The sequence below is a fragment of the Sediminibacterium sp. genome (genome assembly GCF_051861365.1).
Classification (GTDB): domain Bacteria; phylum Bacteroidota; class Bacteroidia; order Chitinophagales; family Chitinophagaceae; genus Sediminibacterium.
The window spans coordinates 1-56,127 of sequence record NZ_JBHYCW010000023.1; the positions used below are offsets into that span (position 1 = coordinate 1).

A 56,127-nucleotide genomic window follows, 5' to 3' on the forward strand; every position below is an offset into this window, starting at 1 on the left:
CACAGAACCGCGGGCTCCAATATGCCCAATGGTTATTAGATAACAAAAAAGGTCAACCTTTTTTATGTAATTGACAAGTGGAGGAGTATGGAACGCGGATGGGGCGGATTGTTATGATTTTTCATGATTGGATGCGTGAGCATGAAGAATCAAGAAAGAAGACACAAGGCACAAGGTCCAAAGGACTCCCTTGGAGAAGGAGCAAGAAACAGGGTACAAGGAATTCGAATTTTAAATAGCACGGGACTTTAGGCCCGTGGGGGAGTATGGAACGCGGATGGTGCGGATGATTATGATTGATTGTGCTTCAAAGGGGGTAGGGGTGAGAAGTGAGTAAATTATGCAAGGCTAACTACTCACTACTGACTATTCACTAAAGACTGATGGAACGCAGATAGGGCGGATGATTATGATTGGTTGAGAAAAGTGAAAGGTGAAACGATGCTATGGAGCATGGACCATGGTCATTTGTCTTGCAGCTTGCAGCGTGAAGCCTGCAGCTCATAGCTCGCAGCTCATCCATCATGAAATATTTCATTATTTTGAGTAAGAAAGAAAAATTGCTACCTATCTTCAACAAATAACGTGATGCTGGTATGCTTGGAATTTTGAAGAACATCGCTGATAATAGGAATACACAATCTTTATCTCATCGGTTTAGACAGCGCAGATTTCGTATTTTTCTGGAGTTGGTTCGATCACTTCCTAAGCCTATTTCAATTTTAGATATTGGTGGCACATTGGCATTTTGGGAAGCCATGGGTTTTGCTGAAGAAGGAGTTAGCATTACATTGTTGAATTTAGAAGTGCAACAGCAAATGAAACCCGGTTTTATGAGTATTGCCGGTGATGCTACTGCACTTGATTTTGATGATCAGTCATTTGATATTGTTTTTTCGAATTCGGTCATTGAACACCTCTATACTTTTGAGCAACAACAAAAAATGGCGACAGAAGTACAGAGAGTGGGTAAAACATATTTCATACAAACACCTAATTATTGGTTTCCTATTGAGCCACATTGGGTATTTCCTTTTTTTCAGTATCTGCCTTTCAATTGGCGTGTATGGTTAACACAACACTTTCCACTTGGACATATCCCTAAGCAAAATGAACGATCTGCAGCAGAACGACAGGTTCGGGAAGTCAGGTTGATGACAAAGGCTGAATTGCAATCCATTTTTCCAAAAGCGCAACTATATCGGGAGCGGTTTCTGTTTTTTACAAAATCGTTTGTAATGAAAAAGTGAAAAAACAAGAAACAAGAATCAAGAATCAAGAAACAAGGAAGGGTCAAGAAACAGGGAATAAGAAAGCTTCAAGCTTCAAGCTGCATGCTACAAGTTTAGTAGGATGGGGCGGATGAGTATGATTGATTGTGCTTCAAAGGGGTAGGAGTGAGACGTGAATGGTGAATTGTGAATGGTGAATAATTAGTTTTACAAGAATTACTCCATTCACAATTGACAATTCACCTTCCCCCAGATTTAGTATTTTTGCGGCTATGTCAGTTCAGCCGATTCGGGTGAGTATTGTTAATCAATCCAATAACCCTTTACCTGATTATGCTACGATTGGTTCATCCGGGGTAGATATCAGGGCTTTTTTAGAGCAACCCATAACTATTCAGCCTTCTGAGCGCATATTGGTACCTACGGGTATTTTTGTGGATATACCCGTAGGGTATGAGATCCAGATTCGTCCGCGTAGTGGTCTGGCCATCAAACAAGGGATTACCTGTTTGAACACGCCGGGTACCATCGACGCAGATTATCGGGGTGAAATTAAAGTGATTCTGATCAATCTTTCCGCTGATGCGCAAATCATACAACCCGGGGATAGAATTGCTCAAATGGTGTTGCAAAAAGTGGAAAGAATTGAATGGCATGTGACCGAGCAGTTGGGTGCTACCGATAGAGGGAGTGGGGGATTTGGGAGTACGGGGGTTTAGGGTGATTGGGTGATTGGGTGATCGGGTGATCGGGTGATCGGGTGCTGGGTACTAGGTGCTAGGTGCTAGGTGCAAGGTACTGGGTGATCAGGTGATCGGGTAATCGGGTGTTGTTTTTTTTTCGTTTAAAAAAATGATCATTTTGGGAAGTGTATATTCAAATATTTCGCTGATTATAAAAAAGCTCGCAGCTCGCAGCTCGCAGCTCGCAGCTTTCCTCCTCCTCTTCCTCTTCTCCTGCAAAACAGTGAAGAAAGTAGAAGCCATTCAAGAGGCCATTACTAAAAAAGATACGGCGCAGGTGGTGGTGATTAAGGAGACTCCGGAGGTGGATTCTGCTGCTATTGTGGCGGATATTATGGGGAAAGTGATTCAGAATAAGATCGACTTTCAGACTGTTAATGCCAAGATCAAAGTGGATTATGAGGGTGCAGAGAACAAAGACAATTACACCGTTTACCTGAGTATGCGTAAAGACAGTGTGATTATTATTCGTGTAAAAGGTTCATTCCTGGGGATATCTGCTGAAGGACTACAGGTGAAAATTAATAAAGACAGTGTGACACTGGTGCGTAAAGTAGGTGAAAAGTATATCATGAATCGCTCGATCAATTATTTGCAGGATGTAACCCAAATACCTTTTGATTTTGCGACACTTCAAGACTTGTTGATTGGTAATCCGATTTTTGTGAGTAAGAACCTGGTTTCGTACAAAAACAGCAATACCCAGTTACTGGTTGTAATGGTGGGTGAATTGTTTAAACACCTAATCAACCTGGATAAAAATGATAACCGCGTATTGTACAGTAAACTAGATGATGTAGACATGCAACGCAATCGTACTTGTGATATCACTTTTGGGGGCTATCAACCTTTGGGTGATTATATGTTTGCTACCAACCGCAAAATATCGATGGCTGAGAAGGCAAAACTGGATATTTACCTTGATTTCAAAGAGTTTACGTTAAATGATCCGTTAAAATACAACTTCGAACCGCCAAAAAACTATAAGCGTAAGTAATTTACCCTTCAATTTTTCGTTATCAAACAAAATTTTCCGCCTGAAGCGGACTTACACCCGTCAGAGGCGGATTAAATTCATTGATCATGCTGAAATCTTTTTTCTCCTTTTTCCTGATCTGTTTCATCGGACTGGCTGTGCATGCCCAAACCCGTGAAGAACTGCAAAAACAGGAACAAGACCTGAAAAAGGAATTGGCGGAACTCAATAATCTGCTGTCTCAAACCCAGAAAAATAAAAAACTTTCTTTAAGTCAGCTAGCCATCATCAAACGAAAAGTGGCGATGCGTGAACAGTTGGTGAACTCCATCAATCGTCAAATACGTGATCTGGATAATACAATCTTTTTGAATGAAAGGGATATCTATCGTTTGAGAAAAGAGTTAGACACTTTGCGTGTTAAATATGCCAAGAGTATTGTATTTGCTTACAAGAACAGAAGCAGTTACGAATACCTGAATTTTATTTTCTCTTCCAGAAGTTTTAATGATGCGATCAAAAGAATTACCTATCTAAAAAGCTATCGCCGTAATCGTGAAACACAGGCGGAAGCCATTATGCAATCTGAGCAGTTGTTGAAAGAAAAAATTGATTTACTCAGTAACAATAAAAAAGAACGCATCACCACACTGGAGAAGCAGAGTGAACAGTTGAAAGTATTACAAGAAGATAAAAAAGTGCAAGATCAGGTTGTTGCACAATTGAAAGGAAAAGAACAGGAGTTATCTACACAAATAAGGAATAAAGAAAGACAACGTCAAAAAATGCAGCAGGCGGTAATGGCTATCATTAGACGAGAAGCAGACGAGGCAGCCAAAAGAGCCAAACAAAAAGCTGCAGAAGACGCAAAAAGAGCAGCTGCCAATAATACCAAACCTTCCGAAGGAACCACTGCTAAAAACAATACTGTGTCTAATAGCAATGCGACCAAGAGCACTGCTATCAATGAACCATTAGAGAATAAACCGGTAGCAGACAGACCCTACTCTGTATTTGAGTCAACGCCAGAGGGCAGGGAAACCTCTATTCAATTTGAACAAAATAGAGGCCGATTACCGTGGCCTGTAGATCGTGGAAATGTTTACGTTCCTTATGGTATTTCCACAGTACCCGGTACCAAGCTCACACAGAAGAGTGATGGAATCCAGATTGCTTTGCCTGAAGGGTCCCCCGTTAAAAGTATTGCTGATGGAGAAGTAATGTATGCTAGTGAAGTAAATGGAGAATTAGTAGTCATGGTCAGACATGGAAAATATTTTACCTCAATTAGCCAGCTATCCAGTATTTCTGTATCAGTCGGACAACAAGTAAAAGCAGGCTCTGTTTTGGGAAGATCGGGTAGAAGTATTGATGGAGAAGGCGCCATTATCTTCGTTATCAATAACGAGAAAGGCTCAACCATGAATCCGGAACTTTGGTTAAAACCAAGAAGATAAAAAGATAAGAAACAAGAAACAAGGAACAAGCCACAAGAAAGCTCCAAGCTCCAAGCCACAAGTATTTTTCTACACTTCACACTTGTAGCTTGCTGCTTGTGGCTTGGAGCTTTCTTGTGTCTTGTCTCTTTTTTCTTGTTTCTTCCTTATCTTAGGTCATGCAACAATACATCCTATCCTTCGACCAAGGAACCACTAGCAGTAGGGCTATTGTATTTGATCATACAGGTGCTATTATTTCTGTAGCGCAGAAAGAATTCAAACAAATTTTTCCGCAGCCCGGATGGGTGGAACATGATGCCAATGAAATATGGAGTACACAGTTGGGTGTTGCAGCAGAAGCAGTGACCAAGGCAGGATTGACCATTCAACAGATTGCAGCTATTGGTATTACCAATCAACGAGAAACTACTGTGGTATGGGATAAACACACCGGGATGCCCATCTTTCATGCCATCGTTTGGCAAGACAGAAGAACAGCGGCGTATTGCGATGAACTAAAAGCGGCAGGACATGCACAAATGATTCAATCCAAAACCGGATTGATCATTGATGCTTATTTCTCTGCTACCAAATTGAAATGGATCCTCGACCATGTGGAAGGAGCCAGGGCAAAAGCTGAAAAAGGCGAACTCTGTTTCGGTACCATCGACAGCTGGCTGGTTTGGAAACTTACCAATGGTCAGGTACATGTTACCGATGTATCCAACGCTTCCAGAACCATGTTATTCAATATTCATTCTTTGACATGGGATAAGGAACTTTTGCAACTATTCAATATACCGGCTTCCATCTTACCTCAAGTAAAAAGTAGTAGTGAGGTATATGGACATACACAGAATATTCTCACTGCTCACAATATTCCAATCGCCGGTATTGCCGGTGATCAGCAAGCAGCTTTGTTTGGACAACTGTGTACGCAACCGGGCATGGTTAAAAATACCTACGGCACGGGTTGTTTTATGTTGATGAATACCGGAGAAAAAGCAGTGCGTTCTCAAAATCATTTGCTGACTACCATTGCTTGGAGTATCAATGGTATTACACAGTATGCATTGGAAGGAAGTGTGTTTATTGCCGGCGCCGTAGTGCAATGGTTACGTGATGGATTAAAGATCATTCGTTCATCCAAAGAAGTAGAAACATTGGCTGCTACTGTGAAAGACAGCGATGGCGTATATGTAGTGCCTGCCTTTGCCGGTTTAGGTGCTCCTTATTGGAATCAGCATGCCAGAGGAACGATTACTGGTATTACCCGAGGAACGACCGGCGGACATATTGCTCGCGCTTCCTTGGATAGCATTGCCTATCAAACCATGGATGTATTAAAAGCCATGGAAGCAGATGCGGGTATCACCATCAAAGAATTAAGAGTAGATGGCGGAGCCACTGCCAATAATCTGTTGATGCAATTTCAAAGTGATGTATTGAATGCCAAAGTGGTTCGTCCGATTGTGACAGAAACAACTGCTTTGGGTGCTGCATATTTAGCAGGATTGGCAGTTGGATATTGGAAGAATGTTGACGAGATACAACAACAATGGCAAATGGATCGCACATTCACACCTCAAATTTCTGAGGATCAAAGACAGCAGTTATCAAAAGGCTGGAAAAGAGCAGTGGGGGCGGCGGAGTTTGATACTTAGGTGCAGGGTACTGGGTGCTAGGTGCTAGGTGCTAGGTGCTAGGTGCTAGGTGCTAGGTTTTTTTTGACTTGTAAAATTACAAAGATATTTGATGACAATAGTTAATTGTACCATAACACCTAAAACCTAGCACCCAGTACCTAGCACCTAGTACCTTGCCCCCAGCAACTCAACCATGAACCGAGATACACAACTACAGCAACTGCGAGAAGATATCACCTGGGATATGGTGATTATTGGGGGTGGGGCTACTGGACTGGGAGCGGCTGTGGATGCGGCATCGCGTGGGTATAAGACTTTATTGATTGAGCAATACGATTTCGGAAAAGGTACCTCCAGCAGATCTACCAAATTGGTGCATGGCGGCGTTCGGTATCTGGAACATGGTAATATTAAACTTGTTAAAGAAGCTTTGCGTGAAAGGGGATGGTTATTGAAAAATGCACCGCATCTCACTTCTGTACAACCTTTTGTGATTCCGGTGCGAAGATGGTGGCAGAAATGGTATTATGGTCTGGGGCTTCGGTTGTATGATTTGTTATCGGGGAAACTATCCTTGGGACAAACCCAATTATTATCTGCCAAAGAAACATTAGCCCTATTACCGGCACTGGCTCCGGAAAAAATAAAGGGTGGTATCTTGTATTTCGATGGACAATTTGATGATAGCAGGTTGTGCATTGATCTGGCTTCCACGGCAGTATTGCATGGTGCAACACTCGTTAATTATTGTACGGTAACTGATTTGATTAAAGAGAAGAAAAAAATAACAGGTATAACCGTCCATATCGCAGATACCGATGAAACACACACCATAAAAGCTAGATCTGTTGTCAATGCAACCGGTGTTTTTACAGATACCATTTTGAAAATGGATGATCCTTCTGCAAGCAATATGGTAGATCCTTCGCAAGGTGTACACTTGGTAGTAGATGCTGTTCATTTTCCCGGTACGCACGCACTCATGATTCCTAAGACAGATGATAAACGTGTTTTATTCGCTGTGCCTTGGCATAATAAAGTAGTCATCGGTACTACGGATACACCCGTTGAAGAAGTTGCTGCAGAACCATTGGTGCTGGAAGAAGAAGTGGATTATATCTTAGAACACATCAACAGATATGTATCCCCTCAAATTCGTAGAGAAGATATCAAAAGTGTCTTTGCAGGATTACGTCCCTTGGTTCGTTCCAAAGAGGGAACGAGTACAGCGTTATTGTCACGGGACCATACCATCGTAGTGTCACCCAGTGGATTGGTCACTATCACCGGTGGTAAATGGACCACTTACCGCAAAATGGCTCAGGATGCGGTTGATAATGCAGTGTTTATTTCTAAACTGGATAAACGTTTATGCATCACTAAAAATCTTCCTATCGGTGATCCTTTATCCGTACAACAGAAAAAAGAAAAAATGATTCAGGAAGATCAGGGATTGGCATCAAAAATACATCCTGACTTCTCTTACCAATGGGCAGATATTGCCTATGCTGTTCGACATGAAATGGCAGTTACGGTTGAAGATGTGTTGGCTAGAAGAACCAGACTTTTATTTTTAGATGCACGTGCAGCATTGGATTGCCTAGAACAAGTAGTACTATTTATGCAAATAGAATTGAATCAATCGGATGAGTGGGTGCAAGCACAAAAAAAAGATTTTATTGAATTGGTGGAAGGATATCTTTAGGAAGGAACAAGAAAGAAGGGACAGGGAACAAGAAGGCTTCAAGCTACAAGTGTAATATTGGGCTTTGGTTTCGTGGAGGAGGATGGAACGCGGATGGGGCGGATGATTATGATTGATTGTGCTTCAAAGGGGGTATGGGTGAGAAGTGAAAGGTGAAAAGTGAATTGTGAATTGTCAATTGTGAATGATTTACTCACTGCTGACTACTCATCATAGACCATGGACTGATGGAACGCGGATGGGGCGGATTGTTATGATTTTTCATGATTGGATGAATCAAAGTCCGTAGGACTCCTTCGGTGGGAAAATGTAATAAAAAATTAGATTTAACTATATGACAAACTTTTTATCTGAATTTTTGGGGACTGCCTTATTAATTGCATTGGGTGATGGAGTGGTGGCCAATGTGATTCTTCCTAAAACCAAGGGCAATGGTGGCGGACTCATTTCCATTTGTTTTGGATGGGGACTCGCTGTTTTTGTGGCTGTGTATGCAACAGCACCATACAGTGGGGGGCATTTAAATCCGGCGGTGACCGTTGCATTGGCTTGGTTGGGTAAATTTCCCTGGCAGGATGTGCCTACTTATGTTTTAGCCCAGTTATCCGGAGCCATGACGGGTGCTTTACTGGTATGGGCTATTTACAGACAACATTTGGATGAAGCATCTGATGCTGCTACTAAACTTGGGGTCTTTAGTACCGGACCGTCTATTCGTAGTCCGTTTCAAAATTTGATCACGGAAACGTTGGCAACTTTTGTATTTATGATAGGTGTTCTCTTCATCATAAAACCTACTAACTCATTGGGTGCATTGGATGCTTTGCCGGTGGCATTACTGGTATTATGTGTTGGACTGGGATTGGGTGGTCCTACCGGCTGGGCTATCAATCCGGCCAGAGATTTAGGTCCACGTATCATGCATGCCATTCTTCCCATTAAACATAAAGGCACCAGTGATTGGTCTTACAGCTGGATACCCGTTGCAGGACCCATTATTGGAGGCGTATTGGCTGCGGTGGTTTGGGAAGCGATTTTTTGATCTTTGATTTTTTGATTTTTTTGTTAAATCGGTAGACATATCTTCTATAAACAAATCAAGAAATCACAGATTCCTCCTTCTGAGAAAGGGTAAATTAAAACTCTGAGCAACTGTTTTCTTTTTGGGTCTTTTTTGTGGTTGGTATTCTTGATAATAGATACGTATCAAGATAATAAAATAGGAGATCAGTAAGGGACCAAATATGAGTCCGGTGATACCAAAATAATGTAATCCGATGATGACTCCTAGAACGGTTACGATGGGATGCACATCGGCCATTTTTCTAGCCAATAAAAAGCGGACAACATTGTCCATCGTACTTAAAATAATACTACCCCATCCGAACAAAAAAATGCCTTGCCAGGTTTGTCCGATGATGAGCATGTATATACCCATTGGTAACCATACAATTCCGGTTCCTACAATTGGTATGATGGAAGCAAAGCCGGTAATAATGGCCCAGAAAACAGGTTCCTCCATTCCGGTGATCAAAAAAGAGATGTAGGCAACCGCACCTTGTACTACTGCAATCAACGGTACACCCACGGCATTGCTTATTGTTTGGGCATGCAATTCAGTTCCAAATAAAGCAATCTGGCTTCTTTTGAAAGGGAGATAAAAAACGATTGCAGCTTCCATTCTACCGGTATTCATGATCATAAAGTAGAGAAAGAAATACATCATGATCATAGAGCTGAACAGGTTCATGCCCTGATTCAATGCAGTGGAAACAAAATCTGTGGCAAAAGTTTGCAGCTGGGCAATATTTTTTTCCGACAATAAAATGAAATCAAACTTTTTGCGCAATACTTCATCAATATGTGTGAGGGGTTCAATGATGGTAGAAAAATTGGTAGCTACCAATGATACTTTTTGATACATCATACCCGCGAGTAGCGAAACGGGTAATAGAATGATAAAAAAGGAAGTAATAATCACCAATGCAGCGGCCCATGATTTCCGCCATTTTTTCCTGTTCACCAACCAGTCAACGGGAGATTTACTGAGTACATAAAACATGATAGCTCCTAGAAAAGCGGTAAAAAAAGCAGTCAAGCTATACAATAGGAAACCTGCAAATACCAGAATAGCACCCAAAAAGATGTATCGGTTGATTTTATGATCTTGAAGGTGTTCCATGGGGTAAATTTAGGGATTTAGATGCTGGGTTCAAGGTACTGGGTGCTAGGTGCTAGGTACTAGGTACTAGGTCTAGGTACAAGGTACTGGATTTCATGTGTCTTGTACTGATTTAGGGGCTTTTAAATGTGGGTATGAAACTTATTTTAAACTAAATAACCAAACACCCACTAGCAACTAGTACCTAGCACCTAGTACCTTGCACCTCATACCCGTGGGTAAAATTTACTTGGAGGAATTGCCATTTTTTACCCTTCATCCCCTTACCTTTGCCGCCAAATCGGAAAGGCTGTTTTCCGAACCCTGTGAGGGGCATTTTTAAACCTAATTATATCTCCTGATATGGCTACAAAAGGTAAGATCAAACAGATCATCGGTGCGGTGGTTGACGTTCATTTTCCTGATAAAACATTGCCTGAAATCTACAACGCGCTTGAGATTTCTAAAGACAAAGGCGAAAAACTTGTACTTGAAGTGCAGCAGCACCTCGGCGAAGACAGCGTTCGTACCATCGCTATGGACGGTACCGAAGGTCTGGTTCGCGGAATGGAAGTGGTTGACACAGGAAAAGCGATTGCTATGCCTATTGGTGATGGAATCAATGGTCGTTTATTTAATGTAACCGGTGATGCGATTGATGGTTTGCCACAGGTGAGCAAGGTAAACGGTCGTCCTATCCATAATAAACCACCCTTATTTGAAAACCTGAGTACGGCTACAGAAGTACTCTTCACAGGTATTAAGGTAATTGACCTGATTGAGCCTTATGCAAAAGGTGGTAAGATCGGTCTGTTTGGTGGTGCGGGTGTGGGTAAAACCGTATTGATCCAGGAATTGATCAACAATATCGCTAAAGGATACGGTGGTTTGTCTGTATTCGCCGGTGTGGGTGAGCGTACTCGTGAGGGAAATGATCTGTTGCGTGAAATGATTGAAGCAGGTATCATGAAATATGGTGATGCCTTTAAACATAGCATGGAAGAAGGTGGATGGGATCTGAGCAAAGTGGATATGGAAGGATTGAAAGATTCTAAAGCCACTTTTGTATTCGGACAAATGAACGAGCCTCCCGGAGCACGTGCACGTGTGGCATTATCTGGTCTGACCATCGCTGAATATTTCCGTGATGGAGATGGTACCGGTAAAGGAAAAGACATTTTATTCTTCGTAGATAATATCTTCCGTTTCACCCAGGCAGGTTCTGAGGTATCAGCGTTGTTAGGTCGTATGCCTTCAGCGGTAGGATATCAGCCTACATTGGCTACTGAAATGGGATTGATGCAAGAGCGTATCACTTCAACCAAAAACGGTTCTATCACCTCTGTACAGGCGGTATATGTACCAGCGGATGACTTGACTGACCCTGCTCCTGCAACTACCTTCGCTCACTTGGATGCAACTACGGTATTGAGTCGTAAGATCGCTGACTTGGGTATCTACCCGGCGGTGGATCCATTGGATTCTACTTCGCGTATCCTGACTCCTGCCATCGTAGGTGAGGCACATTATGAAACTGCTAACCGTGTGAAGTTGATCCTTCAGCGTTACAAGGAACTGCAGGATATCATTGCGATCCTCGGTATGGATGAATTGAGTGAAGAAGATAAGATGACCGTACAGCGTGCGCGTAAAGTACAGCGTTTCTTGAGTCAGCCTTTCCACGTTGCTGAACAGTTTACCGGTTTGAAAGGTGTATTTGTTAGCATCGAAGATACCATCCGCGGTTTCAACGCCATCATGGACGGTGAAGTAGATGAGTACCCTGAAGCAGCATTCAACCTGGTAGGTACACTGGAAGATGCGATTGAAAAAGGTAAGAAACTGTTAGAAGCAGCAAAAGGATAATTCATCAATTAGTAGATTATTATGACACTCGAAATATTAACACCTGAAAAGAAACTGTACAGCGGAGAGGTTTATGGTATTCAACTGCCGGGTATTACCGGTTTGTTTGAAGTGTTGGATCAACACGCTCCCCTCGTGAGTGCTTTGGGGAAAGGGAATGTAAAAATCCTGAAAGACAAAAGCAACAATGAAATGTACAGTATTCAAAGTGGATTTGTAGAAGTGTTGAATAACAAAGTAACTGTTCTGGTAGAAGGTGCTCAAGCGCTCTAACAACAGATGATGGTATAAAAGGAAGCTCCGGTAGAAACCGGAGCTTTTTTTATGGTCATCAGCCTAAGGCTGACGCCATATGGGGGGTAAGTTATTTGCATCAGGCATCTACTGCCTTTGTTTTTTCAATGATATTTCTGATGATCTGATCTAACTCATCAGAAGATTGTTTGAGGTATTGAAAAACATATCCATGTTCCGTATGTGTTTTTTGCGATTCCATCAGGGATAGCAAACCAAGAATATTGGCCAATGGCTTACGTACCTCATGTGACTGTAACCAGGCAATCTTTCTAAGCTTTTCATTTTGTGACATCAGTTTTCTTTCAGCCGTTTTTTTATCGGTGATGTCCATTAAAGAACAGAAATGCATACCCGGGGTAAATTCAGAAGTGGCTTGGTATTCTACGATCAACTTGGTGCCATCTTTTTTGTATAGTTCAATGGTTCCTGTCTGATGTTTGGTAGCAATAAAATCGCTCCATAACATCATGGTAGACATTTGCATGTCCGGTCTGGTCAATTGCCACACATGCATTTTCAATAACTCCTCACGGGAATAGCCCAATAATTCGCAAGCGGCAGGATTTACATCTTTATAGCGTAAGTAAGAATCACAAATCAACATCGGTGAAACTGAGTTTTCAAAGATGTCTTTATACATCTTACGCATGTCTTCTGATTCTTTTTCCGCTTGTACTTTAGCGGTGATATCTATTCCCGTAGCCAATACACCGATAATATTGTTTTGCTCATTATATAGAAGTCTATTTCTCCAAGCAATACATCTAAGCTCTCCCGATTTTGTTAGTATTTCTCTTTCATAATATTCAAGATATACCGCTTCACCATTGATGATCTTCAGAAATGCAGCTTTTGCTTCTTGTCGGGTTTCGATCGGAGCAAAAACTTCATACCAATCTTTACTGAATAAATCTTTCTCTTCATAACCGGTGATCTTACAACCTGCCTGATTGATGAGTCGTATGCTCGCGTCTTTATTGAGTACTACGACCATTGCTTCCACAGAGTCGAGGTACAATTCTGCTTTATCACGTTCTTTTTTTAGTTGGACTTCGATACTTTTTTGACGAGTGATATCAATACATACGCCAGTAAGCTTAATGGGTTCTTTTTTATGATTGTAGAGTAACTTGATATTCCCGCGAATATGCTTAACGAGTTGATTGGGACCTTGTATGCGAAATATGATACTCTTTTGCTGATTTGGACAATGTATTGCATGATGTATCACATCTTCCACACCGGATCTGTCTTCCGGGTGAATGATATCTTTGAAAGCAGATAAAGTATGATCAAACTCATGCGGTTGTACCCCAAAAAGCTGGTACATAGGTTGATTCCAGGTGATGAAGCCTGAGAGCAGATCATATTCCCAAATACCAAAAGGGATTAGGTCTGATGCTAATTGAAGTTGCTGCGATTCCGAAAATGAAAATGGATTTTTTCTTTTCCAAAAATGACTGAACGATTGGTGAATATTTCTGATGGTTCTAATCATGTAGTTGTATTGTTCGGCTTTGTCATACTCAACATGTTATTCGCCATTGAGATGATTTTCGTGGCCGTATTTTTTACATCCAAAAAACAGATATGATCAACTACGGACGGGAATAATTTGCCTGCACTCACCGTATCATCTGTTAAAATGAGTGTCGGAGTGTGAGGAGGTAATAGGAAAATAGTCTTACCCTGATTTTTATTGGTTGTACCTAAAAAGTCGATGTGTAAGATGATGAGCGCATAGCTTTCTTTCGATACCAGTTCTTTATAGGTGGTAACACTGTTAGCGCAGTTTGTTTTGATATCCTGAATGCCCTCATTTATCAAAAGATCAATGCCTTTTAGATAGAGCATCGTTTCGCTGTAAATAAGAATATTTTTCATGCAGTAAAACTACCTGTTATAAAGTTGTACAACAGTAGCACCACCTTCATATGATTTGTGGCGGTCTGTAATATTGATTTGTAGTACAGACCATGACAAGCTTAGATGAGCTGATTGTCTAATGCATACCTGATAAGGTCTGTATTGTTTTTTAATCCCATTTTGGTCAACAAGCGGTTACGATAGGTACTGATGGTGGTAACGCCTAAATGAAGTTGTTCGGCGATTTCTGATACTTGTTTTCCCTGAGCCAGCAATATGAATATTTCATATTCTCTGTTTGATAATAATTCGTGGGGTGTAATATGTTGATCGATCCCCACACCATTGACCAGTTTATCAGCGATTTCAGATGATATATATTTTTTCCCTGCCAATAATCTTTTAACGGCTGCAACCAATTCTTCAGTAGCGGCGTCTTTACTGATATATCCTGAAGCCCCACTTTTTAATGCCCTGATAGCATACTGTTCTTCCGGGTGAATACTTAGGATCAATACCGGCAATTTTGGAAAATTTTGTTTGATATCTTGGGCAACATCCAATCCACTTCTGCCGGGCATAGACAAATCGGTGATCACAATATCCCATGTATCCGCAATGGTTTTAGCAGTTACCTCTTCGGCATCTACGGCTTCACTGATAAGGGCATCAGGAAAGGCTTCGAGAAGGATTTGTTTGAGTCCTTTACGAATCACGGCATGATCATCAGCAATTAATATTCTTAGCCCCATTTAATGTAAAGGAATATGGATGATTAAAGATGTTCCCTTTCCTTCTTCGGTTTGGATTGAAAAAGTTCCGCCCAATATATATGTTCTTTCTTTAATACCCAACAATCCATACCCTTTTTCCTGTTTTTGAGTATTAACAATCCCCTTTCCATCATCGGTTATCGACATAGTCAATTGAGTATCTGTGACTTCAATAATGGTTGTGATGTTTTTGGCATTGGCATGTTTGATAGCATTATTGATGGCTTCCTGATAGATCCGAAACAGTCCGGATGCAGCATCAGGCGACAAAGGAATTTCTTGTGTGTTGACCTGAAAATGAATGTCAATGGGGTATCTTTTAGTTGTTTCCTGGTTTAACCATTCCATGGCAGCCAACATACCCAGGTCATCGAGAATGGCCGGTCGGAGATCCGATAAAATTCTTCGAATAGAGCGAATGGTATGATCGACCATTTCATTGATTTCATTGATTTTATTCAGCAGTTGTGGATCAGCTTCTTGTAATTTTTTTTGCATCCAATGGACATCCATTTGTAATCCGGTGAGTTGTTGTCCTAAATCATCATGCAAATCACGCGCGATGGTTTTTCGTTCCTCTTCTCTGATTTGCTGTAAGTGGGAGGATAATCTTCTCAGATCTTCATTAATGACTTCCATTTCCTTTTCTCTTTTTTTCTCATCATTAATATTTCTGGTATACAAAGTGACAAGATTTTCAGAAGGGTATATGTAATGATAAAGCCAATTGCCTGTATCTGCATCAAATACTTCGCCTTGTACCTTTTTGTTAGACTCGATTCCACTTTCGATCAACTCATACACGAACTGATTCTTTTCCTTAGGTAATATTTTTTTTAAATTCTTATTGATGAGTGTTTCAGGGTCGCGTTGAAAAAAAGTTGATGATGTTTTGTTGATATAAGTAATGATAAGATTTTTATCAAAAGCAATAAATGAATCAGAAATACTATCAAGAATAGATCGTATCTGCATGGTTTGTTCTTTTACTTTTTTTTCCAGCTCATTCTTAGTTTTGATGGAGTCTGAACGGAATTTATAACCGAGAACAATTACCAATACCAGAGATGTTCCAACAATCAAGTACTGTATTAGTGTCAATCGTTGAAATGAATCATTGCTCTTTGATTTTGCTTCATTCAACAATTCATTTTGTTGATATGTAAGGATGTTGATGAAATAACGCACTTTTTCCATGAAAATTCTTCCGTCATCTGCGTTGTATAATTTGATCGATTTTTCAAGGTTATTGTTTCGCCGGATATTGATCATTTTTTCAGAGAATGAAAATCGTTTTTCCGCATAAAAAATAATCGAGTCGATGATATGTCTTTGTCTGATATCTTTTATGCTCTTCAATGAATCAAGTGCAACGGACAGGTTTAATTTCGCATTTTCAAATGGTGCTAAAAATCGATCATTCCCCGTCAATAAAAAACCTCTGGCACCGGTTTCATTATCGATGGAGAGTGTGAGTACTCGATCGGCAAGTTCAGTGATTTCAAATGATAAAGTAATCTCATTGTTGATCGTTCTTAGGTCATCAGTTTGTTTGATAGAAACGATGATTACTGTCACAATGATGATCAATAGCAATAAAATACCGGTAAAATAGGAGGTTGCTTTTTTGAATACCATATGTTCTTCTCCATTGATGAAGAATGAACAATATACAAAATCAATGATAGATATTTAGCTTAGTCGGTAGCTTTTGTACGTTCAATGATGTCTTTGATAAGATGATCGAGTTCTTGCGCAGAGACTTTTAGATACTCAAGCAACTGATGTTGTTGAATGTCCATTTTAGCCATATCACATAGGTTCAGAAGACCGATTATGTTAGCAACGGGTTTTCGTATTTCGTGTGATTGCATCCAAGCAATTTTTTTTAGCTGATCATTTTGATCCTGAATTTTTGATTGGATTTTTTGCTGGTCTGTGATATCATGGTTAATACCAATCAATCTGATGGGTTGCTTCGCGGCATCTCTGATACAGGTAACATTTCCTTTAATGATTCTGATTTCCCCATCCGGTCTGATGATCCTGAATTGAGCAAATAGGGGTTCTGTGGCGTGCACAATATTTTTCATGGCTTCATCGGCACCGGGTAGGTCTTCGGGATGTACTCTTTTTCGAAAATCTTCAATCGTATGAAAGAAATGCTCTTTGGCAACACCATAAATTTCATACATCTTATTATCCCAAATAAGTCTTGAATTGCTGAATTCAAACTCCCAAACACCGAAATTCAGCAGGTGTGAGGCTAACAAAAGTCTTTCGGCTTCCGTAAAGAAGAAATGATGGATATTCGGCTTTTGAGGGTTCAATTGGGGGTATTGAACTATTAAATTAATCTTAATAAAAGGGAATATTTTTTTTAAAAAGCTTTTTAAGGTTTTTTTAATCTCTCTAATTCAATTGAGGATCAATGGGATAATTCACCATTTGTCGGTATTCGCCCCCTAAATCTGTGAGTGATTCCTTCCAAATACCCGTGATATCCGGATTAAAAATGAGGTCATTTTTGGCAACCCTTGTGATCCAGCTTCTATCATCAATCTCCTGTTGTAACTGAGATTCTCCCCAACCACTGTATCCAATAAAAAATCGGATATCGGAAGGGGGTAGCTGTCCGCTGTGTAAAAGCGAAAGGGTTTGCGTAAAATCGCCACTCCAAAATATATGATCGATCACTTCAACGCCTCCTTCAATCAGATCGGGACGACGATGTAAAAAGTGCAATGTATCTTTTTGTACCGGTCCACCTTCTGAAAGGGGAATCAATAAACCTTCGGCATCCGGAACCACATCTTGTAAAGTAAGTTCGATCGGTTTATTGACTACAAAACCAAAACTTCCCTCGTCCTGATGTTCGCAGAGAAATACCACCGTTCTTAAAAAGTTCGGGTCTTTTAAAAATGGATCTGATATCAATAAGATTCCGGATTCTAATGGCACCATACTGAAAAGTTAAGGGAATCTATTTGATCTTACAAGTAGGGTCTGCTCAGCGTTAAAATCGATATAAATCATGGGTCCGGGTTCATGATTAGCTCGTACAGACTACTATATTTGTGAGAATGAAGAGAACTTTCCCCGTTATTGTCATACTGATTACCCTCTCGCTACTTGGACTTTTTATCATACAGAGTTCGTGGCTGAATAATTTGTTTGAGATACGTAATACTGAGTTACTCAATAAAGCATATGAAGCAGCTTCCAATGTAACTGCAAAGCTTACCAATAACGCGCCCGCTTCTCAGCGATTGCGACTGCCCAAACGTGGTGGACTTACTTTCAATCCCGATTTTCATTTGCATATTTTGAAACCACCCACTATTGATCAACGGTTTACTTTTCAGGATGTACATAAAATGGTAAGGCAGGAATTTGATGCGGTAGGATTAAAAGAGATCAAATTTGAGTTTGCGGTGATTGGTCCTACAGAAGAAATTGAAATGTCAACAAAGAAGTTTTCTTCTGAGTATTGGGATACGATTTTAAATAAAAGAATTTATCTACCCATCGTTCCTGCTAGCGCCTCAGATTTTGAAGGATTGAGTGCTACGGAATATTTGGTAGTAGTGGTTCCTGATTTTCAGAAACAGGCTTGGGCATCATTAAAATGGGTGTTTATAGGTGCTGTTGTATTTATGTTCATCATTATTGCAGCTTTCTATGTTACCATTCGCTCATTGTTGAATCAGAAAAAATTGAGTGAGATCAAAAGTGATTTCATCAATAATATGACGCATGAATTTAAGACGCCATTAGCAACCATATCATTAGCAGTAGATGCCATTCGAAATGAAAAAGTGCAGTCGGATCCGGAGAAAATGAAATATTTCAGTGGAATCATCAAAGAAGAAAATATCCGCATGAACAAACATGTAGAGACCATTCTTCAGGCGGCATTGATGGAGAAGCAAGAATTGAAGTTGAATTTAAAAAAGCTGCATGTACATGATGTGGTGCAACATGCGCTGGATAATCATCAATTACAACTTCAGGATAAACAAGGCATGGTTGAACTGCATTTGAATGCTGCCAATGATGTAATTGAAGCTGATGAAGCACATTTTACCAATATGATATCCAATTTGGTGGATAATGCTATCAAGTACTCAAAAGATAAACCACTGATTCGTATCACTACCCATAGTACAACCAAACATATTCTTATTCGCGTAGAAGATAACGGTATTGGTATGAGTAAAGAATCCGTAAAACGCATCTTCGAAAAGTTCTATCGCGCACACACAGGTAATTTACACAATGTAAAAGGATTTGGTTTAGGTATGAGTTATGTAAAGACGGTCATTGATGCACATAAGGGAAAAGTGAAGGTAGATAGTACCCTTGGTAAAGGAAGTGCATTTACGGTTGAAATGTCTTTGATGAAGGGGCATCAAAATTAATCCTGTTTCCACAACAATGATCCATCCCCATAACTCAGGAATCGAAAGTCGTGATCAAGTGCGTATTGATAAATATTTCTCCAGTTGGTTCCTGTAATGGCTGCTACCAATAGTAGTAGTGTAGATTGTGGTTGATGAAAATTCGTGATCAAAGCTTTCATGATCTTGAAAGTATAACCCGGTGCAATAATGATACTTGTTTTAGTGATCAATCGGTATCGTTTTCTTTCATGCAAATAATTTTCAAGTGCTAGGAGTGCTGCCTCTGCACTGGGCAATGCACCTGAATGGTTATACGGATCCCACTGACCAACAGTAAGCTCTTGAATAGCGATAGAAGGTTGATCGATGATTTTCTTACCTAGCCAGTATAAACTTTCAACAGTGCGTAAAGAAGTGGTACCTACAGTGATGATGTTGTGTGATAATGCTTTTCTAATGGTTTCAATTGATTCAATGCTCACATCAATATATTCAGCATGCATCTCATGATCTTGCATTACGGATGCTTTCACCGGTTTAAAAGTGCCGGCCCCTACATGTAGTGTTACGAATTCAGAGTGAATATTTTTTTCAGCCAGTCGTGTGAGCAAGGGAGTCGTGAAATGTAAACCTGCTGTGGGTGCTGCTACAGAACCATCGTATTTGGCATACACTGTTTGATAACGCTCTTTATCTGCATCTTCAACATCACGATCCATATAAGGTGGGAGTGGAAGATTACCGGCATGATGTAAAATATCAGCAAAAGAAAGATGGGTTTCACTCCATTGAAATAAAATGATAAAAGCATCTGATTGTACAGCTACTTTTTCTGCAAATACTTGTATTTGTTGATCCTTCCAGTTAAATGATAAAGAGAGTTGACCTTCTTTCCATTTTTTAGCACCTCCGACCAAACATTTCCAATACACTTGTTGCTTTTGCATCATAGCAGTTGTTACATCTGCGTAACGATCATCAGGCTCCAGACAAAATATTTCGATGGCGCCTCCTGAGGGTTTATAAAAATGCAAACGTGCTTCTACTACTTTGGTATTATTAAATATCAATAGTGTATCAGGAGGTAATAGTTCAGGCAGTGAGCGATATACATCTGTGGTGATACTTGCATTTTGATAGATCAATAATTTACTCAGGTCTCTTTCTTCAACAGGGTAACGGGCAATGCGTTCATCCGGTAGATCGTAACTGAAATCAAGTATCGATAAGTCTTTAGGATGCATATAAATATTCAAGTGAGCGGCAAAGTTAATGATGAAGCTTGCAGTGGAGCGATCATTTCTTTCTTTTCATGCACTTCAATCCACTCCATTGTTCACTTACCGCGCATACTTTCACATCTACCCAGCCTGTAGGCAGTACAATGGATCGGATGGTATCTTCTGTAAGATCGGTGGGAATTCTTGCCGATTTTTTATACCAGGATATCCAAATACTGCCACCCGGGGCTGTTTGGGTGATGAGTTTTGGGAAGATGGTTGTGAGTTCTTGCCGACTGGTAACAAAACAATGGGTCAAATCGGCTTCCCCACTTTTTACCACCTGTTGGCTGACCGATAAACCGATCATCTGCTCATAGTGTTCCGGTGCTGACACAAGCCTGATGCGGGTTTCGGGCTTAATACCCAGTTTCTGCCAGATGGGTTTTCCGGAGTAGCCGATAGGGTTCATGGATGTGATTCTTTATGGATTGATTTTCAATGAAGTACAAGACTATTAAGGTTTTTGATTGGTTTTCCACGCACTATTCACACGAATCCACATTTCATTCACATGCCCTTTTGCCTTCATCTCCTGCAATTCAATGCAGTATTGTATTACAGCGATTTTCTATTTGTGGATAAATAGAGTCTCCCCAAATACGGGTTAAAAGTGGGAAAAAGTGTTATTTTGTGTCAACAAGTGGTAATCTTAAAAATATTTATTCACCAATGACCGGATTTCACGGAGAATACGAAGCTACAGTTGACGCGAAAGGGCGTTTCCTGCTTCCGGGCGGACTGAAAAAACAGTTGCCGGAGGGGGAGAGCCGTTTCATACTCAGCCGTGGTTTCGAAAAATGTCTCACGTTGTATCCTTTGAAAAGTTGGGAATTAATCATTGCCAAGATTAGCCAGTTGAATGATTTCGACCCCAAAGTACGTCAATTCCGCCGTCAGTTTTTGGGTGGTGCTACAGAAATAGAACTGGATAATGCCGGTCGTATGCTGTTGCCTGCTTCACTGAAGGAGTTTGCCGGATTAGGTAAGGATATCATCCTTGCCGCCGCAATGGATCGTTTCGAAATCTGGGATGCTGGTAAGTACAAACAGCTCTTTGAGGATTTCTCACCAGAAGCTTTCAGTAGCCTGGCGCAGGAAGTGATGACTGATAAAATTTGAGAATGATGCAGCTTGACAATTTGAAAATGAAAAACATCGTAAGGTTCATTTTCGACTTCTCAACTCTCCTCTCATTTTTTAAGTTGGTCGATTTAGGAAAAAATATTTCAATCCCGACAAAAGCGGGACAAATTTTCAAATTTTCAAATTGAACACAGGTTATCATATCCCCGTCCTCTATCATGAAACCCTGGAAGGTTTGTCGATCAAGCCCGATGGTGTATATGTGGATTGCACTTTCGGTGGTGGTGGACATAGCAGAGGAATATTGGCGCAGTTGAATGAAAAAGGCAAGCTCTTTGCCTTTGATCAAGATGCAGATGCGCAGAAAAATATTCCGGATGATGGTCGCGTAGTCTTTGTACCGCAAAACTTTCGTCACCTGCAACGCTTTCTTCGTTTGCATGAAGTACAGGCAGTTGATGGTATTCTCGCTGATCTGGGTGTTAGCAGTCACCAGTTTGATGAAGGTGATCGCGGCTTCTCTATTCGCTTCTCCGGTCCATTGGATATGCGGATGGATAGACGCCAATCGCTCAGTGCTGCAGATATTGTAAAAGGATATACCGAACAACAATTGCACAAATTGTTTGAACAGTATGGCGAAGTCAGTAATTCAAAAACACTGGCCAAGCAAATCGTTCAACAACGCAATCATATCCAAGTACAAAACATCGAACAGTTTAAGGCACTGATTAGTCCGGTGGTGAAAGGAAATCCGAACAAGTACTTGGCTCAGGTATTCCAGGCGCTTCGTATGGAAGTGAACGACGAAATGGGGGCATTGAAAGAAATGTTACAGCAGGTTCCTGCTGTACTCAAAGCAGGTGGTCGTATTGCCATCATCACTTTCCATTCTATAGAAGACAGGCTGGTAAAGAACTTTTTCCGGCAGGGGAGTTTCGACGAAACACCTGATAACCCGCTGTTGCCTGTAGTGAAAGAGCAAGTGCTGAAAGTGATCACAAAAAAACCAATAACAGCATCAGCAGAAGAGCTGAAACAAAATAGCAGAAGCAGAAGTGCAAAGTTGAGAGTGGCGGAGAGGGTGTGAGTGAGTAGTGAGAGGTGAAATGTGAATGGTGAAAGGTGAAAAATGAAAGGGTTTGTCTGTCAACTGTCAACTATCATCTGTCAACTAAAAAAATGTCCGAGTCAGAAAAAATACAAACGCAAAAAAATCCGCTGAAAGGTTTATTCAACTATCAGTGGATACTGAAGAACATTCCGTTTTTTCTTTTTCTGTCTTTTCTGGCGGTTTTATATATCGCTAACGGACATATGGCTGATAGAACAATTCGGAATATCAACAATACAACAAAGCAGTTGAAAGAGCTGCAATATGAATACAAGACACTGAAGAGTGAAGTGATGTTTAAGAGTGAAGAGCAGCAAGTGATTAAGGCGACAGAGCCGTTGGGATTGAAAGTGATTAAGGAGACGCCGGTGAGGTTGAAGAGTGAGAAGTGAAGAGTGAAAGGTGAATTGTGAATTGTGAAATGTGAATGGATTTTTTTTGGATTGACTTATAAAAACCGTACCCTACCTTGGAAGTAAAACGCGACATACTTTGGCGTGTATACCTCAGTTATATACTGGTGGTGGCTGTTTGTATCGCCATTTTTGGTAAGGCGGTATACATTCAGCAAGTAGAAGGTGGCTATTGGAGAAGTATGAGCGACAGTCTTCATCAACGCATCGACGAAATAGAAGCTGAGCGTGGCACCATTTATAGTGAAGACGGACAAATGCTCAGTACCAGTATTCCTCAGTTCGATATCTACATGGATTTCAGGGTAGAATCGCTCCGCGCAAAAAATGGATTGTTGTTTCGTGAGAACATTGATTCTCTGAGTTATTATTTGGCAGATCTTTTTAAAGATCAGTCTAAGGAAGATTATAAAGCTTTATTAAAGCAAGGCTATAAAAACAACGATGCGTATTTCCTGCTAAAAAAGAAAATCTCTTTCCGTGAATACGAGCAATTGAGAAAATTCCCGCTGTTTCGTTTGGGTAGGTATAAGAGTGGCATGATCGCTAATGAAAAAACCATTCGTCTGAACCCATACAAAATGCTGGCCTTTAGAACCATCGGTTTGGCAAGAGATGCGAATAAGGTAGGATTGGAAATGACTTATGATAGCATCCTAAAAGGAAGAAACGGCAAACAATTGGTTCGATCTATTGCAGGTGGTGTTCATGTTCCGGTTGATGCAGATACCTATGAAATTGAACCTGAGACAGGCAAAGACATTGTAAGTACCATTGATGTTTTCATTCAGGAAGTGACGGAGAATGCCTTGATGAAAATGATGATCAAAAACGAAGCTGAATATGGAACAGCGATCGTGATGGAAACCAAAACCGGTAAGATCAAAGCCATTGCCAATTTAGGAAAAAGAGGAGAGGGCAACTACTGGGAAGACTTTAACTATGCAATCAGTCCATCTGAACCCGGTTCTACTTTCAAGCTAGCTACTATGATGGCTTTGCTGGAAGACAAAAAAATCAGTTTGAATCAAGGTGTGGATTTAGAGGGTGGTACTTGGAAAACTGCCGGTCAGGTGGTGTATGATAGCGAAAAGCATGGAAGAAATATTGTTTCAGTCAAGCAAGCATTCGAGTTGAGTTCCAATGTTGGGATGGCGAAACTAGCTTCTGCGCACTATGCATCCAATCCTTCTCGTTTTATTGCGCACCTGAAAAAAATGAGAATGGATACACTCACAGGTATCGATCTAACCGGTGAACGTAATCCAACCATTTTCAAACCCGGACATAAACTTTGGGGGCCTACCACTTTGCCATGGATGGCATTCGGTTACAATTTGGCGGTGAGTCCATTGCAAACCTTATCGCTTTACAATGCTGTGGCCAATGATGGTAAGATGATGAAGCCTTATTTGGTATCTGCTATCAAAGAAGAGGGTGTGCTTCAAAAATCATTTGCTCCAACAGTGGTTGATGAGAAAATCTGCAGTGATGAAACATTGAAACAGCTAAGAGAATGTTTGGAAGGTGTTTGTATATCGGGTACAGCTGCCTTGCTTTTCAAAGGATCGCCTTATGCAGTTGCCGGTAAAACAGGTACAGCTTTGGTTGCCAATGGTAACAGAGGATATGCTGACAAGATTTATCAATCTTCTTTTGCCGGTTATTTTCCTGCTAATGATCCCCAATATACTTGTATAGTAGTGATCAAGAATAAGCCACATGCAGCTGTATACTATGGTGGTTCGGTAGCCGGACCTGTATTTAAAGAAATCGCTGATAGATTATTCAGCACCTATGTACGTGTAGGCAATATTGCAAAGCAGCAAGCAAAATTAGATAGCAGTTATTTCATGTATGCAGGTTTCAAACCGGATGTGACAACTGTGACACAAAAATTGAATATCCCATTCAAGGATTCATCTCGTAGGGCAGATGAGTGGGTGGCGATGAGTGGAAAGAATAGTACAGTTACGATTCAAGCCAAACAAGTTTCTGATAAAGCCATGCCTCTACTAAAAGGAATGGGATTGAAAGATGTGGTTTATCTGTGTGAGAATTTAGGATTAAAAGTACAGGTACAGGGAAAAGGAAAAGTAGTTGCTCAATCGATATTACCCGGACAACAATTTGCCAAAGGACAACTGGTCAATATCGCGCTTAATTAAATGGAGATGACAAAACTGCAAGACATATTATACAAGGTTCATCTGAAGCAGGTACATGGTAGTACAGATATTAGGGTAACCGGTATTCAGATCGATTCCAGAAAACTGGAAAAGGGCAATGTATTTGTAGCGATCAGAGGAGCAGTTTCAGATGGACATCAATTCATCGATAAAGCTATTGAGTCTGGGGCCACAGTCATCGTATGTGATAAGATGCCTGCAACTTTTCAAGAAGAAGTTACTTATCTGGAGGTAAATGATACACAAGAAGCAGTGGCTTTTATGGCACATCAGTTTTATGATGAGCCTTCTACGAAAGTAAAATTGGTAGGTGTTACAGGAACCAATGGAAAAACAACGATTGCTACTGTACTCTTTAAATTATTCAGCAGATTGGGATATAAATGTGGTTTGATTAGTACGGTACAGAATCAGATTGGGAATGATATTATTCCTGCTACCCATACTACTCCTGATGCGGTTAATCTGAATGCATTGCTCAGACTTATGGTTGATTCCGGATGTAGTCATGTTTTCATGGAGTGCAGTAGTCATGCTATTCATCAGCATCGCATTACAGGGTTGCAGTTTACCGGTGCATTGTTTAGCAATATCACACATGATCATTTAGACTATCATAAAACTTTTGAAGAATATATCCGTGTAAAAAAATCATTCTTCGATCATTTGCCTGCATCGGCTTTTGCTATTTCGAATGCAGATGATAAGCGAGGAGAAGTGATGTTGCAGAATACACAGGCGACCAAATATTTCTACAGCCTTAAAACATTGGCATCCTTCAAAGGAAAGATTCTGGAGAATGCATTGACAGGTCTGGTAATGACAGTGAATGATAAAGAAGTTCATTTTCGTTTGATCGGTGAATTCAATGCGTATAATCTATTGGCTGTATATGGTGCTGCTGTTTGTTTGGGAGAAGAGAGTGATGAAGTGCTTACCCAGTTAAGCATGTTGAGTGGTGCAGAGGGCAGGTTCGATTATGTAATCAGTAGTGGACTCATCATCGGTATTGTAGACTACGCACACACTCCCGATGCTTTGGAGAATGTACTGATGACCATCAAAAAGTTAAGAAAAGGGCATGAGCAGGTGATTACGGTTGTAGGCTGTGGTGGTGATCGAGATAAGACCAAGCGTCCTATCATGGCGCAAACAGCATGTGACTTGAGTGACAGAGTGATATTGACCAGCGATAATCCTAGAACAGAAGACCCGGAAATGATTTTGAAAGATATGGAAGGAGGGTTGAGTAGTTCTGCAAGAAGAAAATACATCTCTATTGTAGACAGAAAGGAGGCGATTAGAACAGCGGTAAGTTATGCAGGTGCTGATGATATCATTTTAGTAGCAGGCAAGGGGCACGAAAAATACCAGGATATCAAAGGCGTAAAATATGCTTTTGACGATAAAGAAGTGTTACAGGAGATGTTTAAAGAATTGGGTAAATAATCAAAACCAAACACATGTTATACCAATTATTTACATGGCTAAAACAGGAGTTCAACATGCCCGGTGCAGGTATGTTTCAATTCTTGACTTTCAGGATTGCGATGGCGGTTCTTTTGTCGCTAGTCATTGCCACTGTGTATGGTAAGCGTTTGATTTTATTCCTGCAGAAAAAACAGATCGGTGAAACAGTCAGAGATTTAGGACTACAAGGTGAGCACCTGAAGAAAGGAACACCCACCATGGGCGGTATCATCATTCTTTTGAGCATATTGATTCCGACTTTACTCTTTGCCAATCTGGATAAAGTATATATCCGTTTGATGATTTTGTGTACGGTTTGGCTGGGTATCATCGGGTTTCTGGATGACTACTTTAAAATACGCGCAAGAAAATCAGCGCAACAAAAAGGAGAGTCTTACAAGAAAAAAGATAGTGATGGTTTGGCAGGTATCTCTAAGATCATTGGACAAGTAGGATTGGGCATCATCATTGGTACTACACTGTATTTCAGTAATGCGGTAACAGTAGAAAGAGAGATCGTTTCAACAGCTTATGCAACGCTGCAGCAAGGAGAACGTTTTGCAAAAGATACCAATATCGTTACCAGAACCATCAATGGTGAGGAACGTCGATATGTAAAAGTAAAGACTCCTATCACCACCATTCCTTTTGTAAAAAATCATGAATTCAATTACAGCAAACTGATCAGCTGGATGGGTAAAGATGCAGAGAAGTATACCTGGATCATTTATATACTCATCGTAACATTCATCATTACTGCAGTATCCAACGGCGCAAATATTACAGATGGATTGGATGGATTGGCAGCAGGTGTGAGTGCGATCATTGGGGTGGCTTTAGGAGTATTCATTTATGTGAGTGGTAACTATGTATTAGCCGACTATCTGAATGTGATGTACATACCCAATCTAGGTGAGTTGTCCATATTCGTAGGCGCATTTGTAGGTGCGTGTATTGGTTTCTTATGGTACAATGTGTACCCTGCACAAGTGTTCATGGGTGATACCGGAAGTCTTGCATTAGGAGGTATCATCGCTTCACTTGCCATCATTGTTCGAAAAGAATTATTGATCCCTATTTTCTGTGGTGTTTTTCTCATCGAATTATTAAGTGTCATGATTCAGGTGAGCTATTTCAAATACACGAAGAAAAAATTTGGTGAGGGCAGAAGGATTTTTCTGATGAGTCCATTACACCATCACTATCAGAAGAAAGGATTCCATGAAAATAAAATTGCTATCAGGTTTTGGATCGTTACAGTATTGTGTGTGGTGATGTCGATTCTGACCCTGAAAATGAGATAATGGAAATGAAGCAACACAGACTGGTCATATTAGGTGGTGGAGAAAGCGGTGTAGGTGCTGCGCTACTTGGAAAACAAAAAGGGTATGATGTTTTTCTGAGTGATGGCGGACAGATCAAACCTGTATATGAAAAAGAGCTCATTGACAATCAGATTGATTTTGAATCAGCTAAACACAGTTTAGAACTGATCCTGAATGCAGATGAAGTGATGAAGAGTCCGGGTATACCGGAAAAAAATGAAGTAGTGAAAGCTATACGTGCCAAAGGTATTCCGGTGATCAGTGAAGTGGAGTTGGCTTACCGGTTTAAAGGTGATAGTAAGATCGTAGCCATTACCGGTAGCAATGGAAAAAGCACTACTACATCATTGATTTATCACATCTGTAAAACAGCGGGATTGGATTGTGCCTTGGTGGGCAATATTGGTTACTCATTCGCCAAGCAAGTTGCTGAAGATCCTAAACCATTGTATGTAGCAGAGATCAGTTCTTTTCAGCTGGATGATATCAAGGATTTCCGTGCAGATGTAAGTGTGTTGTTGAATATCACGGAAGATCATCTCGATCGGTATGACTACAAGTTCGAGAACTATATCAACAGCAAATTCAAGATCATTCAAAACCAAACCATGAATGATTATTTCATCTACTGTCAAGATGATGAAGTGATCATGAACAAACTGAGATTACTAACCATCCATACTAACCCATTACCATTCTCTATGAAACAAGAAGTAAAAAAAGGCGGCTACATCAAAGGAGACCAGATGATGCTGAGAATCCAAGAAGAAAGAGTAAGCATGAGTATTTATGATTTTGCCCTCAAGGGTAAACACAACAACTACAACACTATGGCTGCAGGTATTGCCGCAACGACTTTGGGAATCAGGAAAGAAAAGATCAGAGAAGCCGTCAAGAATTTCCATAGTCTGGAACATCGCATGGAGTTTGTTGCGATGGTAAGAGGTGTTGAGTTCATTAATGACAGTAAAGCTACCAATGTAAACAGTACTTGGTATGCATTGGAAAGTATGACCAAGCCTACTGTATTGGTATTGGGTGGTACAGATAAAGGTAATGACTATACCCTGATCGAGGAACTGGTTAAGGAAAAAGTAAAAGCCATTGTTTGTATGGGGCTCGATAATAGTAAGATCATAGAGGCATTTAAAGACATTGTTCCTGTAATTGTTGAAACGGATAGCGCTAAGAAAGCTGTGAATACTTCTTTTAAGTTGGCAGCAAAAGGTGATGTGGTTTTATTAAGTCCAGCATGCGCCAGTTTTGATCTGTTCAAAAATTATGAAGATCGCGGTACACAGTTCAAAGAAGCGGTAAAAGAATTATGAAATCTTTTTGTTGATCCGGACGGAATCAGAAATACAATATGTCAGAAGTAACCGATAAACTATTTTCTCAGATACCCAGTGTAGAAGGGGTTAGGAGTCAGCTTGTAGATAGAGCAAGAGGGGATAAATATATCTGGGGAATTGTTTTGCTCTTATCATTGATATCCATTCTAGTAGTATACAGTGCTACCGGGTCATTGGCTTATAAGATGTATAAGGGTAATACCAATGTTTATCTCTTTAAACAGGTATCATTTACGGTGGTGGGATTGTTATTGATCTACTTTCTACACCGGATCAATTATTCCTTATTCTCACGAATAGCTACCATTCTTTTTTTAATATCGATTCCATTATTGATCTATACCTTGTTTTTTGGAGCAAGAATCAATGAGGGAAGCAGATGGATTAAATTACCGATCATACAATTAACGGTACAAACCAGTGACTTGGCTAAACTGGCATTGTTCATGTACATTTCGCGATTGCTGAGCAAGAAACAAGAAATCATCAAGGACTTTAAAAAAGGATTTCTTCCGGTAGTAATACCCGTACTGATTATTTGTGCTTTGATCATGCCGGCCAATCTTTCTAATGCTTTACTCACAGGAGCTACCTCACTGTTATTGATGTTTATCGGTCGTGTAAGTCTGAAGCATATTTTACTTACGATTGGTATCGCATTGATACCGGTGCTTTTTATTATATCGGTAGCTGTAATGACCCATCAGAGTAAAGCCAAAGCTGATGGGCCTGTGGTAGCAGAAAAAGCAAAATCAATCGGACGATTTGGAACCTGGGTAAAGCGTGTACAAGATTTTATTTATGCAGAACAGGCAGAAGTGCCCTACCAGGTACAGCAAGCTAAAATTGCCATTGCGAATGGTGGGGTCTTAATGGGGTTAGGTCCGGGTAATAGTCAGCAGAGAAATTTTTTACCACAGGCTTATAATGATTTTATCTATTCCATTATCATTGAAGAATATGGATTGTTAGGTGGTGCTTTCATGATTTTTATCTATCTGGTATTTCTATTTAGGTGTATTCGAATTTTTAGAAGATGTCCTTATGCATTTGGTGCATTTCTCGCATTGGGATTAAGCTTCACCCTGGTGATACAGGCAGTAGCGAATATGGCAGTAAATGTAAACCTAGTGCCTGTAACAGGAGTCACTTTGCCACTCGTGAGTATGGGGGGTAGTTCATTTTTATTTACCTGTTGTTCTATCGGTATCATATTAAGTGTAGCAAGAAATGTGGAACAGATGGAAGGAAAGCCGGAGCCGGCACCATTACAAACCACAACTGTAACTGTATAAGCAATGGCAAAGAAAATTATCATAGCAGGAGGAGGAACCGGTGGACATATATTTCCGGCGATTGCTATTGCCAATGCCATTAAAAAGCTGGCGCCTGATACGGAGATCTTATTTATTGGTGCGAAGGGCAAAATGGAAATGGAAAAAGTACCTCAGGCGGGATATACCATTGAAGGATTGGATATTGCAGGGTTTAATAGAACCAACTTATTTAAGAATATTTCACTACCCATCAAATTGATGAAAAGTTTTTGGAAAGTACGTCAATTGATCGGGTCTTTTAATCCTGATGCTGTCATTGGTGTGGGCGGATATTCAACCTATCCTGTTCTGCGTTTTGCACAACAAAAGAATATACCCACATTTATTCATGAAGCCAATTCCTTTGCAGGCAAGAGTAATATGCTGCTAGGAAAAAGGGCGATTCATGTTTTTGTTGCAACAGCGGGTATGGAAACATTTTTTCCTGCCGAAAAAATTACCATCACCGGAAATCCGGTACGATCTACGATCACATCTATGCATATTTCTCATACCGAAGCTTTGAAATTTTTCGGTTTGGGTGATGATAAAAAAACAGTTCTCGTTATTGGAGGAAGTTTGGGTGCAAGAAGTATCAATGAAGTAATAGCTGCCCATATTCATGAATTTTCTTCACTGGGATTACAATTGATCTGGCAAACAGGAAAGAATAATGCAGATGCTTACCTGCAAAGAGCAAAGCCGTTCTCCAATATCTATGTCAATAGTTTTATTACTGATATGGATAAAGCATATGCGGCTGCAGATATTGTGATATCAAGAGCTGGTGCTATGTCTGTGGCAGAATTATGTGTAGTTAAAAAGCCGGTGATATTTGTGCCTTATCCTTTTGCTGCGGAAGATCATCAAACCGCAAACGCTATGCATTTGGTAAATCATCAGGCGGCATTAATTGTAAAGGATGCAGAAGTGTCTGCTAAGCTTTTTTCAACGATGGTTTCGCTTGCCAAAAATGAAGATCAGCAACAAACATTAAGTAATAACATCGCTTCATTGGCCATTACAGATGCAGATACTGTGATTGCTCAAAAAGTTTTAAGCTATATCCGTGCATAAACTGAACGACATACAAAAAATTTACTTTATCGGTATCGGTGGTATCGGTATGAGTGCATTGGCGCGTTATTTTAAATCAAGAGGGGCGGCGGTAAGTGGCTATGATAAAACCGTTACACCCTTAACAAAAGAATTGGAACAACAGGGTATTGCTATTCATTATGAAGAAAGGGTAGACCTGATCCCGAAAGACGTAGATGCAGTGGTATATACACCCGCCATTCCTTCCAATCATGCTGAGTTAGTGTATTATCGCGAACATCAATATACGGTCGTTAAACGGAGTGATGTATTACAGTGGATCACCGAAGGTTCTTTTAATATCTGTGTTGGCGGTACCCATGGTAAAACAACTGTTACTTCCATGATTGCTCATTTGTTGCGTCATTCAGGTTATGGATGTAATGCTTTCTTAGGTGGTATTGCAGCCAATTACAATACCAATTTCTGGAGCAGTGAGCGAAATGTAGTAGTGGTAGAAGCAGATGAATACGATCGTAGTTTTCTGAAACTGGTTCCGGATATCGCGGTGGTGACAGCCATCGATCCCGATCATTTGGATATTTATGGAACACCGGAAGAAGTAGAGAATGCTTTTGTACAATTTGCAGGAAAAGTAAAACCCGGTGGCTGTTTGGTAACCAAAAAAGGATTGAGTAGAGAGTCTGAACTGAATGCGTCCCATAATTATCGGTATGCCTATCATCAGTCAGATGCAGATGTGACTACAATAGGTCTGAAAGTTGAGAATGGTAGTTACACATTTGATGTACAAGGTCCAACATGGGTGATTAAGGATATTACCCTGCATATGGGTGGATTGCACAATATTGAAAATGCGGTTGCAGCGATTACAGTAGCTAAACATTTGGGTATTGATGATGATAAAATTCGTGCAGCAGTAGCAGATTTTAAAGGTGTTCGCAGAAGATTTGAGTATGCATTGAAAAATGCACAGCATGTGGTGATCGATGATTATGCACATCACCCGGAAGAACTAAGGGCATTGATCAGTGGTGTGCGAAGCATTTTTAACAAACAATCACTTACACTGGTTTTTCAACCGCATCTGTTCAGTAGAACCAATGATCTGGCTGATGGGTTTGCAGAAAGTTTAGATATGGCAGATCAGATCATCTTATTACCCATTTATCCGGCACGAGAGTTACCTATGCCGGGCGTAACCAGTGATATGCTGTTACAAAGAATGAAAGCAAAACATAAAATGATCTTAGAGAAGCAGGACATGCTGAATTGGATCAAAGAAAACAAGCCATCATTGGTGGTGATGGCAGGTGCGGGAGATATTGATGCGTTGGTACAACCGGTAAAAGCGATATTGGAGCAATAGTATATGAATAAGATTGCATGGAAGAAAAGGCTGATTCAAGCCGTCTGGATACTGGCGGGTATTGGTACCATTGTACTGATGGGGGCAGCCATGCAACACAAGAACAGAAAAAAATGTACCGACATAAAAATTGAGATCAGCGGAATTGAAGAACATATGTTCATTGATGAGAAAGATGTGCTGGACTTGATTCAATCAAAAGGAAAAGTAACCGGAATAGCTGTGGCAGCTTTGGATCTGCGCGCAATGGAAACATCACTGGAAACCAATCCATGGGTTCGGAATGCAGAAATGTATATCGATAATCAACAGGTATTACAAGTGTTGATTGAGGAAAGACAACCTGTTGCCCGTGTATTCACGATTCAGGGAGGGTCTTTTTATGTGGACAGTTCAGGTATGCGATTGCCGTTGAGTGAAAAACTATCTGCACGTGTACCTATGTTCACCGGTTTTCCTTCTGATAATGTCAAATTATCAAAACCGGATAGTGTATTGTTAAAGGATATTGTGAAAATCGGAGAGTTTGTATTGGCAGATTCTTTCTGGATGGCACAGGTTGCTCAGATCGATATTGAACCGGGTCGTCAATATGAACTGATACCCGTGGTAGGGGATCATGTGGTATCCATTGGTAATGCAGAAGACCTAGATGCCAAGTTCAATCGTCTCTATACATTTTATAAGCAAGCCTGGTTGCAAAAGGGAATACACTACTATGAACGTTTGAATGTACAGTTCGATAAGCAAGTGGTAGCAGTAAAAAGGGGTGCGGCGGCTATGCGACAGGATTCTACGGCTGCTTTGGCCTTGATACGTCAGATGACTGATCCCTTGATTACAGTACCGGTGACAGTACCGAAGGACAGTATTTCAAAACCCAATCCGGTCTTGGTGGTGGAAAAGCCTGTGCAAGAAAAAGCAGCTGTTAAAACTATTACTAACAATAACAATAAAATAAATACGAATCCGTTATCGAAGAAGGTAGCTACTGAACAAAAGAAGGAAGTAGTGAAGCCGAAGGCGGTGATGAGGAAGAATGAGTAGTTGAATCGTGAATTGTGAATGGTGAATTGTCAATATTCACAATTGACCATTGACAATTCACCATTCACAAAAATTGGAAACAACTAAAACACATACCTTATGAATCACAATGAATCACCCATCATTGTTGGTCTGGACATCGGAACTACTAAAATTGCGGCCATTGCCGGTCGTAAGAATGAGTATGGCAAACTGGAGATATTAGGTTTTGGCCGTGCCAACAGCAGCGGTGTACAACACGGACAAGTGTTGAACATCGATCAAACCATTAAAGCGATTCAGCAAGCTTTACAAAACTGTTATGACAGCAATCCTGATCTTGAGATCAATGAAGTTTATGTAGGCATTGCCGGTCACCACATCAAAAGCTTACAGACACGTGGCGACATGGTGCGTCAAGAGCATGAAACTGAGATCCAGCGCTGGGAGATCGATCAGTTATTGAATAACCAACGTAAGACCTTCATCCCTGCCGGTGATCAGATCATTGATGTGATTCCGCAGGATTTCCATGTAGACAATATTCAGAATATCAAAGATCCGGTTGGTTACAATGGGGTGAAAGTGGGCGCTAATTTCCATATCATCACCGGTGACCGTAATGCGATCAGAAATATTCACCGTGCAGTAGACAGAAGTGGTTTAAGTACCAAAGATCTGGTATTACAACCCTTGGCTTCTGCCAGTGCGGTAATGAGTGATATCGATATGGAAGCGGGTGTTGCCATCCTTGATATTGGTGGTGGTACCAGTGACCTCGCGGTTTTCTATGAAGGCATTTTAAAACATACAGCAGTGATTCCATTTGGTGGTGAGAATATCACCAATGATATCCGTATGGGTTTAGGTGTATTGAAGAGTCAGGCTGAAGCCATGAAAGTTCAATTCGGAAGTGCTTTGGCAGATGAGGCAAAAGCCAATGCGTTCATTACGATCCCCGGGTTGAAAGGAATGCCGGCCAAAGAAATCAGCGTGAAGAATCTCGCGGCAATTATCCAAGCAAGAATGAGTGAGATACTTGATTTTGTGACCTATCATATCAAAACAGTAGGATTGGATAGTCGTGCATTGAATGGTGGTATCATCCTTACCGGTGGTGGATCTCAGCTCAAGCATTTGATTCAATTAACTGAATATACTACCGGATTGAATGCAAGAATCGGATTGCCGAATGAACACTTGGCGCCGAATCATATTGAAGAGTTGAAAAAGCCAATGTATGCAACCTGTTTGGGTTTGATCTTGAAAGGGTATAGTGATTATGATCACAAATACAAAGAGTTCAATGAGCAATTCAAGAAGGTAGAAGTGCCTAAGAACCTGAAAGTGGAAGCTCCTGAGATCAGTGTACCGGAAATCCCGGCAGCTCCTCAGCCCATTGATGGCAATACCAGAAAAACAAAGTTCTGGGATAAGTTCAAAAACAATCTGATTGATCTCTTTAAAGAAGAGGAAGATCAGATGATAAAATAAAACACGGATAATCAGCGTTTCCTATTTATTCGTCCTAATGAAAACACAGACAATCTACTAACCCAACAAAAACGTTCTCTATGATTCACTTTGATCTTCCCAAACAGAAATCCTCCATCATCAAGGTACTTGGTGTGGGTGGAGGCGGGAGCAACGCCGTTAACTTCATGTTTGATCAGAATATCGAAGGTGTTGATTTTATTATTTGTAATACGGATGCCAAGGCAATCGAGCAAAGTAAGATCCCCAATAAGATACAATTAGGCCCACATCTCACACAGGGATTGGGTGCAGGTGCCAACCCTGAAGTTGGAAAAAAAGCAACAGAAGAATCTCTGGATGAGATCAGACGTATTCTGGAAGTGAATACCAAAATGGCATTCATTACTGTGGGTATGGGTGGTGGAACCGGAACCGGTGGTGCACCCATCATCGCTCAGATCTGTAAAGAACTGGGTATTCTGACTGTTGGTATTGTTACCACTCCGTTTGGATTTGAAGGTCCACGCAGACAAATACAAGCAGATGAAGGTATTCGTCAGTTAAAGCCTTATGTTGATACTTTACTTGTGATCAGTAATGACAAACTGCGTATCCAGTATGGTAATCTGAAAATGAAAGAAGCATTTTCAAAAGCAGATAATGTATTGGCTACTGCTGCGAAATGTATTACGGATGTGATCAACAGCCGTGGACATATCATTGTAGACTTTGCAGATGTTTGTACCGTAATGAAGAATGGTGGTGTAGCGATCTTAGGTAAGGCTGAAGTAGAAGGTGAGAATCGTGCACAGATGGCTATTGAAGAAGCATTGTCTTCTCCTTTATTGAATGATAATGATATTAGAGGTGCTAAGTGGATATTGATCAATATCAATAGTGCTGAAGGTGATCATGAGTGTACTATGGATGAGCTGGAGACCATCAACAACTATCTGCGTATGCAAGCAGGTGAAGATACCGATGTGATTGTAGGTATGGGTTATGACAATACACTCGATAAAAAAATTGGTATCACATTGATCGCAACAGGATTTGAGCACAAAGATCCTTTTGCAAAACCTGTAGAACCTAAAAAAGCAGAACCTAAGCAGGAAAAAATTGTGATGACACTGGATCTCGAAGCTCCTAAGCAGGAAGAAAAAGTAGAAGCACCACAACCTGTTCAGCAAACACTTCCACTAGAAGATAAAGATCCATTTGCTCCAAGAATGGAAGAAGTAGCAGAAGTAGCGCCGATGTTGAATTTGTTTTCAGCACCTGCTATTGTTGAACAAGAACTACCTGCGGCGGAAGAACCGGTAGAAAATTTCACTTTACAGTTTGAGCTGAGTCCTGAAATCACTGCAGAAGTGGTGGTTCCTGAGCCTCCTGCTGAAGAAGTGCATATTAATAAGACCATTGTACAGGATGAGTTGTTGCAATTCAAAGTGAATGAGCAACCTCAGCAACCTGTGGGTAATACCATGTTCAGTAAGCCGATGAATATTTATGCTGAACCGGAAATGCCTGCTCAACCCGCACCACAACCTGTTCAGGAAGTAAAACCTGTGATTGCTGAGATCAAGGAAACGCCTGCACAAGAAGAAGAGCCTTCTATGCAATTGATTGAGAAAGAAGAAACACCTGCTCCTAAGGCAGTGATATCTCCTTCTTCCTTTATTGATGATTCAGTGTTAGATGATGCAGAAGAGCAAAAAAGAAGAGCTGCAGAACGCATCCAACGTTTAAGGAATCTCTCTTTTAATACCAATGGCGGAGATGCCAATGAGTTTGATAATGTTCCTGCTTATGTAAGAAGAAACATGGAATTGTTTGGAAATACACTTACTTCTGTAGAAGATTTCTATAGTAAGTATACAGTAGGAAAGGATGAGAACAATCAAACGCAGATCTCTACCATTAATACATTCCTTGATGGAAAGAAACCCGATTAAGATCGATTGCTTATCATAGATGTTTTAGCCTGGTGATTTTAGTTGTTGACCCCGACGTTGCAGTCGGGGTTCTTTTTTCAACAATATTCAACGGATATTTGTATTAGTTATGCAGGTAGTATTTCTGAATAGCTTCTTAGAAAAAATCAATAAAGGGATTGTTTATTTACGATTATGGCAACAATACTCATCACAGGTGGAACGGGAATGGTTGGACAACAGCTAACAAGAGTACTCTTGTCAAAAGGGTATGATGTTATTTGGCTGAGTCGTGCATCCGGTAAAAAAGAGATCGATGGTAAAGTCATTCGAATTGCTTCATGGAATTTACAGGAACAAACCATTGATGAAACCGCTATTCAGCAAGCAGATCATATCATTCATTTGGCGGGTGCAGGTGTTGCAGATAAAAGATGGACTGCCAAACGAAAGCAAGAAATATTGGATAGCAGGACCCAAAGCAGTGCTTTATTAGTGAAAGCATTACAAACAATTCCTAATAAAGTACAATCTGTTATCAGCGCTTCAGCTATCGGTTGGTATGGACCAGATGAAGACAATACCTTGGGGTCTTCATTCACTGAGGACATGCCTGCTTATCCTGATTATTTGGGAAGCACTTGTAAAGCCTGGGAAGAAAGTATTACTCCGGTTACAGAGCTTGGTAAACGATTGGTGAAATTGCGTATTGGTATTGTATTAAGCACAACCGGTGGTGCACTTGCAGAATTTAAAAAACCACTGAAAGGCGGTATGGCTGCGATACTTGGTAGCGGAAAACAAATGATCAGTTGGATCCATGTACATGATCTTTGCCGCATGTTTTTGTATGCCATCGAAAACCAATCGATGCAGGGAACTTTCAATGCAGTAGCTCCACATCCGGTTTCCAATAAAGAATTGACACTCACATTGGCGAAACAAAAAAACGGATCATTCTATATTCCTTTTTATGTACCCGCATTTCTTCTCAAAATGATACTCGGTGAAATGAGTATAGAAGTACTAAAGAGTGCAACCGTAAGCAGCCGCAAAATAGAAGAACAAGGCTTTAGGTTCGAATACGCTACTATTCAACAAGCTTTAAGAGATCTGTGATTCGTTGATCTTTGATTTCTTGATTTGCCTTTATTAAATCAAAAAATCAAAGATCAAAAAATCAAAGATTTTAAAGGTCTCTTTTCTTATGAACCCTATAACAGATAAACCAGATGGCGGCCGTTAAGATAATGGTCATGATGACGTGTTCCGGAACGGCTGCTACGGCTTTTTCATAACCGGCTTTGGCATCTTTACCGAAGTTGCCAATAAAAGCAGGAGGTGGGACGATACGATCTGATATTTCGAAAGGGAAAAATCTTCCCAGATCATTACCTACTTTATACTTGAACCAGGATACACCTATATTTTCAATGATCAGATACTGAAAGAAATAAATACCCAAAGCGATGAAGGCTTTTTTAATCAAGTATCCCAATAAAAAAGCGAGTGTCAATTGAGCAAAGGTTTGTAAGTAGAATAAGGGAATGTATTCCAACTGCTCTGCCCATCTGTAGAATGTTTTACTATCGGTATAGAATCCATAACCTGCTGCTACAATAGCATAAACAATCGTGATGATGGTGCTGATGATCAGTACATCACATAATTTACTAGTGATAAAATTCTCCCTGCTCCAACCATCGATGATGTTTTGTCTGTGCGTTCTGTAGTTGTACTCATTCGTGATCAACATGATCACTAAGATTGCGGGCAGTACAATAAAAAATGAGGAGAAGAATGCTACCGAATGCCAGGTTTCTGGGAAGGCATAGGGATTGCCCAACAGCATTTTGGCAATGGCTCCCATTTCTTTTCCCGTTGAAATTTCTTCATAAACATTCAGGAACATTAAATTGATACTCGGATAGGTGAGTGCTACAATCACCAGCATCCACCAAAAGGCTGGATACTTTTTGATCTTTAACCATTCTATTTTTATAAGCGATAACATGATTTCTTGTTTTAAGGATGAATTAGTCGTTGGTGAGTTCGAAGAATTTTGTTTCCAGACTTTTCTTCTTCAGGAGTAATTGGTTCAAAGTGATACCCTGATTGAAACAATAGCGATTGATATCTTCCATATTGGCAGTACCAATCGGGAAGAATAACTGAATGGCTTTTCCTTCTTCTTTTAAGTGAGTATGTCCGGGAATACTTGCCAGCACTTCTTTGAGCTTCACCGTATCTTGAGCGGATACTTCTACGATATCTTCATTCGCCAACACTTCATCTACAGGTCCGGCCGTCAATAAGTTGCCTTTTTTTAGGATGGCCACATGCGTACATACTTTTTCAACTTCATCCAATAAATGACTCGCCATGATAATGGTTTTACCATCACGTGCCAGTTGTTTGATCAATTCACGGATTTCTGCAATACCCACAGGATCCAATCCATTGGTAGGTTCATCAAATACCAATACATCCGGATTACCCAATAAAGCTGCACCTATGGCCAGTCTTTGCTTCATACCCAGACTATAGGTTTTGAATTTGCTCTTTTTTCTCGCAGATAGTTTTACAATCTCCAATACCCGGTCTATATCTGCAGCATCACCTCTGCCACTGATGGCGTGTGTGATATTTAAGTTATCTACTGCAGAGAGATAATGGTAGAAATTCGGCGTTTCTAACAGAGAGCCAATCAGTTTTCTGGTGGCAGCTGAGCCGGGTTTTCCAAACCAGTTGTAGGTACCGGATCTGGCTTGTAAGATATCCAGAATAATACTGAGTAGGGTGGTTTTACCACTACCGTTTGGACCTAAAATTCCGAAAACACATCCTTGCGGAACATCGAAGGATACACTATTCAGGGCTTGAATGGAGCCATAATTTTTAGAGACTCCCTGAATGGAGAGAATGGGTTGCATAAGCGGTTGTTAACGATGAAAAATGATAAACCAAGGGTTGAAGCATATCGAAGATAACTAGAATGTTGACTTTTTACTAGAATTGGGATGATCTGTTTTTTACATGTATCAACGGTCAGTGTCCGGTTTAAAGGCACTACATCTGGGATTTTAATGTGCTGAGATTCGAAATAATAATAAATTACAGCAACAAATTACATAGACCTGCATGCACCCGCACAACGGCAATGTTTTGGTACGATCCGATATCTGTTACCTGATAGAAGAAACGACTATCAAGTATCAATCAACCATTGAAGATAAAAAGATCATTCTTTCATTATCTTGTCCACTCCATACCCATTGGATTGTTACATCTGAAATCGTATTGCGTGAGGTCATTGAAATTCTTTTAAAAAATATGTTGGAGCTGAGTGATGATGAGGGAGTAATTGAAATATCCATTACTCCCGGAGATCTGTTTCTGACACTAGATTTTTTAAATCGCTCAAAATCAACAGAAGCTGGCAAGCTGCATGCTTTTTTTACAGATTCGGCAAATATGTATCATACTTTTTTGTACAAGGCATTGGAACTGACCATGCAAGAATTGGGGGGCGAGATTATTTATGGTACTTCAGAAGAAGCCGGTACTTTTTTCCGTTTGAAAATAAAAGAGAGTTAGTGCCTATACTAACTCTCTTTTATTCATTATGCGATATGTATTTATATCAGTATTAATTCCTCACCGGTCTACCACTTTTCAATACACTTTGAATACGCTCTAATGTTTTTCTTTCGCCACAAAGACTCAAGAATGCTTCTCTTTCCAGATCCAATAAATATTGTTCAGTAACGTTGGTAGGTTCACTGAGATCACCACCGCACATTACGTACGCTAATTTCTTGGCCACTACCACATCATGATCCGTGGCATAACCACCACGCCACATACCATTAATACCTGCATACAAAGCACCCAAGGCTGAACGACCTAATACTTTGATATCATTGCGTTGAATAGGAGTGGTATAACCGCTGTCATACAATTCAATTACTGATTTTTTGGCTTCAGCAATGCGTCTGCCTGTATTCATCACAATTTCATCCGCTCCTTTTCTTAGGATACCCATTTCCAATGCTTCCTGTGCTGAAGTGGCTACTTTCGCAGTGGCGATGGATAAGAATCTGTTTTTTAATGTAATAGTTTCCGGCTCATCTTCATGCATTTCATCGGCGGCGCGCAGCACAAATTCTTTGGTACCACCACCACCGGGAATCAATCCGACACCCAGCTCCACCAATCCGATATAGGTTTCTGCAGCAGCGCAGATTTTGTCTGCATGCAAATTCATTTCACATCCGCCACCCAATGTCAATCCATGTGGTGCGATGGCTACAGGAACAGAAGAATAGCGAACACGCATCATCGTATTTTGGAACATGCGTATGGCCATATCCAGTTCATCATATTCCTGTTCAATCGCCAACATGAAGATCATTCCCACATTGGCACCGGCACTAAAATTCGGACCCTCATTGCCAATCACCAGACCTTTGAATTTTTCTTCCGCGATAGCAATGGATTTATTCAATCCTTCTAACACTTCACCACCAATACTATTCATTTTGGTACTCCATTCCAGTCCCGCAACACCTTCTCCCAGATCATATAATCGACAAGCACTGTTTTTCCAAACGGTTTTGTCTTTATGATGACTCATCACCAGGAAGGATTCTCCACCCGGAATAGCTTTATAGGATTTTGAAGTTTGATCGTAGAACATTCTACGACCGTTCTCTACTTTATAAAAACTAGTGGCGCCGGTAGCCAGCATTTCATCGATCCATGGTGCAACTGCCTGTCCGGCAGATTTCATAGCAGTTACTGTTTCTTTTACACCCACTGTATCCCAGGATTCAAAAGCACCGATTTCCCAGCCAAAACCTGCCATCATCGCATCATCTACACGATAGATCTCATCACTGATCTCTGGAATACGAAATGAGATATATGAAAACAGTGAAAAATGGAAAGCGCGATAAAATTCACCCGCCTTGTCTCCGGCAGCAGACAACATTTTAATTCTTTGCTTCAGGTCTTCCACCGGCTTGGCTGCTTCTATACTTTGGAACTTAGGTTTATTACGCGGACCATATTCCATGGTCTTCAGGTTCAAGGTTTGAATTTCTTTTCCTTCTGCTGATTTGATTTTTTTGAAGAAACCTTGTCCGGTTTTATCCCCCAACCAATTATTGGTTACCAATGTTTCCAGCCAAGCAGGAATATTGAAAATAGCGTTGGCCTCGTCTGTCGGACAATTATCTGCCACCCCTTTTGCCACTTTTACCAATGTATCGATACCAACTACATCAGCTGTTCTGAAAGTAGCTGATTTAGGTCTGCCGATGATGGGTCCGGTGAGTACATCAATCTCATCAATACCCAGACCTAACTTGTCCATGATATGAAAGATGCTCATGATGCTGAATACGCCAATTCTGTTTGCTATAAATGCGGGAGTGTCTTTACAGAGAACCGTTGTTTTTCCGAGATACAGATCACCATAATGCATTAAGAAGTCAACGATCTCCGGATCGGTATATGGTGTTGGAATGATTTCGAGTAAACGGAGGTAGCGGGGCGGATTAAAAAAGTGTGAGCCACAGAAATGTTTTTTGAAGTCTTCACTTCTACCTTCCGCCATCATATGAATGGGGATACCCGATGTGTTGGACGTAACCAAAGTGCCGGGTTTTCTGAATTGTTCAACGCGTGTATAAATCTGTTGTTTGATATCCAAACGCTCAACCACCACTTCAATGATCCAGTCGCAGTTAGCAATATCTTTCATATTGTCATCAAAGTTGCCGGTGGTAATTCTTTTCGTAACAGATTTGCTGTATACCGGAGATGGATTGCTTTTGATAGCAGCTTGTAACGCATCATTCACCAGTTTATTTCGCTCTGCGGGTTTGCTGCTTTCTTCTGCGCCTTTGGCTACCATGTCTAATAACAATACCTGAACACCCATACCTGCAAAGTGACAGGCAATACGAGAACCCATTACACCACTACCCAATACTGCAACTTTTTTGATAGAACGTTTCATGCGTTTACATTTATTGATTTTGATCACCTGAAATACACCCATTATAACCAGGTTTTTTTAAACCCATGGAATGTTGGATTTCATGTGCAACAGCTTTACCGTAAAATTAGTTAGTTATGCAACTATTTGTATCGAAGGTAAGGGAATTTATTTTTTAAAAGATAGGTAAGTAAAGGGCAAAAAAAATCCAACTTCATTACCCTGAACGAATGAAGTTGGACGATGGCTCTTCAGTAGGATGATGTTGGAAACAGTTACTCTTCCGAAGGAGCCGCACCTTTGTATGCCATATAGAGGCATCCCAGGTAAACGATTAACAGGACGTACACTAACATAATCGGGGGGATTTTGTTTGTTTACAATTTATGATGAAAAAAGATAAAATGAACTTGTTTTAACAGTGCTTTTATACACTTTGTGTGGATAGTGACAAAGAAATGACTGATTCAGAGAGTCTTATGCCAATGTTAATCTTTGCAAATATTATTCGGTTGTATCATTGTGGCCTTTATCCATATTTGTAAACAGTGGAATGCAGGTTTTGTTTCAAAATCTGGTTGCTTTTTTTCAATTGCCACTCAACAAGAAAGCATTGGATTTGGATGGCTTTCAGTTATTTTTGTTTACATGGAAGTAACAGCCGCACTTACAGATCATTTGGCTCATTTATCAAGACTTCATTTTAGTGAGGAGGAAAAAGCAGAGATTCAAAAGGATCTTGAAAAAATGGTCGCTTTTGTAGAAACACTCTCTCAAGTTGATACGGTAGGAATTGAGCCTTTGATGCATATCGGGCAGTCTACCAATGTTTTGAGAGCAGATGAAATACAAGGTTCCATCAGTCAAGAGCAGGCATTACGGAACGCTTCCGGTACCGGCACTTCTTTTTTTCAAGTTCCCAAAGTGATTCGTAAATAGGTTATCAGAGATTTACTTAAATTGTCATCATGTCAAATCAGGCGATCATCCGATTAGAAAATATCCAGAAAAGTTATTTCATGGGTAGTCAAGCCATTCCTGTATTAAAAGGAATCACACTGGATATTCGTAAGAATGAATATGTAGCGCTGATGGGTCCATCCGGAAGTGGTAAAAGTACTTTGATGAATATCCTCGGTTGTTTGGATTCACCTACCGGAGGTAAATATATTCTGAATGATAAAGACGTCAGTAAAATGGCGGATGATGATTTAGCAGAGGTGCGTAATTCCGAAATCGGATTCGTATTCCAACAATTTAATCTTTTACCCCGTTTATCAGCTGCCGAAAATGTAGCCTTACCACTGATCTATGCCGGTGTAGGAAAGAAAGAGCGGATGGAAAGAGCATTGGAAGCATTGAATAAAGTGGGTTTGGCGGAGAGAAGTCATCATAAATCCAATGAGCTGAGTGGCGGACAAATTCAAAGGGTTGCGATTGCCCGTGCACTGGTGAATAATCCTTCCATTCTATTGGCGGATGAGCCCACCGGAAACCTGGATTCCAAAACTTCTGTGGAAGTGATGGAACTATTTGCGAAAATCCATCAATCGGGTAATACCGTGGTATTGGTAACGCATGAAGAAGATATTGCTGCATATGCCCATCGGGTGGTGCGTTTACGTGATGGATTGGTAGAAACCGATAAAGTAAGGAGTGTTGCCATGGCGCATCTTTAAGATAGTCACGACAGGTGTACATTTTGTGGAGAGCTTACCAAGGCTCTCTTTTTGTAACTGAACCATTCAAATCTAATTTTGTTTTCAAACACACAACTTATCGCAATGGCCCTTAAGATATATACGAAAACAGGTGATCTGGGTAAAACATCCCTCATAGGAGGAACCAAAGTACCCAAAAGCCATATCAGAATTGAAACCTACGGAACAGTGGATGAGCTCAATTCTCATATTGGATTGGTTGGTGATTATTTTGATGAACCTCATACCCGTTCTGTACTGAAAGAAATCCAAGACCGTTTATTTACCATCGGTTCTTCACTGGCATGTGATCCTGAAAAAGAACCCTTGATGAAAATTCCTGATCTCAAGGAATCTGATATCACGGTGCTGGAAAAAGAGATCGATAAAATGAACGATGCTTTACCGCCCATGAAGTTTTTTATTCTTCCCGGCGGGCATATAGCCGTTTCATCTACCCATATTGCACGATGTGTGTGCAGAAGAGCAGAACGTTGTTGTGTGAATATGCAGGAGCATGAATTATTTGTAGATCCCTTAGTCATCAAATACCTCAACCGCCTAAGCGATTATCTCTTCGTCCTTAGCCGCTTCATTGGGCAACAATTGGGGGTGGCGGAGATAGCGTGGAAACCGCGAGTGTAGGGGAGAAGTGAAACGTGAAAGGTGAAAAGTGAAAGGTCTTCAGATTTTCACCTTTGACTTTTTACTAACTTACAATCACCCCATCCTTCATATGCAAAGTCCGATCACTCAACGCCGCCAATTCTTCATTGTGTGTGACGATGAGGAAGGTTTGGTTGAAACGGTCTCTGAGTGTTCCGAATAGTTGGTGTAATTCTTTGGCATTGGCGCTGTCTAGATTGCCGGTGGGTTCATCTGCGAAAATGATATCGGGTTGATTGATCAATGCTCTTGCAACCGCTACTCTTTGTTGTTCTCCACCGGATAATTGATTGGGTTTATGTTCTGCACGATCAGCCAGTCCTAAAAGCGATAACAATTCCATTGCTCTGGTTGCTACTTGCTTTTTGGGGGTTCCCGCGATCCAGCCCGGGATACTGATATTTTCCAGTGCTGAAAATTCAGGTAATAAGTGATGAAACTGGAAGACAAATCCAATATGTTGGTTTCGAAAAGCAGCCAGTTTCTCACCTCGCAGCTCATCAACAGACTGATTATTTAACCAAATAGAGCCGGAATCGGGTCTGTCGAGTGTGCCTAGAATATGCAGTAATGTACTTTTTCCGGCACCGGAGGAACCTACAATACTCACCATTTCGCCCTTGTTGACCTCAATATCTACGCCTTTCAAAACTTCTAGCTGACCGTATTTTCGGGTGATGTTGACTGCTTTTAGCATGAATTCTGCGCTGTTTTGCTTACAAACCTACGAACAGGGCTTCATATCAGCCTATTTTTAAACATTTCTTTACACACTGTGGACTGTCATATTTGGTGGTTTCATATATACGGTTACATTTGCAAAAAATTAAAAGGTAAGTTATGTTCTGGACATTAGAATTGGCAAGTTACCTGGAAGAAGCCCCTTGGCCTGCTACCAAAGATGAACTGATTGATTATTCTATCCGTAGTGGTGCACCTATTGAAGTGGTTGAGAATCTCCAGGAATTGGAAGATGAGGGAGAAGTGTACGAGAGCATAGAAGACATCTGGCCTGATTACCCTAGTCAGGAAGACTTCATGTTCAATGAAGATGAATACTGATATTTCGCTCTCTGTGATACAAAAAGCCGCCTTGTGTAGAGGCGGCTTTTTTTTGTCCATAGTCCATAGTCGATAGTCCATAGATATAAACTATGAACCATGGACCATGGACTATGGTCTATCTTTCTTGAAAGTAAGCTTGAAATAAAGCAGTAACAAAGTCAAAGCTAGTACAACACAATTAGCTACGATCACCGGACCGCTTTCAATGGCGAATCCGTATACCAACCAAACAATGGTACTGGTAACTACGATCAGGATCATCCAAATACTCAAGTCACCTACGCTTTTCGATTGCCAGGATTTGTATACCTGTGGTATAAAAGTGATAGAGGTTAGGAAGGAGCCGAGATAACCTACGATTTCGATCCAGTTCATAAAATAGTATTTGAGAATTTCTGATGTTGGATGTCTGATTTGTTCTATATCAGACATCCGACATCAGAAATCAGACATAATTATTCCACACCCAATTTCGTCATCACTTCCATACTTACTCCTGTGGTAGAGTAACCACCATCGTGGAAGAGATTTTGCATGGTGACCATGCGGGTGAGGTCTGAGAATAGGGTGATGCAATAGTTGGCACAATCTTCTGCACTGGCATTGCCCAATGGTGCAACGGCATTCGCGAAATCGAAGAAGTCGCCAAAGCCTTTGATACCGGTACCCGCCGTAGTTTTGGTAGGAGACTGTGATACGGTATTGATACGTATTTTTTTCTCCAGTCCATAATGATAGCCAAAGCTACGTGCGATGGATTCTAGCATGGCTTTGATATCAGCCATATCGGTATAGAAAGGGAAGGTTCTTTGGGCAGCCATATAGGTCAATGCAACCACACTTCCCCATTCATTGATAGCGTCTAATTTTCTGGCAACAGATAACATTTTGTGCAGCGACATAGCCGATACATCAATCCCCTTCATGAAATAATCATAGTTTGATTCTGTATAAGGGATTTTTTTACGGATGTTGACACTCATACCAATCGAGTGCAATACAAAATCGATTTTACCACCCAGTACTTCCTGTGATTGTGTAAACAGCGTAGTGAGTTCTTCCACACTGGTAGCATCTGCCGGAATGATCTGTGAATTGGTTTTTTCAGCCAGTTTATTGATTTCACCCATACGCATGGCAATGGGTGCGTTTGTTAGTACGAATGTGGCGCCTTCTTCGTGTGCTTTCTCAGCTACTTTCCAGGCGATAGAATTTTCATCAAGAGCACCGGTAATGATACCGCGTTTTCCTTTGAGCAGGTTATAAGCCATAATCTTTGTTTTAGTCAATGTTTGAGGGGTAAATGTATAGAATATCAGCTAAATCTCTAATTCATGACCATTTCTCTGGCATTTTCCAGTGCAGCAGCCGTTGGTTTTTCTCCACTCAACATTCTGGCAATGGCAGTAATGCGTTCATCTTGATTCAGCATTCTGATATTTGTTTTGACAGCATCGTTCACGATCTCTTTGTACACAAAGAAATGCGCATCTGCCTTGCCCGCAATTTGTGGCTGATGCGTGATGCAGATGATTTGTCTGCCCGATGCCATTTCCTTCATGATCAATCCAACCTGTTTGGCAGCTTCGCCGGAAATACCGGTATCGATCTCATCAAAGATCATGGTAGGCAGGTTGATGGACTTCGCAACAAGAGATTTGATACACAACATCAATCTACTCAGTTCCCCACCACTGGCTACTTTTCGAATCGGCTCAAAACGGTTGCTTTGATTGGTTTGTCCGGCAGGCACATTGGCATCAAAGAGAAACTCAATATTGTCTTTTCCGTAGGGTTGTAATGCGATGGGCGTTACCGCCACTTTTATTTGTGCATTGGGCATCCCCACTTGTCGCAACAACTGATTCACATTCTTTTCCAGTGGTGGGATTTGTTGGGTTCTTGCTGCCGATAATTTTGTGGCAATGGCATCTGCTTTGTCGTGTAATAGCTCCGTCTCTTTTTCCAGCTGCTGAATGGTTTCGTCGATATTTAGAACAGCTTGTAATTTTTCTGCAAGTGAAGCTTGTAATTGAAGCAGATCAGTGGTTGTTTGCAAACCATGTTTCTTGAGCAATTTATAACCATCCGCCAATCTTTGATTGATCCATTCAATTCGTTGCTGATCAAATACAACAGAATCATTGATATGATCGGTTTCTGATGCAATATCCTGTAGTTCTACTTGTGCGCTTTGTAATCTTTCAATCAAGACTTGTAGGTCTTTATGCATGCTTGCAAATGGCTGCAACTGCTGAATCATTTGCTTCAGAAGGGTAACCACCGGTTGATCACTTTCACGTAAATCAAAATAGACTTTCGTGAGTGCAGCTTTAATGCCTTCGGAACTGTTGAGCACTTTCAGTTCCTGATCCAGTTCTTCGAGTTCATTTTCTTTGAGTGACAGTTCATTCAGTTCATCAAAAAGAAATTGATGGTAATCTGCTTCTTTGTTAAAAGCAGATTTCTGTTCTTTCAATTCCTCTAATTTTTTGACACTCGACTGCCAATTGCGGAAGATGTGTTGGTATTCCTGTAACATTGATTGATTGGCTGCCAATGCATCCAACACTTCACGTTGAAAATCGCTATCTCCTAACTCCAGTGTATCAAATTGCTGATGCAGGTCAACCAATAAAGAAGCGAGTTGTCTAAGTTGCTGCAAGGAAGCAGGTGTATCATTAATAAAGGCCCTGGATTTTCCATTACTACCGATCTCTCTTCTCAATACCAATTCACTCTCAATATCCAATTCATTGGATTCCAGAAACTGAATGACTTCAGGTTTATCATCCACCGAAAAAACGCCTTCAATAAAACATTTTTTATTCGTGTTCACCAGCACTGAACTATCTGCACGCTCACCCAATATCAAACTCAAAGCCCCCATCAAAATACTTTTACCCGCACCTGTTTCCCCTGTAATAATATTCAACTGCCGAGAAAAATCAATTTCGATCTCCTCAATAATCGCATAGTTCTGTATCGTGAGTTTGTTCAACATAAAATCTAATTTAGGATGTCAGATCGCAGATCTCAGATTTGATAAACGTCATCATTCAACCCAGCACCTAGCACCTAGTACCCGATCACCCAACCTTCTGCAATTTATACAATCCCTCATTCCCCTTTACATCTCATTATCCCCGATTTCGCGCGTTGGTCCAGTGAGTTTTTGTATTCATGATCGCCCATGTCCAAACAACGTTGATAATACTGAATGGCAAGGGCTTTTTGTCCGCGGGCTTCGTATATCTGTCCAATTTGAACCGCCGCTCGTGCAGCATAATATTCTTTTCTGAATTCGCCTAGTCTGATAGCAGCTAAATAAGCGTTGATGGCTTCCTCTTCTCTGCCCAGGTCATCAAAAATTCTGGCAGCACGGTATACATATTCTAGTCGGTCTTCTTCTTTGGGAAAATCATTTTCCGTTTTTCCATGTAACTGTGCCAATGCTTCTTTATGATAGCCACCATCACTTAAGAACCTGGCTTTTAAGAGTAATAAGTTAGGCCAATAATTGGCTTTTGCATCTCTCAAAGCTTTTTTATCGGCATCTGAATCCGTAGCACCTTTGGTCAATACCATTTGTCGAGCTTTTTCTGCAGCGGCCGTATTGCCCATCATGTAATGACAGAGTCTTATTTTATCATACACATCTTTCACATAAAAATTGCCTTTGAATTTTTGTAGGAAACGTTCAAAATAAGGAATGGCTTCTTCGGGTTTTAGCTGATACATTTTCACAAAACCCATTTCAAAATCCCAGATCGGTATATCCAAATACTCATTAGATAGATTTCTATTCTGAACGATCTGCTGGGTATATTGGGCTTGTTTGTTATTGAGGGTGAGATTGGCAGCCATCCATCCATGTAAATGATTGTTGACCAGATCCAATTTCTTTTGTTGAATAAAAGTAATCGCTTCATCTTTTTTGTTATCCATATAGAACAATAGATACGGATAGATGAATTGTGCTTCATGAGCATAGATTTTTGCGTATACATCATTACTGTTCACAAAAGCTTGTACCGTTTTCAAACCATCCGTAACAGAGCCACGCATACCCAAAATATTGGTCAACCATTTGTATCCTTTGGGAACAGTGCCAATCATGGTTTGAATAGTGCCATAATACAAATCATCAGCTGTAAAAGAGGGGAATGATTTTTTATTGTCTTTTAAAAGCATCCATGCTCTGCGAATATCCCATCCGGCTTCCCAGGTTTTACCAAACTTAATGGCAGATGCCGCTTTATGGAGTCGTAAAGTACTAAGTGCAAATCGATAGAATGGGGAAGAGTTGGGTCCTTGTTCCAGTATGCTGATGCGTTCTGAAAATCGAGGATACAAGATTTTGTATTCCGCCGGATTTTCATTCAAGAATAAAGTCAGGAAGTCGATATAACTCTCCAACATGACCGGTATCAGGTTATTGGGATTTTGTTGTTTGGCTTTTTCAATCCATGATTCGCCCTTCACCAATTTCAATTTGGTGATTTCCTGATAGGCTTGTTGACAGGTAGCATTGAAATCATACACTTTCTGCGCATGTACAGAAGTTATGAAGAGCAAAGAGAGGAGAAAAGATAGACGGATTTTCATGCAGCCCGAAAATAAGAAAGGACAGCCAAATAGCTGTCCTTTCCAAGTATTTAAAGTGATCTTACTTTACATCTACGCTGTCGTTCAAATCAGCATCTACCAGAATACGACCACAGTTTTCACAAACGATGATCTTCTTGTGTAAACGGATCTCACTCTGACGCTGAGGAGGAATAGAGTTGAAGCAACCACCACAAGCATCACGCTCTACCGGCACAACAGACAAACCATTGCGGTAGCTCTTACGGATACGATCGTAGCTGTACAATAAACGCTCGTCGATATGACTGCGTGCTTCAGCACTTTGTTTATTGAAATGAGTTTCTTCTTTCTCAGTATCAGCGATGATCTTTTCCAGTTCGCCTTTTTTATGGTTCAATACACCATCTTTCACAGCGATCTGCTTTTTAGCCGCTTCCAAAGCTTTTACTTTATCAGCCAGCTCTTCATTCGCATCACGGATATGCTTTTCACACAATTTGATCTCCAGCTGTTGCATTTCGATCTCTTTGTTGATGGCTTCAAATTCACGGTTGTTCTTTACATTCTCGCTCTGCTTCTCATATTTAGCGATCAATGCTTCACTTTCTTTCATCGCAGCTTTCTTGCTTTCAATGAATTCAGTGATACCATTCAGTTCTTCTTCAATACGAGTTTGACGGCTCTGTAAACCCTGGATCTCATCTTCAAGGTCACTCACTTCCATGGGAAGTTCACCCTTCAAGATCTGGATCTCATCCAGTTTGCTATCGATCTTCTGCAATTTCAGCAGATTCACCAGTTTTTCTTCAACCGAAAAGTCTTTAACGGAAGCCATATTGTATGTGTGATTTATTGTTGATTGTTATTCCCCCGTGAAGTAGTTCACCGGATTGGTTTTTACTTCAGATTTGAGGACGGCAAAGGTAGGGAATTTAGCCTGTAAAACATCAATCAGTAGGTCGGTAGTGAACTGCTCACTTTCCCAATGACCGATATCGGCAATCACCATACGGTCATTGGCATCAAAGAATTCATGGTACTTGAAATCAGCTGAAACATAGATATCGGCTCCTTTGGACAGTGCTTTCCCCGTTAAAAAGCTCCCGGCCCCCCCACAAATCGCCACTTTTTGGATGTTTTTGCCCAAAAATGGCGTGTGTTTCACCATCGAAAGCCCAAAACTGGTCATCAACATCCGTAAAAACCGGGTTTCTTCCATGGGTTCGGGTAATGTTCCGATCAAACCACTTCCAATATTCTGATAATCATTGCCTAAGCTCACTAGATCATAAGCTACTTCCTCATAGGGGTGGGCTTGGAACAAGGCAGATAGGATTTCTTGCTGTTTCCAAACCGGGAAAACAACTTCTACCCGAATTTCCTTCTCTGAATGCGTAGTACCGATCTCTCCCACAAAAGGATCAGTGCCCTCACCGGCCTGAAAAGTTCCGGTACCCTCTACATTAAAACTACAATGGCTGTATTTACCAATCTCTCCGGCTCCGGCGGTAAAAAGAGCGATTCTTAAGGCCTCTGCATGCTCCACCGGTACAAATGTGTGGAGCTTCATCAATTGTCCGGGTTTGGGTGATAATATCTTTCGGTTGATCAATCCCAGTTTATCGGCGATTTTATTGTTGACACCCCATGAAACATTATCGAGATTGGTATGAATGGCATAAATGGCGATATCGTTTTTGATGGCGCTGATCACTGCTTTCTCCACATAATTTTTGCCGTTCAATTTTTTCAATCCACTGAAAACGATCGGGTGATGTGCTACCACCAGATTACAGCCTTTTTGTTTTGCTTCTAGAATCACTGCTTCCGTAGCATCTAAAGTGCAGAGTACTCCAGTACATTCCCAAGAGGCAGATCCGGTGATCAGACCGGCATTATCATAACTCTCTTGTAGTGATGGTGGGGCCAATTGCTCCAGCACCTGTATCATGGCATTGATCTTCATATTTGTTGATTCGAATCAGCAAGTTACCTTCATTCTATAATTGATGGTATGCGTGAAGGCGATTTTCTTTTTTATGATGGACAAATACTCCGTTCAGACAAACTGCTGATCTCTCCCAATAACCGGTCTTATCGTTATGGTGATGGTTGTTTTGAGACCATCAAAGTATTGAATGGAAAGATCATGTTGGCAGACTACCATTTTGAACGATTGTTCAGCTCTTTAGAAACACTGCGCTTTAAAAAGCCGGGTTATCAAAGTGCCGGTTGGTTAGAAAAACAAATCCTATCCGTTGTAGAAAAAAACGGACATACCAAAAGAGCACGTGTAAGGGTGACAGTGACGCGAGGTGATGGCGGTATTTATGATGAACAAAATCATTATCCCTATTTTTTGATCCAAAGCTGGCCTTTACAACCAGCCACACAGGAACTGAATGAAAATGGATTGGTGATTGATATCTATAAAGACGCCAGAAAAACAGCCGATCTTTTTTCATCCATCAAAAGCAATAATTATCTGCCTTATTTGATGGGTGCACTCTGGGCAAAAGAACATCACTTAAATGATGCGATACTGCTGAATCCCGATAATCGAGTAGCAGATGCCACCATCGCCAATGTATTCATTGTGAAAGATGGAAGTATCAAAACCCCTGCACTAACAGAAGGTCCCGTAAACGGTGTGATGCGCAGACATCTATTACACTTGCTTCGAAAAGAAAATATACCGGTAGAAGAAGGCACAATCACCGTAGATGAATTACTCGAAGCCTCCGAACTATTCCTCACCAACGCCATCCACGGCATCAAATGGGTGAAGCAATTAGGCAACAGTCATTACACCAACACAACAGCGATTCGTCTATATAAAATGATGAAATCAGATTTGAAATCAAATAATGAATTTTAGGGTGTAGCACAAATGAGGGTATAGTGTATTTCACCCCTAACCAGTCCCTGTGGACGGGCCTCATTGGGTTCGATGTCGAGCGTAGCGAAGACAGATCAGAACCTGCGAAGCGGATCTGATCAGAAGCCAATGTAGCCCGGTAACAGGGACGAGGCCCAGCGGCCAAGAGCGAAAAATAAAAAATTAAGTGTTTATCTATTTAATAGTAAGTCTTACAGTAAAAGTTTACCAATAGGTAAACTTTTAAAATCCCCAACTGTTACAAAACAAAAATTTCATGAAACCTCGCATACAGGTCATGTGGTTCCGCAGGGACCTTCGCTTAACAGACAATGCAGCATTGTACCATGCATTGAGAACAGGTGTTCCCGTACTTCCCATATTCATTTTTGATCGCAATATTCTCGATCAACTCGAAGACAAAACAGATCGTCGTGTGGAATTCATTCATGCTGCGCTTACGGAAATGCAAGTGCAATTGGCATCTATGGGAAGTAGTTTAGCAGTGTATTATGGTTTCCCGATGGATGTATACAAACAGTTGACCGAGGTATATGATATCGAAACTGTTTTTACCAACGACGATTATGAGCCTTATGCCAAAGAAAGAGATGATGCTATTGCTGCTTTCTTACAATCCAAAGGAGTCGGTTTTCAAACTTTTAAAGATCAAGTGATCTTTGAAAAATCTGAAGTGGTGAAAGATGATGGAAAACCTTATACTGTTTTTTCACCGTATGGAAGAAAATGGAGAGCGACATTGAAACCTTTTCATGTAAAGTCTTATCCGGTAGAAAAATACAACGCTCATTTTTATCAGCAGTCGGTGAAAGAAATTCCTTCATTGGCTTCCATGGGTTTCAAAGCAGTGGATCTGCCTTTTCCAAGCAAGCAATTACAAGAAAGCATCATCAAACAATACAGTGCCAACAGAGATTTTCCTGCAATGGAGAATGGTACTTCCAAAATGGGTGTGCATCTGCGTTTTGGAACGGTGAGTATTCGTCAACTAGCAGCGCGTGCATTGTCGTTGAATGATACCTATGTGAATGAGTTGATCTGGAGAGATTTTTATCATGCTATCCTCTGGCATTTCCCGCATGTAGGAAAAGGCGAGTCGTTCAAGAAAGAATATGATCGCATTGAATGGAGAAACAATGAAACGGAATTTGAACATTGGTGTAAGGGTACCACCGGATACCCCATCGTAGATGCCGGTATGCGTGAACTCAACACCACCGGTTACATGCACAATCGTGTTCGCATGATCGTGGCATCATTTCTCACCAAACATTTGCTGATCGACTGGCGTTGGGGAGAAGCCTATTTCGCGCAAAAACTTTTAGACTTTGATCTAGCAGCCAATAACGGCGGATGGCAATGGGCCAGCAGCAGTGGTTGTGATGCCGCTCCTTATTTCAGGGTATTCAATCCCGCACTGCAAACAGAAAAATTTGATAAGGATCTCAAATACATCCGCAAATGGGTCCCCGAGCTCAATGAATTCAGCTACCCTAAACCGATTGTTCCGCATGATGTTGCGAGGAAGAGGGTGTTGGAAGTGTATGCGAAGGCTTTGAAGACATAGCTGCTAGCTACTAGCTGCTAGCTTCTAGAGGCTAGCAGCTGGTAGCCATTGCTGTCCGGTAAAAAATCAAATTATTTTCTAGTCTCCTGTAATTGCTGTATTTGAGGTGGCAATAACACT

General features: G+C 40.7%; 50 protein-coding genes. 31 read left to right on the top strand and 19 right to left on the bottom strand.

Going from position 1 to position 56,127, the window contains the following annotated elements; all coding sequences use genetic code 11:
• Positions 1–596: 596 nt before the first annotated feature.
• From ACTIEV_RS11040 to ACTIEV_RS11070, 7 genes are all read left to right on the top strand, one after another.
• Positions 597–1,250: a class I SAM-dependent methyltransferase gene (locus tag ACTIEV_RS11040; protein WP_439516468.1), complete on the top strand. Its 654-nt coding sequence runs from the start codon at positions 597–599 to the stop codon at positions 1,248–1,250.
• 254 nt (positions 1,251–1,504) lie between these two features.
• Positions 1,505–1,951 carry a dUTP diphosphatase gene (gene dut, locus ACTIEV_RS11045; protein WP_439516469.1) on the top strand — a complete coding sequence of 149 codons (447 nt, stop codon included), beginning with the start codon at positions 1,505–1,507 and terminating at the stop codon, positions 1,949–1,951.
• A gap of 247 nt (positions 1,952–2,198) precedes the next feature.
• Positions 2,199–2,972: a DUF4292 domain-containing protein gene (locus ACTIEV_RS11050; protein ID WP_439516470.1), complete on the top strand. Its 774-nt coding sequence runs from the start codon at positions 2,199–2,201 to the stop codon at positions 2,970–2,972.
• A gap of 86 nt (positions 2,973–3,058) precedes the next feature.
• Complete coding sequence (locus ACTIEV_RS11055; RefSeq protein ID WP_439516471.1) at positions 3,059–4,408, top strand: murein hydrolase activator EnvC family protein; 1,350 nt, start codon at positions 3,059–3,061, stop codon at positions 4,406–4,408.
• A 158-nt stretch (positions 4,409–4,566) separates the two neighbouring features.
• Positions 4,567–6,054, top strand: coding sequence for a glycerol kinase GlpK (gene glpK, locus ACTIEV_RS11060; protein ID WP_439516472.1), 1,488 nt, complete (start codon positions 4,567–4,569; stop codon positions 6,052–6,054).
• A gap of 175 nt (positions 6,055–6,229) precedes the next feature.
• Positions 6,230–7,741, top strand: a complete 1,512-nt coding sequence (locus tag ACTIEV_RS11065) for a glycerol-3-phosphate dehydrogenase/oxidase (protein WP_439516473.1) — start codon at positions 6,230–6,232, stop codon at positions 7,739–7,741.
• Positions 7,742–8,075: 334 nt separating this feature from the next.
• Positions 8,076–8,783 (top strand): MIP/aquaporin family protein, encoded by a 708-nt coding sequence (locus ACTIEV_RS11070; RefSeq protein ID WP_439516474.1) that lies wholly within the window; start codon positions 8,076–8,078, stop codon positions 8,781–8,783.
• Between the two features lie 63 nt (positions 8,784–8,846).
• Here the strand turns inward: ACTIEV_RS11070 and ACTIEV_RS11075 are convergent, their stop codons facing one another.
• Positions 8,847–9,923, bottom strand: a complete 1,077-nt coding sequence (locus ACTIEV_RS11075) for an AI-2E family transporter (RefSeq protein ID WP_439516475.1) — start codon at positions 9,921–9,923, stop codon at positions 8,847–8,849.
• A gap of 342 nt (positions 9,924–10,265) precedes the next feature.
• Between ACTIEV_RS11075 and atpD the strand changes: the two genes are divergently transcribed.
• A complete protein-coding gene (gene atpD, locus ACTIEV_RS11080) occupies positions 10,266–11,768 on the top strand; it encodes a F0F1 ATP synthase subunit beta (protein ID WP_178889045.1) in 1,503 nt (500 codons plus the stop codon).
• A 21-nt stretch (positions 11,769–11,789) separates the two neighbouring features.
• Complete coding sequence (atpC, locus tag ACTIEV_RS11085) at positions 11,790–12,041, top strand: ATP synthase F1 subunit epsilon (protein WP_178889044.1); 252 nt, start codon at positions 11,790–11,792, stop codon at positions 12,039–12,041.
• A 100-nt stretch (positions 12,042–12,141) separates the two neighbouring features.
• Here atpC and ACTIEV_RS11090 read toward each other — a convergent pair whose 3' ends face one another.
• The 6 genes from ACTIEV_RS11090 to ACTIEV_RS11115 form a co-directional block, all read right to left on the bottom strand.
• Complete coding sequence (locus ACTIEV_RS11090) at positions 12,142–13,563, bottom strand: PAS domain S-box protein (protein ID WP_439516476.1); 1,422 nt, start codon at positions 13,561–13,563, stop codon at positions 12,142–12,144.
• Positions 13,560–13,949: a hypothetical protein gene (locus ACTIEV_RS11095; protein ID WP_439516477.1), complete on the bottom strand. Its 390-nt coding sequence runs from the start codon at positions 13,947–13,949 to the stop codon at positions 13,560–13,562. The genes ACTIEV_RS11090 and ACTIEV_RS11095 overlap by 4 nt, the downstream gene beginning before the upstream one ends.
• Before the next feature lie 101 nt (positions 13,950–14,050).
• On the bottom strand, positions 14,051–14,683 hold the full coding sequence (locus ACTIEV_RS11100; protein WP_439516478.1) for a response regulator: 633 nt from the start codon (positions 14,681–14,683) through the stop codon (positions 14,051–14,053).
• Complete coding sequence (locus tag ACTIEV_RS11105) at positions 14,684–16,342, bottom strand: CHASE3 domain-containing protein (RefSeq protein ID WP_439516479.1); 1,659 nt, start codon at positions 16,340–16,342, stop codon at positions 14,684–14,686.
• Positions 16,343–16,401: 59 nt separating this feature from the next.
• The gene (locus tag ACTIEV_RS11110; protein WP_439516480.1) at positions 16,402–17,034 is read right to left on the bottom strand and encodes a PAS domain-containing protein; all 633 of its coding nucleotides are present in this window, start codon (positions 17,032–17,034) and stop codon (positions 16,402–16,404) included.
• A gap of 82 nt (positions 17,035–17,116) precedes the next feature.
• Positions 17,117–17,668, bottom strand: coding sequence for a YqgE/AlgH family protein (locus tag ACTIEV_RS11115; RefSeq protein ID WP_439516481.1), 552 nt, complete (start codon positions 17,666–17,668; stop codon positions 17,117–17,119).
• A 119-nt stretch (positions 17,669–17,787) separates the two neighbouring features.
• Here ACTIEV_RS11115 and ACTIEV_RS11120 point away from each other — a divergent pair, with 119 nt between their 5' ends.
• Positions 17,788–19,125 (top strand): sensor histidine kinase, encoded by a 1,338-nt coding sequence (locus tag ACTIEV_RS11120; RefSeq protein ID WP_439516482.1) that lies wholly within the window; start codon positions 17,788–17,790, stop codon positions 19,123–19,125.
• On the opposite strand, the gene ACTIEV_RS11125 is transcribed toward ACTIEV_RS11120, so the two are convergent.
• Together ACTIEV_RS11125 and ACTIEV_RS11130 are read right to left on the bottom strand one after the other, a co-directional pair.
• Positions 19,122–20,351 (bottom strand): S-adenosylmethionine:tRNA ribosyltransferase-isomerase, encoded by a 1,230-nt coding sequence (locus ACTIEV_RS11125; protein ID WP_322196350.1) that lies wholly within the window; start codon positions 20,349–20,351, stop codon positions 19,122–19,124. The genes ACTIEV_RS11120 and ACTIEV_RS11125 overlap by 4 nt on opposite strands.
• Positions 20,352–20,403: 52 nt before the next feature.
• Positions 20,404–20,799: a hypothetical protein gene (locus tag ACTIEV_RS11130; protein WP_322196351.1), complete on the bottom strand. Its 396-nt coding sequence runs from the start codon at positions 20,797–20,799 to the stop codon at positions 20,404–20,406.
• Between the two features lie 221 nt (positions 20,800–21,020).
• Between ACTIEV_RS11130 and mraZ the strand changes: the two genes are divergently transcribed.
• The 14 genes from mraZ to ACTIEV_RS11200 all read left to right on the top strand — a co-directional run bounded on the left by mraZ (position 21,021) and on the right by ACTIEV_RS11200 (position 38,635).
• Positions 21,021–21,509, top strand: a complete 489-nt coding sequence (gene mraZ / locus ACTIEV_RS11135) for a division/cell wall cluster transcriptional repressor MraZ (protein WP_322196352.1) — start codon at positions 21,021–21,023, stop codon at positions 21,507–21,509.
• Positions 21,510–21,657: 148 nt separating this feature from the next.
• Positions 21,658–22,563 (top strand): 16S rRNA (cytosine(1402)-N(4))-methyltransferase RsmH, encoded by a 906-nt coding sequence (gene rsmH / locus ACTIEV_RS11140; protein WP_322196353.1) that lies wholly within the window; start codon positions 21,658–21,660, stop codon positions 22,561–22,563.
• Positions 22,564–22,655: 92 nt separating this feature from the next.
• Positions 22,656–22,979, top strand: a complete 324-nt coding sequence (locus ACTIEV_RS11145) for an FtsL-like putative cell division protein (protein WP_178889032.1) — start codon at positions 22,656–22,658, stop codon at positions 22,977–22,979.
• A 77-nt stretch (positions 22,980–23,056) separates the two neighbouring features.
• Positions 23,057–25,168 (top strand): penicillin-binding protein, encoded by a 2,112-nt coding sequence (locus ACTIEV_RS11150; RefSeq protein WP_178889031.1) that lies wholly within the window; start codon positions 23,057–23,059, stop codon positions 25,166–25,168.
• A 6-nt stretch (positions 25,169–25,174) separates the two neighbouring features.
• Positions 25,175–26,638, top strand: coding sequence for a UDP-N-acetylmuramoyl-L-alanyl-D-glutamate--2,6-diaminopimelate ligase (locus ACTIEV_RS11155; protein ID WP_322196355.1), 1,464 nt, complete (start codon positions 25,175–25,177; stop codon positions 26,636–26,638).
• Positions 26,639–26,652: 14 nt separating this feature from the next.
• Positions 26,653–27,963, top strand: a complete 1,311-nt coding sequence (gene mraY / locus ACTIEV_RS11160; protein WP_322196356.1) for a phospho-N-acetylmuramoyl-pentapeptide-transferase — start codon at positions 26,653–26,655, stop codon at positions 27,961–27,963.
• Positions 27,963–29,312 carry a UDP-N-acetylmuramoyl-L-alanine--D-glutamate ligase gene (gene murD / locus ACTIEV_RS11165; protein ID WP_322196357.1) on the top strand — a complete coding sequence of 450 codons (1,350 nt, stop codon included), beginning with the start codon at positions 27,963–27,965 and terminating at the stop codon, positions 29,310–29,312. The genes mraY and murD overlap by 1 nt, the downstream gene beginning before the upstream one ends.
• Positions 29,313–29,350: 38 nt before the next feature.
• Positions 29,351–30,631, top strand: coding sequence for an FtsW/RodA/SpoVE family cell cycle protein (locus ACTIEV_RS11170; RefSeq protein WP_322196358.1), 1,281 nt, complete (start codon positions 29,351–29,353; stop codon positions 30,629–30,631).
• A gap of 3 nt (positions 30,632–30,634) precedes the next feature.
• Positions 30,635–31,729, top strand: coding sequence for an undecaprenyldiphospho-muramoylpentapeptide beta-N-acetylglucosaminyltransferase (gene murG, locus ACTIEV_RS11175; protein ID WP_322196359.1), 1,095 nt, complete (start codon positions 30,635–30,637; stop codon positions 31,727–31,729).
• Entirely contained in the window at positions 31,722–33,080 is a 1,359-nt protein-coding gene (murC, locus tag ACTIEV_RS11180; RefSeq protein ID WP_322196360.1) for a UDP-N-acetylmuramate--L-alanine ligase, read from the top strand. The genes murG and murC overlap by 8 nt, the downstream gene beginning before the upstream one ends.
• Positions 33,081–33,083: 3 nt before the next feature.
• Positions 33,084–34,127, top strand: coding sequence for a cell division protein FtsQ/DivIB (locus ACTIEV_RS11185; RefSeq protein ID WP_322196361.1), 1,044 nt, complete (start codon positions 33,084–33,086; stop codon positions 34,125–34,127).
• Positions 34,128–34,226: 99 nt separating this feature from the next.
• Positions 34,227–35,600, top strand: coding sequence for a cell division protein FtsA (gene ftsA, locus ACTIEV_RS11190; RefSeq protein ID WP_178889024.1), 1,374 nt, complete (start codon positions 34,227–34,229; stop codon positions 35,598–35,600).
• An 80-nt stretch (positions 35,601–35,680) separates the two neighbouring features.
• Entirely contained in the window at positions 35,681–37,537 is a 1,857-nt protein-coding gene (ftsZ, locus tag ACTIEV_RS11195) for a cell division protein FtsZ (RefSeq protein ID WP_178889023.1), read from the top strand.
• A gap of 174 nt (positions 37,538–37,711) precedes the next feature.
• Positions 37,712–38,635 carry a TIGR01777 family oxidoreductase gene (locus ACTIEV_RS11200; RefSeq protein WP_322196362.1) on the top strand — a complete coding sequence of 308 codons (924 nt, stop codon included), beginning with the start codon at positions 37,712–37,714 and terminating at the stop codon, positions 38,633–38,635.
• 70 nt (positions 38,636–38,705) lie between these two features.
• Here ACTIEV_RS11200 and ACTIEV_RS11205 read toward each other — a convergent pair whose 3' ends face one another.
• The gene (locus ACTIEV_RS11205) at positions 38,706–39,530 is read right to left on the bottom strand and encodes an ABC transporter permease (RefSeq protein WP_439516483.1); all 825 of its coding nucleotides are present in this window, start codon (positions 39,528–39,530) and stop codon (positions 38,706–38,708) included.
• 22 nt (positions 39,531–39,552) lie between these two features.
• Positions 39,553–40,449: an ATP-binding cassette domain-containing protein gene (locus tag ACTIEV_RS11210; protein ID WP_250686175.1), complete on the bottom strand. Its 897-nt coding sequence runs from the start codon at positions 40,447–40,449 to the stop codon at positions 39,553–39,555.
• Positions 40,450–40,657: 208 nt separating this feature from the next.
• Here ACTIEV_RS11210 and ACTIEV_RS11215 point away from each other — a divergent pair, with 208 nt between their 5' ends.
• Positions 40,658–41,113, top strand: coding sequence for a hypothetical protein (locus ACTIEV_RS11215; RefSeq protein WP_439516484.1), 456 nt, complete (start codon positions 40,658–40,660; stop codon positions 41,111–41,113).
• Positions 41,114–41,165: 52 nt separating this feature from the next.
• Here ACTIEV_RS11215 and ACTIEV_RS11220 read toward each other — a convergent pair whose 3' ends face one another.
• Positions 41,166–43,541 carry a 3-hydroxyacyl-CoA dehydrogenase/enoyl-CoA hydratase family protein gene (locus tag ACTIEV_RS11220; protein WP_439516485.1) on the bottom strand — a complete coding sequence of 792 codons (2,376 nt, stop codon included), beginning with the start codon at positions 43,539–43,541 and terminating at the stop codon, positions 41,166–41,168.
• 474 nt (positions 43,542–44,015) lie between these two features.
• Here ACTIEV_RS11220 and gatC point away from each other — a divergent pair, with 474 nt between their 5' ends.
• The 3 genes from gatC to ACTIEV_RS11235 all read left to right on the top strand — a co-directional run bounded on the left by gatC (position 44,016) and on the right by ACTIEV_RS11235 (position 45,865).
• Entirely contained in the window at positions 44,016–44,459 is a 444-nt protein-coding gene (gatC, locus tag ACTIEV_RS11225) for an Asp-tRNA(Asn)/Glu-tRNA(Gln) amidotransferase subunit GatC (protein ID WP_439516486.1), read from the top strand.
• A 29-nt stretch (positions 44,460–44,488) separates the two neighbouring features.
• Positions 44,489–45,199, top strand: a complete 711-nt coding sequence (locus tag ACTIEV_RS11230) for an ABC transporter ATP-binding protein (RefSeq protein ID WP_439516487.1) — start codon at positions 44,489–44,491, stop codon at positions 45,197–45,199.
• Between the two features lie 105 nt (positions 45,200–45,304).
• Positions 45,305–45,865, top strand: coding sequence for a cob(I)yrinic acid a,c-diamide adenosyltransferase (locus tag ACTIEV_RS11235; protein ID WP_178889016.1), 561 nt, complete (start codon positions 45,305–45,307; stop codon positions 45,863–45,865).
• A gap of 64 nt (positions 45,866–45,929) precedes the next feature.
• On the opposite strand, the gene ACTIEV_RS11240 is transcribed toward ACTIEV_RS11235, so the two are convergent.
• Positions 45,930–46,583, bottom strand: a complete 654-nt coding sequence (locus ACTIEV_RS11240; RefSeq protein ID WP_322196370.1) for an ABC transporter ATP-binding protein — start codon at positions 46,581–46,583, stop codon at positions 45,930–45,932.
• A 143-nt stretch (positions 46,584–46,726) separates the two neighbouring features.
• Here ACTIEV_RS11240 and ACTIEV_RS11245 point away from each other — a divergent pair, with 143 nt between their 5' ends.
• Positions 46,727–46,948 (top strand): DUF2795 domain-containing protein, encoded by a 222-nt coding sequence (locus tag ACTIEV_RS11245; protein ID WP_026767946.1) that lies wholly within the window; start codon positions 46,727–46,729, stop codon positions 46,946–46,948.
• A gap of 111 nt (positions 46,949–47,059) precedes the next feature.
• On the opposite strand, the gene ACTIEV_RS11250 is transcribed toward ACTIEV_RS11245, so the two are convergent.
• From ACTIEV_RS11250 to ACTIEV_RS11275, 6 genes are all read right to left on the bottom strand, one after another.
• Positions 47,060–47,326, bottom strand: coding sequence for a SemiSWEET family sugar transporter (locus ACTIEV_RS11250; RefSeq protein ID WP_322196371.1), 267 nt, complete (start codon positions 47,324–47,326; stop codon positions 47,060–47,062).
• Between the two features lie 80 nt (positions 47,327–47,406).
• Positions 47,407–48,222, bottom strand: coding sequence for an enoyl-ACP reductase FabI (locus ACTIEV_RS11255; RefSeq protein ID WP_178889013.1), 816 nt, complete (start codon positions 48,220–48,222; stop codon positions 47,407–47,409).
• A 56-nt stretch (positions 48,223–48,278) separates the two neighbouring features.
• Positions 48,279–49,955, bottom strand: coding sequence for a DNA repair protein RecN (gene recN, locus ACTIEV_RS11260; RefSeq protein ID WP_322196372.1), 1,677 nt, complete (start codon positions 49,953–49,955; stop codon positions 48,279–48,281).
• Between the two features lie 116 nt (positions 49,956–50,071).
• Positions 50,072–51,559: a bacterial transcriptional activator domain-containing protein gene (locus ACTIEV_RS11265; RefSeq protein ID WP_322196373.1), complete on the bottom strand. Its 1,488-nt coding sequence runs from the start codon at positions 51,557–51,559 to the stop codon at positions 50,072–50,074.
• A 61-nt stretch (positions 51,560–51,620) separates the two neighbouring features.
• Positions 51,621–52,376, bottom strand: a complete 756-nt coding sequence (locus ACTIEV_RS11270) for a zinc ribbon domain-containing protein (protein WP_322196374.1) — start codon at positions 52,374–52,376, stop codon at positions 51,621–51,623.
• A gap of 27 nt (positions 52,377–52,403) precedes the next feature.
• Positions 52,404–53,507, bottom strand: a complete 1,104-nt coding sequence (locus tag ACTIEV_RS11275) for a Nif3-like dinuclear metal center hexameric protein (protein WP_322196375.1) — start codon at positions 53,505–53,507, stop codon at positions 52,404–52,406.
• Between the two features lie 48 nt (positions 53,508–53,555).
• On the opposite strand from ACTIEV_RS11275, the gene ACTIEV_RS11280 reads away from it, so the two are divergent.
• A complete protein-coding gene (locus tag ACTIEV_RS11280) occupies positions 53,556–54,419 on the top strand; it encodes an aminotransferase class IV (protein WP_439516488.1) in 864 nt (287 codons plus the stop codon).
• 277 nt (positions 54,420–54,696) lie between these two features.
• Entirely contained in the window at positions 54,697–56,007 is a 1,311-nt protein-coding gene (locus tag ACTIEV_RS11285; RefSeq protein WP_439516489.1) for a cryptochrome/photolyase family protein, read from the top strand.
• Positions 56,008–56,127: the final 120 nt, after the last annotated feature.

Coding starts and splice junctions, on each gene's coding strand:
- ACTIEV_RS11240 (WP_322196370.1), bottom strand. CDS start 46,583: ATGCTAAAAGCAGTCAACATCACCCGAAAATACGGTCAGCTAGAAGTT.
- murD (WP_322196357.1), top strand. CDS start 27,963: ATGGAAATGAAGCAACACAGACTGGTCATATTAGGTGGTGGAGAAAGC.
- ACTIEV_RS11280 (WP_439516488.1), top strand. CDS start 53,556: ATGCGTGAAGGCGATTTTCTTTTTTATGATGGACAAATACTCCGTTCA.
- ACTIEV_RS11090 (WP_439516476.1), bottom strand. CDS start 13,563: ATGATTAGAACCATCAGAAATATTCACCAATCGTTCAGTCATTTTTGG.
- ftsA (WP_178889024.1), top strand. CDS start 34,227: ATGAATCACAATGAATCACCCATCATTGTTGGTCTGGACATCGGAACT.
- dut (WP_439516469.1), top strand. CDS start 1,505: ATGTCAGTTCAGCCGATTCGGGTGAGTATTGTTAATCAATCCAATAAC.
- ACTIEV_RS11250 (WP_322196371.1), bottom strand. CDS start 47,326: ATGAACTGGATCGAAATCGTAGGTTATCTCGGCTCCTTCCTAACCTCT.
- ACTIEV_RS11065 (WP_439516473.1), top strand. CDS start 6,230: ATGAACCGAGATACACAACTACAGCAACTGCGAGAAGATATCACCTGG.
- ACTIEV_RS11245 (WP_026767946.1), top strand. CDS start 46,727: ATGTTCTGGACATTAGAATTGGCAAGTTACCTGGAAGAAGCCCCTTGG.
- mraY (WP_322196356.1), top strand. CDS start 26,653: ATGTTATACCAATTATTTACATGGCTAAAACAGGAGTTCAACATGCCC.
- ACTIEV_RS11230 (WP_439516487.1), top strand. CDS start 44,489: ATGTCAAATCAGGCGATCATCCGATTAGAAAATATCCAGAAAAGTTAT.
- murG (WP_322196359.1), top strand. CDS start 30,635: ATGGCAAAGAAAATTATCATAGCAGGAGGAGGAACCGGTGGACATATA.
- ACTIEV_RS11235 (WP_178889016.1), top strand. CDS start 45,305: ATGGCCCTTAAGATATATACGAAAACAGGTGATCTGGGTAAAACATCC.
- ACTIEV_RS11130 (WP_322196351.1), bottom strand. CDS start 20,799: ATGAACCCTATCGGCTACTCCGGAAAACCCATCTGGCAGAAACTGGGT.
- ACTIEV_RS11215 (WP_439516484.1), top strand. CDS start 40,658: ATGCACCCGCACAACGGCAATGTTTTGGTACGATCCGATATCTGTTAC.
- ACTIEV_RS11270 (WP_322196374.1), bottom strand. CDS start 52,376: ATGGCTTCCGTTAAAGACTTTTCGGTTGAAGAAAAACTGGTGAATCTG.
- ACTIEV_RS11105 (WP_439516479.1), bottom strand. CDS start 16,342: ATGGTATTCAAAAAAGCAACCTCCTATTTTACCGGTATTTTATTGCTA.
- ACTIEV_RS11220 (WP_439516485.1), bottom strand. CDS start 43,541: ATGAAACGTTCTATCAAAAAAGTTGCAGTATTGGGTAGTGGTGTAATG.
- ACTIEV_RS11285 (WP_439516489.1), top strand. CDS start 54,697: ATGAAACCTCGCATACAGGTCATGTGGTTCCGCAGGGACCTTCGCTTA.
- ACTIEV_RS11120 (WP_439516482.1), top strand. CDS start 17,788: ATGAAGAGAACTTTCCCCGTTATTGTCATACTGATTACCCTCTCGCTA.
- ACTIEV_RS11255 (WP_178889013.1), bottom strand. CDS start 48,222: ATGGCTTATAACCTGCTCAAAGGAAAACGCGGTATCATTACCGGTGCT.
- ACTIEV_RS11095 (WP_439516477.1), bottom strand. CDS start 13,949: ATGAAAAATATTCTTATTTACAGCGAAACGATGCTCTATCTAAAAGGC.
- recN (WP_322196372.1), bottom strand. CDS start 49,955: ATGTTGAACAAACTCACGATACAGAACTATGCGATTATTGAGGAGATC.
- glpK (WP_439516472.1), top strand. CDS start 4,567: ATGCAACAATACATCCTATCCTTCGACCAAGGAACCACTAGCAGTAGG.
- ACTIEV_RS11075 (WP_439516475.1), bottom strand. CDS start 9,923: ATGGAACACCTTCAAGATCATAAAATCAACCGATACATCTTTTTGGGT.
- ACTIEV_RS11205 (WP_439516483.1), bottom strand. CDS start 39,530: ATGTTATCGCTTATAAAAATAGAATGGTTAAAGATCAAAAAGTATCCA.
- ACTIEV_RS11125 (WP_322196350.1), bottom strand. CDS start 20,351: ATGCATCCTAAAGACTTATCGATACTTGATTTCAGTTACGATCTACCG.
- ACTIEV_RS11115 (WP_439516481.1), bottom strand. CDS start 17,668: ATGGTGCCATTAGAATCCGGAATCTTATTGATATCAGATCCATTTTTA.
- ACTIEV_RS11100 (WP_439516478.1), bottom strand. CDS start 14,683: ATGGGGCTAAGAATATTAATTGCTGATGATCATGCCGTGATTCGTAAA.
- ACTIEV_RS11265 (WP_322196373.1), bottom strand. CDS start 51,559: ATGAAAATCCGTCTATCTTTTCTCCTCTCTTTGCTCTTCATAACTTCT.
- ACTIEV_RS11070 (WP_439516474.1), top strand. CDS start 8,076: ATGACAAACTTTTTATCTGAATTTTTGGGGACTGCCTTATTAATTGCA.
- atpD (WP_178889045.1), top strand. CDS start 10,266: ATGGCTACAAAAGGTAAGATCAAACAGATCATCGGTGCGGTGGTTGAC.
- ACTIEV_RS11055 (WP_439516471.1), top strand. CDS start 3,059: ATGCTGAAATCTTTTTTCTCCTTTTTCCTGATCTGTTTCATCGGACTG.
- ACTIEV_RS11040 (WP_439516468.1), top strand. CDS start 597: ATGCTTGGAATTTTGAAGAACATCGCTGATAATAGGAATACACAATCT.
- ftsZ (WP_178889023.1), top strand. CDS start 35,681: ATGATTCACTTTGATCTTCCCAAACAGAAATCCTCCATCATCAAGGTA.
- ACTIEV_RS11185 (WP_322196361.1), top strand. CDS start 33,084: ATGAATAAGATTGCATGGAAGAAAAGGCTGATTCAAGCCGTCTGGATA.
- ACTIEV_RS11275 (WP_322196375.1), bottom strand. CDS start 53,507: ATGAAGATCAATGCCATGATACAGGTGCTGGAGCAATTGGCCCCACCA.
- atpC (WP_178889044.1), top strand. CDS start 11,790: ATGACACTCGAAATATTAACACCTGAAAAGAAACTGTACAGCGGAGAG.
- ACTIEV_RS11200 (WP_322196362.1), top strand. CDS start 37,712: ATGGCAACAATACTCATCACAGGTGGAACGGGAATGGTTGGACAACAG.
- ACTIEV_RS11170 (WP_322196358.1), top strand. CDS start 29,351: ATGTCAGAAGTAACCGATAAACTATTTTCTCAGATACCCAGTGTAGAA.
- ACTIEV_RS11155 (WP_322196355.1), top strand. CDS start 25,175: ATGACAAAACTGCAAGACATATTATACAAGGTTCATCTGAAGCAGGTA.
- ACTIEV_RS11145 (WP_178889032.1), top strand. CDS start 22,656: ATGTCCGAGTCAGAAAAAATACAAACGCAAAAAAATCCGCTGAAAGGT.
- ACTIEV_RS11210 (WP_250686175.1), bottom strand. CDS start 40,449: ATGCAACCCATTCTCTCCATTCAGGGAGTCTCTAAAAATTATGGCTCC.